Here is a 55938-nt window from a genome sequence, read left to right on the forward strand (position 1 = left end):
ACAGGAAACTGGGCTTGATCCAGGTCATGCGGCCACGCTTCCACGCCGCCGGAAAACGACCGTCCCGGACGGCAGGCAGTCCGATCTCAGGGCGGTACGCCTGGTAGACAGTGATCGTGGACGCCGTGTGGAGCGCGCGGATCCTGCGGAGCGGTTCTTCCATGGCGTACAGCGTGGACCCGGTCAGCGCAGGTGACCACCGATTTTCGAACCCGTTGCTCGATCCGGCGGAGCAGGATGGACGGTGAGGGCGACGGTGCGGTGTCGCCGTATCCGTCGTCGCGTCTTGGCGTGGCCCCAGGGTTCTGCTCGGCGGGCCTCCGGACCAGCGCGTGACTCCACGGTCGTCAGGAAGCCGCGGATTTGCCGAGCTTCCCCAGCTGCGCCCTGATGATCTCTTCTGGTACGGCAGCCGGGTCCCTGTCTTCCGGCCCTCGGGGGCGGTTGAACTCGTAGAACATGGCGACCGTCGCGCCTAGCCGAACGGCCACCACCGCATAGGGAACTCGGACGGGGTCGTCGTCCTCACTCTCCGCTGCGAGCTGTGTGAGCCGCAGGGACACGGACTCATCGCCGTAGCCGGGGTCGGGCTGGAGTACGGCCTCGTCGCACCGGAAGCCCACCCCGACGTCCTTGAAGGTCCTGCACCGCTTGGCGGCCGTTCGGAGTGCGTCGATCACCCGCGTGGCATCCCCGGCTCCGTGCGACGCAAGGATCATGGATGCTCCGGGGCCGTGGTCCTTCGAGGAAATCATCCGGCCGACGCGCGCGGTGGCTCTGAAGCCGCTGCTTCCCCCCAATGCCTCAACGACGGGCGCGCATTCGGCAGGATCCGCCGTACGGTGCGACGCCGCGGGGCCGGCCAGGATCCGTTCGACCTCGTAGCCGTCGAGATCCGCGTCCGTGACGGCCACCCGCTCCAGGTCCGCCTTGCCCAGCGGCTTGTCCTCCACGCCGGCCGCCTTGGTCTCGTCCGACGCTGTGCCTCCCCCAGACCCCTGCCCTGACTCGCATGCGGCGAGCGTCAAGAAGGTCAAGAGCGCCGTTGCCATGGCGGCCCGTGGCTGACGAACCACTGTCTCCCCCACCCGTTGGACTGAACGAGCCTGCGCAGGTTCCCGCAGGCTCAAAAGGCCCCTCGAGCCCTCCACTTCGTCTCAGAGCGCCACGCTGCACAGTAGATCGTCAGATCGGGAAGGGGGACGGATTTTGGGGTCGAGGGGCCACGTGGTGGAGGGCTGTGGCGCGGCCCCGGGGACGGGTGCGGTCGGTGGTTCAGTCGGCAAGGGGGCCTGTGGGGACGGCCGCTACCGCTGCCGCGGTCATCTGCCGTGCGGTGGTCACCATACTGGCGATCGCGTCGTCGGGGGTCAGGCCGCAGAGGTCGATCAGGGCGAACAGCGACTCGGCACTGATCACGAGGGCGAGACCGCGCACCAGTTGCTCCACCTCCGCCTGCCCGGCGGAGCCGCATCTGTCGGCCCAGGGGGCGAGGGCGTGCTCGACGAGACCGAAGCGGTGGGCGGGACGAGTCCTGGCCGCCGAGGGTTTCGCGATGGTCGAGGCGACGATCACCCGGACGGCGCCCTGCCTGCGCAGCACCGCCCGGCCCAGGATCTCGGCGGCCTGACCGATCCGTTCGACCGGGTCGTCGCTGCGCGTCGCCGATCGCAGGACCGCGACCAGGTCCTCCGCCATCACGGCCGTACGCAGGAGCGAGAGGAGGTCGGGAAAGTAGCGATAGGCGGTCGCTTCCGAGACCCTCGCCTCGGCCGCGACCTGGGGCATCGTGATCTCCGCCCCGGTGTCGGCGAGCTCGCGGGCGGCCGCCACGATCGCCGACCTGGTGCGTTCCATCTGACTGCTGAGCCCGTTCGGGCGACTCCGCTCGGCCATGATCGTCCTTTCCTGCCGACCGAGAGCATACCGGCGCGACCACCCTCATGAGAGTGCGCTCTTTTTTTGAGAGTTCACTTGCATGGCGGGCGGGACTGATCATATGGTCCTGGCGTCGGTCAACCACCAGCCAGGGAGACTTCATGACCCAGGTGTCGATCATCGGTCCCGGTGAGGGCGAGCTCATCGCCAGCGGGCCGTCGACCATCCGGATCCTCGAGGACGGCAGCAACACCGAGCACCGCCTGGGAATGGGTGAGATCACCATCCCCCCGCACACCCCTGGCCCTCCGCAGCACCGTCATTCACAGCACGACGAGGGCTTCTACGTACTGTCCGGTCGGGTGCGCTTCACCGTCGGGCAGGACGACCACGACGCCGAAGCGGGCACGTGGGTCATGGTCCCGCCGGGTGCGCCGCACACCTTCGCCAACGTGAGTGACGAGACGGCGGTCATGCTCAACACCTTCACGCCTGACCTGTACGTGCAGTACTTCCGCGATCTGAAGGCGATGGTCGACTCCGGGCAGCCGCTGTCGCACGACTCCATCGCGGCGGTCTGGACGAAGTACGGCACCGAACCGTCGAGCGACTACGCCTCGTGAACGCGCTGTTGGCGGCCAACGCCGTCGCCGCCGTCGCCGGCATCGCCTTCGCCCTGGTGGGAGGCGTGCGTCCGGCGGCGCTGAGTGAGAGCGGCACGCCGACCGCCGGGGAGCGTTTCTACGGCTGGATGTACGCGACCAGGGGCGTGCCGCTGGGGGTGGCGGCCGTCCTCGCACCGATCGCGTGGCCGGGGCCGGCCAGTTCACTCATTCTGTCCGCGGCCGCCGCGGCCCAGGTGGGCGACGCCGCCATCGGGGTCGCCACCCGGAAGTGGACGATGATCGCGGGCGCCTCGCTCCTCACGGTCATCCACACGGCGACGGCCGCCGCCACCGCGTGAAGCCGCCCGGGAGACGGCCGGCGTTCTCCCACGCGTCCTAGGAACGGATGTGCGCCCGGGCCTGCTCGATCCAGCCCGAGACGGCCTTGGCCCCGCACCTCTCGGCGACCGACTCCGCGTCGTCGAGGTGGTGGTACGCCGTCGACAGGTCGCCGGTTTCGGCCGCGAGGTAGGCCAGCGCCACCAGGCCGGCCGCTTCCCCGGGTCCGAAGCCGATCTCCCGGCGCAGAGTCACCGATTCGGTCAACCGCTCGCGGGCCAGGTCGAAGTGACCCGCGTCCTTGTCGGTGAAGCCGAGATGACGGATCGCATAGGACATCGTCATCCGGTCGTCGACGGAGGTCGCCCGCGCGTAGGACCGCTCGAAGTACGGTCTGCCGGTGGCACCGTCACCCTTCACCACCTGGTGCCAGCAGCCGATCCAGAACAGCGCTTCCGCCTCACCGGAGGCGTCCCCCAGACGCCCGTACAACTCGGCCGCGCGCTCGAACAGCACCAGTTCCTGGCTGCTCTCCTCGCGGTCCTCCAGGAAGCGGACGTGCATCACCTTGCCCCGCGCCAGGCAGAGCGGGGCCTCGACCGCGTCGAGCACGTCGTCGGATCGCTCCAGCGCGGACCTGTCCCCGACGAACATCGCCGCTTCGAACAGCTCTCCCGCGCGTTCGATCCAGTCCTGTCCGTGCATACCCCGAACCCTCCCCGTCGGACGATGGCAGCGTCGAGCCTCTCCCCGCGCGCCCAGCGGAAGCCGGGAGTCGGTGGCGTCCCCGGCTCGCGCCTGAAAACCCTACGCCCAGCAGCCGTTGACGGTCGCGGCCAGGCCGTCCATCGCGTCCTTGATGGCGTTGGGGTCGGCCGTGGAGCCGTTCTCGACGAAGGAGAACACCTTCCACCGGCCGTCCTTGCCCAGCGTCAGGCCGCTCAGCGCGATGGCGCCGGTGAGGGTGCCCGTCTTGGCGTGCACCTTGCCGACGGCGCACTCGGAGTGGGGGTCGTCGAAGCGGCCGTACTCGGGACCGAGGGTGCTGCCGGCCTCCCCGGAGACGGGCAGGCCGTCGAGGACGGAGCTGAGGGTGTGCGCGTACCGCGGTTCCGTCAGCAGTTCGAGGATCTGCGCGAGGGTGGCGGCCGGGATGCGGTCGGCCCGGGACAGACCGCTGCCGTCGTAGAGCTCGAAGTGGTCGAGGGACACGCCGTACACGTGGCTCAGGATGTGGCGCACCACCTCGGTGCCCCCCTCGAAGGTGGCCGGCCGGCCCGCCCCCAGGGCGGTCATCCGCAACAGCGTCTCGGCGATGTCGTTGTCGCTGTGCTTGAGCATCGTGTGCACGATGTCCGACAGCGGCGCCGACTGATGACGGGCCACCGGTACGTCGCGGGTCCCCGCGGTGGCGCGGGTGACGTCGCCGTCGACGGTGACTCCGGCATCGACGAGCTGCTGGGCGAAGACCTGACCGGCGTCGATCGATGTGTCCTGGACGCCGCGCCCGTCGACCACGAGGGCCCGGACCGGGGCGACGGTGTCCGGGTAGTAGCCGTCGTTCCAGCCGTTGGCCAGGGTGGGCTCGGGGAACAGGCTGTCGTCCACCGCGACCTTCACGGAGGTCAGGCCCGCCGCCTTCAGCCCGGCCACCGCGGTCTTCGCGAGCTCGGCGAGGTCGGCGGTGGTCAGGGTGCGGTCGCCGCCGCCGACGAGGGTGAGGGTGCCGTCGCCGTAGACGACCTTCGTGGTGAACCGGTGGTCCGGGCCGAGCACGGTCAGGGCCGCGGTCGAGGTGGCGAGCTTGGCGTTGGACGCCGGCATCAGCGCGGTGGCCGCGTCGTGGCCCCAGACGGTGGTGTCCGACGTGGCGTCCAGGACCACGCCACTGACGTCGGAGCCCAGCCGCTGGTCGAGCACACGGGTCTCGAGGTTGGCGGCCATCTGCTGGTCGTCGGCGTCCGCGGCACCGGTCTTGGCCGTCACCCCGGTCTTGCCCGCTGCGAAGGCGGAGGGACCCGCCAGCGCGGCCGAGGCGACCGGTACGGCGAGGGCGAGGACGAGGGCCCGGCGAAGACCCGTGCCCGTACCGCTCGGCCGGGGTCTGCGATGCAGGCGCCGGCCTTCCGGGCGGAAGGTTTCCGCCGGCGATGCAGCAGCTGTGTCGTTCATGGGTGTCGGCCGACTTTCGGAACGGGGCGTGATCAGGAGGAGAAGCGAGCGCAGAGTATCAGCTGCCCCAGGGGCCTCATGTGTACCAACTGCGTTGGCGCGTAGCCGAGTTGTGAAAGGACGCCGACCGGGTGACGCCGGCTGGTCCGCGCCTCGCAGAGGGACACCTCCGACCGGATACAGTGCGCGAGAGGGCAGCTTGGTCAGGGAGGGGAAACGTGACCGACACCAGCGACACCCGGGTCGCCGACGGCGAGGCACCGGCACCGCGGCGGAGTCTGCGCCACCGCCTGAAGCGCTACCGCCCCCTGATCGCCCCCGTCCTGTTGTGGGCGGTGCCCTGCTGCGTGCTCCTGTACACCGGCCAGCACTGGCCGCTGCCCGTCACGCCGGTCGGCACCGCCCTGTTCGTCCTCGGCCTCCTCGGCATGCCGCTCGCGATGGTGCGCGGCCACGGCCCGCGTCAGCGGGACCTGGCGGCGATCGTCGGTGACACCCTGCTGGGCGCGAGCTGGGTCCTGTTCACCTGGTCCGTTCTGCTCGGCCTCTTCCTGCGGCTCGCCCTGACCGTGGCCGGCGTCGGCGCGAGTGAGGACCGGGCCCGGATCGTCGCGTGGGCCGTCCTCGGCGTCACCGCCGCCCTGCTGGCCTGGGGATACGTCGAGGCCCGCCGCGTGCCACGCGTGCGCCGGCTCGACGTGCCGCTCCCGCGGCTGGGTGCCGGGCTGGACGGCCTGCGCGTCGCCCTCATCACCGACACCCACTACGGCCCGCTCGATCGCGCCCGCTGGTCGGCACGGGTGTGCGAGACGGTGAACGCGCTGGAGGCCGACCTGGTCTGCCACACCGGTGACATCGCGGACGGCACGGCCGCCCGCCGCCGCGCCCAGGCGCTCCCGCTCGGCACGGTGCGGGCCAGTCGGGCCCGGGTGTACGTCACCGGCAACCACGAGTACTACAGCGAGGCCCAGGGCTGGGTCGACCTCATGGACGAGCTGGGCTGGGAGCCGCTGCGCAACCGCCATCTGCTGCTCGAACGCGGCGGCGACACCCTCGTGGTCGCGGGCGTGGACGACGTCACCGCCGAGTCCTCCGGTCTGGCGGGGCACCGTGCCCACCTCGCCGGGGCCCTGCACGGCGTCGACCCGGACCTTCCCGTCCTGCTGCTGGCCCACCAGCCCAAGTTCGTCGACCGGGCGGCGGCCGCCGGCGTCGATCTCCAGCTCTCCGGCCACACCCACGGCGGCCAGATCTGGCCCTTCCACCACCTGGTCCGCATCGACCAGCCCGTCCTCGCCGGCCTCAGCCACCACGGCGGCCGCACCCTCCTCTACACCAGTCGCGGCACCGGCTTCTGGGGGCCGCCCTTCCGGGTCTTCGCCCCCAGCGAGATCACGCTGCTCGTCCTCCGCTCCCCGCACCTGCCCGCCGCACCCTGACAGCGGCCCGCAGCGGCAGGCCGGCCGGCCCTTGCCCGCACGCCGCCGGACTTCTTCGTGCCCGCCGCGCTCAGGGACGGGAGGTGGTCAGTGGCCGTCTCGGTGGACGTGCGCCGCCGCGAGCAGGAGATAGCCGGCGGCCGTCCAGGTGTAGGCACGGTCGCGCAGGCCGGTGCCGGTGAGGGCGTCGAAGTTCTCGGCGAAGCCGTGGCTCTCGCACAGGGTGCGGAAGCGGGCGCTGATGTCGTCGGCGAGGCGTTGGTGGCCGGCGCGGCGCAGGCCGTCCTCGACGAGCACGGTGGCGGGGGCCCAGATCGGACCGCGCCAGTAGCCGTCGGCGAGGTAGTGCGGTGAGGTGGGCAGTTCGGTGGCCAGGCCGTGCGGCGTGAGGTGGGCCCGGATGCGGTCGGCCAGGGCGCTGCTGACCGCGTCGGGCAGGTGCTCGCCCAGCGCGACGGGCATCAGGTCGAGGAGGCTGGCGCTGCTCCAGGTTTCCCCGCCGGCGACTCCCCGGGCGACGAACCGCTCCCCGGTCCAGAGCTGGTCGAGCAGTGCGGCCTGGGTCTCCTCGGCCACGGCCGTCCAGCGGCGCGCCGCGTCGTTCCGGCCCAGTTCCCCGGCGAGAGAGGCGAGTTCGCGCAGCTGGAGCACGAGGAAGGCGGCCAGGTCGGCGGTGACGACGACGCGCTCGGGGTCGAAGGTGGTGGCGTTGTCCCACCCGCTGTCGTTGCCGTGCTGGTAGTGGGGCAGTTCGGCGCCGGGGGCTCGTCGCGCGGTGCGCCAGAAGGCGGTCCAGCGCTCCAACCGGTCGTATGCCTCGGCCAGTTGGTCTTGGCCGAGCGGTTGTGGGAGGAGGCGGCGCAGGTGGCCGAAGGCCCAGCCGTGGATGGGCGGTTTGACGAAGTTGTAGAGGACCTCGGAGTGGGTGACCGAGTCGGGCAGGGCGCCGGCGGCGTCCTGGTGGTCGAAGGGCAGAGCGAACTGGTCCAGGGCGAGTTCGGGGCAACCCGGTGCGAGAGCCAGGGCGTTGAAGCAGTGGTCCCAGCTCCAGACCTTGTCCATCCAGTGCTTGGACATCAGCACGGCGGGCCGGGTGACCAGGCCGGCCGGCCGTACGGTCGCCGACCAGAGGACGTAGGCGGCGAGTTCGGCGGCCGGTGTGGCGGCCGAGCGCCAGGGGGCGACGGCGTCGGCGAAGTACGCGAACGCACGCCGCGCGGATTCCACCACGTCGTCGAAGGTCTCCGCGGACACGTACGGCGGGCGCGCGGTGTCGAGTTCGTCGATCGCGATCTCCCAGGTCCCGTCCGCGTCCGCGGTCACGGCGACTCCGCGGTCGGTGTCGGCGCCCAGGGCCTGCGCCCCGGTCACGTCGGTGAGGGTGCCGGACAGCACGGTGACGCGGTAGCGGCGCCCGGTCTCGTACGACGTGAAGACGTGTCCGTCGGCCGCCGGGTCGTGGAAGAAGTACGTTCCGCTGAACGGGGTCAGGGTCCGCGCGGTGGCGAGGACTCCGATGCCCAGGCCGCGGCCCCGCAGGCGTACGGTGTCCGGCGACGCGTAGGCGAGGTCGACGCGCCCGCTCTCGCCGAGCCAGCTGAGCAGGCCCGGTGTCGCCTCGACGCGGGTCTCCGCGCGGGCGCCCGTCGCCGAAGTGGCCGGGGGGACCAGGGGGACCAGGCGCAGGACGCCGTGCATGCCGTTCTGGTGGGACACGAGGTGGAGGTCTTCGGCGTACGTGTGCTGCGCCACCACGGGCGAGATGTCGAACCAGGATCCGTGGGTGCTGAACGGGATGTCGTGGACGGCGAAGGCCGGGCCGGGCGGGGCGGCGGTCATGGTGGCGTGACTCGTTTCTGGGAGCAGGGGCAGCGGCGGACCGGTGTCGGCGAGTCGGCGGTGTTCAGTCCTTGACGGCGCCGGCGGTCACACCGGCGGAGACGTACCGCTGGGCGAGGACGAGGATCACGGCGGCCGGCAGCGAGGCCACGACGGCGGTGGCCATGATGGCGTTCCACTGCTGGTTGTTGTTGCCGATGTAGTGGTAGATGCCGAGGGTGATCGGCTCATGGGCGCCGCCGTTGACCAGGGTGCTGGCGAAGACGAAGTCGGACCAGGACCACAGGAAGGCGAACAGGGACACCGTGACGACGGCGTTGCGGCTCATCGGCAGTACGACGGACCAGAAGGTGCGCATCCGGTTCGCTCCGTCCACCTGTGCGGCCTGGAGGAGTTCGCCGGGGATGCCGGACATGAAGGCCGTGAAGATCAGCACCGCGAACGGCACGGCCAGGGTCGAGTCGGCGACGATCAGGCCGGAGACGGACTGGAGCAGGCCGAGCTGGAGGTAGACGACGTAGAAGCCCATCGCCATGATGATGCCGGGGATCATCTGCGCGGCCAGCAGGACGAAACTCAGTACGCCGCCGCCGCGGGGGCGCAGTGCGGCCAGCGCGTAGCCGGCGGGGGCGGCCAGGGCCACGGTCAGCGCCACGGTGCCCAGACCGACGACGAGGCTGGTGCCGAGGTAGGGCACCTGCTCGGCCAGGACGGTGCGGTAGCCGGCCAGGGTGCCGTGCAGCGGCAGCAGGTCCGGTGGGCTCTTGCGCATGTCCTGGTCGCGGGTGAGGGAGACGTTGAGCATCCAGTAGACCGGGAACAGCATGATCCCGGTCAGCAGGACGCCGATCGTGGTCTTCACCCGGGTGCGCCTGCCTCTGCCGGTCATGACAGCGCCTGCTTCCGCTGTACGCGGACGTGGACCAGGCCGAAGACCAGCGCGGCGACCACGAGCAGGTTGCCGACGGCCGCGCCCGGGCCGAAGGCGGGCAGCAGGTTGCCGAAGCCGAGCTGGTAGGACCAGGTGGCGAAGGTGGTGGAGGAGTCGGCCGGGCCGCCCTTCGTCATGATCCAGATGATGTCGAAGACCTTGAGCGTGTAGACCAGCCCCAGCAGCAGGGTGATCGCGGACACCGGGCGCAGCAGCGGGAAGGTGATGGACCAGAACCGGCGCCAGGCTCCCGCTCCGTCCAGCGCGGCGGCCTCGTACAGGCCGGCCGGGATGGACTGGAGGCCGCTGTGGAGCACGACCAGGTTGAACGGGACGCCGATCCAGATGTTCGCGATGATCACCGAGGTCAGCGACCAGGACGGCGAGGTCAGCCAGTTCACCGGTGCGACGCCGACGGCGTGCAGGGCGGCGTTGACGATCCCGGAGTCGCTGTTGAGCATCCACGACCAGGTGGAGGCCGACACGATGAGCGGCAGCAGCCACGGTACGAGGAACAGGGCGCGCAGGGTCGCCGACAGAGGGAAGTTCTGGTTGAAGAAGACGGCGAGGGCGAGCCCGATGGCGTACTGGAAGACCAGGCACACGGCGGTGAAGAGGACGGTGTGCAGGAGGGCCGGGGTGAAGGTCGGGTCGTCGAAGACGGTGCGGTAGTTCGCCAGGCCGGTGAACGGCGCGTCGCCCTGGACGAACGAGCGGACGGTGTAGTCGCGCAGGCTGAGGTCGAGGTTTCGGTAGAGCGGATAGGCGTAGAAGAGGGCGAGATAGACGGTCACGGGCGCGAGGAACGCCCAGGCGGTCCACTGGGTCGAGGTGGGCCGGGGGCGTGTGCCGCCGTGGGCCGGGGGCGCGGCGGCTGCGTGCGCCGTCGCGTCCCGGAGGTGTGCGGGACTGTGGTCCGGCGGACGGGTGGTCTGCTTCATGGGGCGCCCGTCACCTGGCCGCTGCCTGCGCGGACGTCAGCGCGTCCGTGGGGGACGCGGATCCGCTCAGGGCGGACTGGACGGCCTTCCAGAGCTGTTCGGAGATCTTGGGGTACTGGGTGCCGAGGTCGTCACTGGTGCGGCCCTTGGCCGACCTGACCGCCGCGACCCATGGCTTGAGTTCGGCGTTCGCGGCCACCTGCCTGTCCTGGACCTCGCCGGTCGGGGCCACGTAGGACAGGGTGGTGTCGGTGGTGTAGAGGTTGGCGGTGCTGGTCAGGCAGCTGGCCAGCTGCTGGGAAACGGTGTAGCGGGCGGTGTCCTTCTGGACCGGGATGGTCACGAACTCGCCGCCGGTCGGGGCCGGGGCGGTGCCTCCGTCCGTGCCGGGGATGGGCAGTACGCCGTAGTCGAAGCCGGCCTTCTTGGCGTTGGCGAGCTGCCAGGTGCCGTTCTCGCTGAACGCGTAGTCGCCGGTGGCGAACTCCTGCCAGCTGGTGGTCTGCGTGTTGTTGAGGACCGAGTTGGGGGCGTAGCCGTTCTTCAGCCAGTCCTTCCACAGGGTGAGCGCGGACACGCCCTGGGCGGAGTCGAGTTCGGTCAGCTTGGCACCGGCGCCCCAGAACCACGGCAGGAACTGGAAGCTGCCCTCCTCGGTGCCGATCGCCGAGAAGGTGATGCCCTTCTTGCCGGCCTTCGTGACCTTGGCCAGCGCCGCCGTGAGGGTGTTCCAGTCCTTGACCGAGGCGATGTCGACGCCGGCCTTTTTCAGCACGTCCTTGTTGTAGTAGAGGGCCAGGGTGTTGGCGCCGATCGGCGTGCCGTAGGTCTTGCCGCCGGACTGGCCGGCCGCGAGCAGGTTGGGGTCGACCTTCGAGGTGTCCAGCTTGTTCTCGTGGGCCGTGGTGAGCACGCCGGCCTCGGCCAGCGTCGACACCACCGGGTTGTCCACGATGAGGACGTCCGGCGAGTTGCCCTGCTGGGCGGCGAGGAGCGTCTTGTTGCCCAGGTCGCTGGTGTCGAAGCCGGTGCGCTTGACCTTGACGCCGGCCTTGGTGCCGCACCGGTCGAGCAGCTTCGCCCAGGCCGAGGTCTTGTCGAACTGCGGGTAGGGGTCCCAGATGGTGTACGTGCCGGTGCCGGCGCCCTTGGTGCCGGTGCTGCCGGAGCCGGAGGAGCAGGCCGTGGCGGTGACGGTGACGGCCAGCGCGGCGAGGGCGGCGGCGGTCAACCGGCGGTGTCCGGGGGATCTGTTCATGGCGGGGGCTCCTTCGTCCTGGGCATGCGGGTGCCGTGGCACGGGGTGGTGGGCGGTGAACGGGCACGCCGAACGGCGCCGGTGGGCGATCGGCGAGGGACGGGGGCGCGGATCTACCAGGCGACGGAGACGGTGACGGTGGCCGTGACGATGACGGTGGCCGTGGCGGTGGGGATGGCGGTGGCCCTGGCGATGGCGGTGATGGTGGCGGCGGTCAGGAAGCCCTGTGCGGCCCGGTGCTGGCCCGCAGGGAGATCGGCGGTGCGAGCAGGTGGTGCCGGGGCGGTGCGTCGGGGTGGTCGAGGCGCTCCACCAGCAGGTCGACGGCGCGTCGGCCCAGTTCCTCGGCCGGTACGTCGGCGGCGGTGAGCCGCGGTGTCACCGTCTCGGCCCACCGGGCGGCGACGACGCCGGTGACGGAGAAGTCGCGCGGTACATGGCGGCCCGCCTGGGCGAGCCCCCGGTAGAGACCGCCCAGCGCGGCCTCGTTCAGTGTGACGAGACCGGTGGTGTCCGGCTCGTCGTGCAGGATCTGTTCCAGGCAGGCCTGGCCGGACGCCGCGTCGTCCCCGCAGGTGTACGTCCGCACGGTCAGCCCGCGCTCGGCGGCGGCTTTGGTGAAGCCGTCCAGGCCGCGGTGCGCGGACTCGTATCCGGCCCGCAGGAGTTGCTCGGGCCGGTTGACGAAGGCGATGCGGCGATGGCCCAGGTCCGCCAGGTGGTGGACGCAGGCCGCCGCGAGGGCGGTGTGGTCGATCCCGACCCACCAGGTGCCTTCCGGGTGGGCGGTACGGCCGATGGCGACGGCGGGGAAGCCCAGCTCGGCCAGGTGGTCGACCCGGGCGTCCGCCAGCCTGATCTCCATCAGGATCGCGCCGTCGACGCGCCGCTCCCCCAGGAGCCGCTGGAAAGAGCGGTCGCTGTCCACACCGCTCGGTGAGAGCAGCACGTCGTAGTCGTGGGCCGCGGCGGCCTCCACCACACTGCCGATGAAGTCCAGTTGCATGCCGGTGTAGTGGTTGCCGGCCGGCGGGAAGACCAGGCCGATGGTGCTGGTCCGGCCGTTGGCGAGGGCGCGGGCGCTGGCGTTCGGACGGTAGCCCAGCTCGTCGATGACCTGCTGGATCTTCCGCCGGGTGGCGTCCGAGACGGGCCGCTTGCCGCTCAGCGCGTACGACACGGTGCTCCGCGAGACACCGGCCCGGCGGGCGATCTCACCGATGTTCACGGGCGACTCCCTTGCTCGACTTTTCGACGGGCCCGGCCCGGCTCGACCGACGGTCGTCGAACCGGTTCGCGTGATGTGACGGTAGGAACGCCCCCATCGCCTGTCAACACCCCCGGCGAAACTTTCGGGTCCGAGGGAAGGCGCATATTCCGTGTGGCCGGAGGGGATTGATGGGCAGGATCCACGCTGCTAGCTTCCCCGAACCGGTTCGATGAAGTGCGTCTGGCACAGCCCGCGATCGAACCGGTTCGACACCTCTCCGCACGCTGTGACGCCGATACGAGGATTGAGGACGCAATCCATGCCACCCGCTGACAGATCCCCTCGGCGCCGGGCCCCGGCCGCCATGGCACTGGCTCTCGGAGCGGGCCTGCTGGCCGCGCCGGCGGTCCCCGCCCAGGCCGCCGGGACGCCCCGGCCCGCCGCCCACTACACCTTCGACCAGGACGACCTCTCCACCGGAAGGATCACGGACAGCTCCGGCAACGGCCTGACGGCGACCCTGGTCAACGGCTCGACCGCCCGCTCCGTCGCGGGATCGGACGGCGTCGGCAAGGCGCTGTCCCTGCCCGGCGGCGCGCCCACCTCCGACGGCGCGTACGTCCGCCTCCCCCGGGAAGTACTCGGCGACGCGACCGACCTGACGGTCTCGGCCCGGGTGAAGTGGGGCGACGACACGTCGGCCTGGCAACGCCTCTTCGACCTGGGCACCGACACCGGCAGGTACCTGTTCACGACGCCGTCCAACGGCGGGGTACTGCGCACCGCCGTGACCACCGGCGGCTCGGGCGCGGAGGCACAGGTCTCCGGCTACGCGCCGCTGCCCGCCGACGGCTGGCGGACGGTGACGGTCACCCTCGACACCGCCGCCCACCGGGTCACCACCTACCTCGACGGCGTGGCCGTCTCCTCCGCCGCGACCACCGTCAGGGCCACGGACCTGCTGGACGGTTCGGCCACGGCGGCCGGTTACATCGGCAGGTCCTTCTACCCGGATCCGCTGCTCAAGGGTGTGATCGACGACTTCACGGTCTGGCACGCGGCGCTCACCGCCGAGCAGGTGGCCGGTACGGTCAAGGCCGTGCCCACCCTGGACCGGCTCTCGCAGACGTCGTTCGACGTCCGTACGACGACCGGGACCGCCCCGTCCCTGCCCGGCTCCGTGCGCGCGTCCTTCTCCGACGGCTACGACCGCGACACGCCCGTCGTCTGGGAGACCGTACCGCCCGGGAAGTACGCCCAGGAGGGCACCTTCACGGTGGCCGGCACCGCGGCCGGGCACGCGCTGGAGGCGACCGTCACCGTGGTCCGCGAGGGAGCCCTCACCGTCGACCTCGCCTCGGACACCGGCGCCTTCCACGGCGGCGCCTCCGGCACCCTCTACGGCGTGTACGGACCGGACGTCCCCACCAACAACCTCATCGAGGGCATGGGCCTGCGCACCGTCTCCACCAAGGCGCAGGACGGCCCGCAGCACCCGGGCGCCGACGCGCTGGACGTGGTGAGGCCGCTGGCCGACTCCACCGACGGTGATGTGTACATCTACATGACGGACATCCACCGCGGCTTCCCCTACGAGTGGCCGGGCGCCACCCCGCAAGAGAGGCTCAAGCTCTACGAGGAGAAGCTCGCCCAGCAGGTCGACCAGGTGCTGCGGCTGCCGAAGCGGTACCAGGACAACATCGTGTTCGTGCCGTTCAACGAGCCCGAGGGCAACATGTTCGGCACCGGCGAATGGAGCTACGACAGGGTCAGCTGGCTGACCGATCCCAAGGACTACTTCGCCGCCTGGGACTCCGCCTACAAGCTGATCAAGGGCAGGATGCCGGACGCCCGCATCGCCGGACCCAACACCAGCGTCCTGTACGACCAGGTGAGGGGCTTCCTCACGCACACCCTGGCCGCCGGCACGCTGCCCGACGTGATCACCTGGCACGAGCTGAGCCATCCCGAGGCGGTGCGCCAGAGCGTCGCCACGTACCGGGCCTGGGAGAAGGACCTGTTCAAGGGCACCGACCGCGAGGGCACCCGACTGCCCGTCAACATCAACGAGTACGCCTTCAACTACCACACCTCCGTCCCCGGCCAGATGATCCAGTGGGTGTCCGCGATCGAGGAGTCCAAGGTGGACGCCGACATCGCGTACTGGAACATCGACGGCAACCTCTCCGACTCCGCGGTGCAGTCCAACCGGGGCAATGGGCAGTGGTGGCTGCTGCACTCGTACGCCTCGATGAGCGGGCACACGGTGGCGGTGACCCCGCCGTTCCCGGGCCGGAACTACACCATGCAGGGCGTGGCCACGCTGGACGAGAAGAAGAAGCAGTCCCGGCTGCTCTTCGGCGGGTCCGCCGGCAAGGGGCACATCACCTTCGCGGGCGTCCCCAGGAAGGTCTTCGGGGACCGCGTGCACGCCTGGGTGAGCGAGATCGACTGGAGCGGTCAGATAGGTGACAACCCCGGACCGAAGCTGCTGACCGAGACGAACCTGAAGGTCGGTGCCGACGGGAAGGTCGTCGTCGACTTCGGCGACGGCGCACTGCCGCGGCTCAAGGAGTCCTCGGCGTACGAGATCGTCCTCAGCCCTGCGGGGAGGGCGCAGCGCACCCGGTCCGCACCGGTGCGCTGGCAGGGGTCGTACGAGGCGGAGGACGCCGCCCACACCGGGTCCGGCTACTCGAAGAACGGCCCCGAGGGTTCGACGGGCGACGTGTCGAAGTTCTACACCTCCGGCGGTTACGACGTCGGCGGCCTGCGCACCGGCTCGGACGTCACGCTCGACTTCGCCGTCGACGTGCCCGAGGACGGCACCTACGACCTGAGTGTCTTCGCCAACTCCCTCAACACCTTCGACAAGGTGAAGGACCAGGGCCCGACCAACGTGTTCCTGCGGGTGGACGGCCAGGCCGCCGGCGAGCAGGAGCTGTACCTGCCGCTCGGCTACAAGTGGGTGGTGTGGGACCACACCGACACGACCGTGCACCTCACCAAGGGCAGGCACACCCTGACGCTCGCCGCGCGGAGCCTCGACGGCAGGCGCGCCACCCAGGGCGACGCCATCGTCGACCGGCTCACCCTGTCCCTGCCGGACGCGTCGGCCGCCACCCAGGTCTACGAGGGCGAGCTGGCGTGGACGAGGGGCGGGGCCCACCCGGTCTACGACCTGCCGAAGCACACCCCGGCCCCCGCCACCGGCTCCGGCGCGGTCCGGGTCGCGAAGGACCAGACGGCCACGTTCTGGGTCTACTCCCCCGCCGACCGCGAGGCCACCCTCGGCGTCGACACCCTCGGCGCCGCGGACGCCCGGCTGTCCGTCAACGGGCACGACGTCCTGCACGTGACCAGGTCCAGGCACAAGGTCGCCGTCTCCCTCTCGGGCGGCGTCAACAAGGTGACGGTGACCGGTGGTTCGGACACCACGCTGGTCGACCGGCTGACGGTCACGCCCACCGACGGCACGCTGAGGACGCGTACGTACGAGGCGCAGGACGCCAGGCTCGCGGGCACGGCCACGCTGACCCCGCTGCCGCTGGCCACCGACGGCACCGCGATCACCGGCATCGGCGGCGACCCCGGCAACGGCAACACCGCGACGTTCACGGTCGCCGCGGACACGGCCGGCCTGTACGCGCTGCGCATCCGCTACTCCAACCCGGAGCAGTCCGAGGCGACGCACTACAACCCGGACCCGCTGGCCCGTCACGCGGACATCAGCGTCAACGGCGGTGCGGCGCACCGCGTCGGCTTCCCGCACACGTTCCACCAGGACAACTTCTGGGAGCTGACGGTCCCGGTCCAGTTGCGGAAGGGACAGAACACGATCAGCTTCCGCTCCGAGGAACTGCCGAACTTCGACGGCACGACCTACGCCTCGGACACCTTCCCGGGCGTCCTGCTCCGCTCCCGCTACGCGCCGCTGATCGACCGGATCGCCGTCGCGCCGTACGCGCGGGTGGTGCGATGAGGTGACGGCCATGAGGTGACGGCCGCGGGCGGTGGGTGCACCCGCCGCCCGTGGCCGCACGGCTTCCATGTGTCCGGCGTCACACACTCGGCGAAATATCTGACGAGTCAGTTACTGTTTCATCAGGAGAACTGCTCGCACCCGGCGAGCGCACCACCCCGGCCGAGGTTTTCCGATGAAGCTGGTCTGCGAGCTGACGGGCGCCGTGTTCGACGAGGCATACGAGCGGCTGATCGCCGACGGCTCGTTCGTGATGGACTCCGTGGCCGCCGCCCGCGGCGTCGCCGCCCTGCGCGCGACGGCCCCCGAGCGCGCCGCACACCTGGCCACCGCCGTCCAGGACGCCTTCTACGTCGACAGGCTGAGCCTGTCCGACCCCGCGACGTACCGCACGATCGCCGAGGACGCCGGACTCGACGCCGACGCCGTCGTCACCCCCCTGGCCCTGGGCCGTGCCACCGCCGACGAAGTCGACCGGAAGCTCGCCGCCCAGCGCGGTCACTGATCCCACCGGCATCCCGTCCCCACCCCTGTCATCCCCTCCCCAAGGAGCCATCGTGAGCGCCCTCTCCTTCAAGGTCCTCGACCTGGACTTCCCGGCCGGCAGCAAGAACAAGACCGCCACCCTCGTCACCGGCGAGCAGGAGGCCCTCCTCGTCGACGCCGCCTTCACCCGCGCCGACGGCCACCGCCTGGCCGCCGAGATCCTCGACTCCGGCAAGACGCTGACCACGGTCTTCGTCTCGCACGCCGACCCCGACTTCTACTTCGGCGCCGAAGTCATCGCCGACGCCTTCCCCGAGGCGACCTTCGTCGCCACCCCGATCGTCATCGAGCACATCCAGCACTCCTACGCGGGCAAGCTCAAGGCCTGGGCGGCCCTCGGCCCCAACCTCCCCACCCGCCTGGTCGACCTCACTCCGCTCACCGGCGACCTCATCCTGGAAGGCCACCGCTTCGAGCTCAGGGGCGGCCCCGCGGGCCTGCCCGACCGCCACTACCTCTGGCAGGCCGAACACCGCGCCCTCCTCGGCGGCGTCCTGCTCTTCCAGCAGGAGCACGTCTGGGTCGCCGACACCCCCGCCCCCGGCGACCGCGCCGCCTGGCTCGACCTCCTGGACGAGATGGCCGCCCTCGACCCGGAGTTGGTGGTCCCCGGCCACCGCCTGCCCGGGACCGCGGCCGACGCCTCCGCCATCACCGCCACCCGTGACTACCTCGTCGCCTTCGAGGAGGAACTCGGCAAGGCCGCCGACGGCGCCGCGCTGAACGACGCCCTCGTCAAGCGCTACCCCGACAACGGCATGCTCATCGCCGCCCAGATCGGCTCGAAGGTCGCCAAGGGGGAGATGAAGTGGGGCTGACCATGAGCGACCTCACCCACCTCCACGGCCCCGGCCGACGTCGTACGCCGCCAGTACCTCGCCTCCGCGGCGGGCGACCTGGCGGCCCTGCGGGCCACTCTCGCCCCCGACGTGGAGTGGACGGAGATGGCCGGCTTCCCCCTCGCCGGCACCTACCGCACCCCCGACGGCGTCACCGCCAACGTGATGGAGAAGCTCGGCCAGGACTGGGACGGCTGGACCGCCCACGACGACACCTACGTCGTGGACGGCGAGAACGTCGTCGTCCTCGCCCGCTACACCGCCACGAACAGGGCCACCGGCAGGCCGATCGACGTGCGGGTGGCCCACCACTTCGTCGTACGGGGCGGACTCGTCGTCCGCTTCGAGCAGTTCGTCGACAGCGCCCTCGTACGCGAGGCCATGACCGACTGAGACGGACTCCACGGACGACCCACGTCCGAGCGGCGCAGTCGACGGTGACCATGAGGGCCTCTTCGACGTTGCCATGAGATGTCCTCCCGCTCGATTCCGGTCTACTGTGAACCGGAACCGCAGATCGCGGCAATGAATCCCGTGGATGACGTGCATCCACACTACGAATTCCCTCTCCGTGCCGGCGGTGTCCGATGAACCTGTCCCGACTCGACCTGAACCTGGTCGTCGCCCTCCGCGCGCTGCTGGAGGAGCGCAACGTCACCCGGGCCGGGGAGCGCGTCGGGCTCAGCCAGCCGGCCATGAGCGCGGCGCTGTCCCGGCTGCGGCGCCACTTCGACGACGAACTGCTCGCCCGGACCGGCAACTCCTACGAACTGACTCCGCTGGGCACCGCCCTGCGCGACCGCAGCGCCACCGCGTGCGACCTGCTGGAGCGGGTCTTCGCCAGTCAGGCCGACTTCGACCCGGCGGCCGAGAGCCGCGAGTTCACCCTGCTCGCGTCGGACTACGGGGCGGCCGTGTTCGGGGCCGCCCTGGCCCGTGCCCTGCACCGGGAGGCGCCCGGTGTCCGGCTCGCCTTCCGGCACCCGGCGCCCTCCGTTGTGGAGAACACCGCGACCGTGCTGAGCACCGTCGACGGACTGCTGATGCCGCACGGCGTCATCGACGGCCTCCCCGCGGTCGACCTCTTCAGCGACCGCTGGCTGTGCCTGGTCGCCGAAGACCACCCCGAGGTCGGCGACGAACTCACCCTGGACGACCTCGCCCGGCTGCCCTGGGCCGTCTACCAACGCCCCTACGACGCCCCGGCCGCCCGGCAGCTCAGCATGATCGGCATCAGCCCGCGCGTCGAGGTCTCCGTGCAGACCTTCCAGCTGCTGCCCCACATGATCGAGGGCACCCACCGGATCGGGATGATCCAGGAACGCCTGGCCCGTACGGCGGTGCGCTCCGCCGCGGTCCGCGTCCTGCCCTTCCCGTTCGAAGCCGTACCGGTGCGGGAGGCGATGTGGTGGCACCCGGTGCACGCCCAGGACGCCGCGCACATCTGGCTGCGGCAGAAGGCGGCGGAGGTGGGGGCGACGTTGACGGGCGACGGCGGCGACGACCTCGTGCGGCGCGCGGACCCGCCGAGCTGACCGGCACCACCACGCGTCAGACCGTCCGCTCCGGCGACGGCCGGGGGCCGACGGCACCGACGCGACGGCGGGCCGCGAGGAGCCCCGCCGCGAGGAGGGCGGTGGCCGGCCCCAGCAGGTGGGCGGGGCCGGTGACGGCGACGGGCGACGGCGCGGCATCGTCCACCGCGACGGCGGACGGCGGGACGGAGGCAGGCATGGTGACTCCAGGGGACGGCGGACGGGAGCGGACATGCCTGCGGGGGCGTTGAACAGCGCTCGGCATGCTGCGACGCGCCGCACCCGCCGGCGGTCGGACCAGCGGCGTGCCAATCGGGACGACTAGCGGATCGGGACGACTATGGGCCGCCCGCGGCCCCGCTGGTCCGTGGATGCCGTGTCGACACGGCACGGTGACGGCATCGCCGGCAGTCGGCGGATCAGCGATTCTTGTGTGGCTGGGGTGATGCCTGGTAGGACTGTGGCGCGCCGTCACCGTCACATGTTCGATTCTGCGGGGGTTCATGTGGTCGCCACGGCCGTCACGTCCTCGTCGCGGCCACGCCCCGGTGGCCCGCGCCCGGTCCGGCAGCGGATTCCCGCCGCTGTCAGGCGGGCCGCGCAGCACGGGCTGGTACTCACCGCCGTCGCGGTGACCGTTCTGCTGTGTGCGACCGCGCTGGCCGCGCTCGCGGCTCTGGCCGGTGGTTCGGTGCAGGCGGGGGCCGTACGGCGGCTCGCTGCCGACCCGGACGCCCAGGTGACGGTCTCGGCGTCCTACCGGGCCGGCGGAATGGCCGCCGCCGACCGCGAGGTGCGGGCCGCCGCCGCGCGGGTGTTCGCCGGCGTGCCCCAACGGACGTACGTGGGGCTGCTCGGCATGTCACCGGTCTCGGTGACGGGGATCGACGGGGTGGCCGGACCGCCGCGCGGCCCCGGCGGGAGCGGGCTGCACCCGGTGGCGGTGCAGGACGGGGGCAGGTTCGGGAGGTTGGTCGCCGGGCGGTGGCCCGCCGGTACGGCCGACGCCCCGGCCGGTGCGTTCACCTCGCTCGCCGACGTCCGGGCCGCCACCGGCGCCACCGCCCCGGTCGACGCGGCGGTGCCCGACGCGCTGGCCAGGCGGCTGGGCGTCGGGGCCGGTTCCCGCATCCAGGTGCGGGACTCCTTCGGGCGCGCCCTGACCGTACGCATCACCGGGGTCTACCGGGCGACCGGTGCCGTCGGGTTCTGGCCCGCGATGGCCGGCGACCTGACCCAGGGGGAGACCGCCGACCAGCACCTGCTGGTGGTGTCGGCGGCGGACCTCAACGGCAGCGCCGCCCTGAACGGACAGCTGACGGCACGCTGGAGCGTGCAGCCGGGCTACTCCCGTCTCGACGCGGGCAGTCTGGCCGGGTTGCACGACCGGCTGCGTGCCTTCTCGGGCAGTCAGAGCCGGGTGTCGGTGTTCCGCGGGCGGCAGCCGTCCCTGGCCGACCTGACCGTGGTCTCCGGACTGCCGGGGGCGATCGACGACCTGACGGTGCCGATGGTGGCGGCCCGGTCCTCGCTGTACCTGCCGGGCGTGCTGCTGGCGGCCCTCGCCCTGGCCACCCTGGTGCTGGCCGCTCGTCAGCTGACGGAGCGCCGACGCGACGAGCTGGTCCTCCAGCGGGCCAGAGGAGCAGGCACCCTGCGGTTGCTGCGCGGGGCGGCGGCCGAGTGGGCGCTCACCGGCCTCCCGGCCGCCGTCGCCGCGCCTTGCCTGGCCCGGTTGCTGCATCCCGGTGCACTGGGCACCGGCGCGTACGCGGCGGTGGCCCTGACCCTTCTGGTGCACGCCGCGGCGGTGCTGCTGCCCGTGCTGCCGTCGGCGCGGTCGCGACCGGCGCGCGGCGCACGGGCCGCCGCCGCGCAGCGCCTCGGCGCCGACCTGGCGTTGCTGGCCGTCGCGGTCCTGGGCTATCTGGAGCTGCGGCGGCACCACTCGCTGCTCGCCGGCCTGGGCACCGGCGCCGCCGCCGCGGACCCGGTGCTGGTCGTGGTGCCGACTCTGGTGGCCGGCGCCGCCGCGCTCCTGCTGTTACGACTGCTGCCGCTGACCTCCCTGCTGCTGGACGCGTTCGGGAGGCGCAGCCGGGGCTTCGTGCCCGCACTGGCCGGCTGGCAGCTGAGCCGGCGGGCGGCGCGCAACGCGGGACCGGTGGTGCTGATGTGCATGGCCGTGTCGGTGAGCGCCTTCGCCACCACCGCGCTGGCCTGCCTGGGCCAACTGGCTTATGAGCAAGCCGCGTTCGCCGTCGGCGCGGACGTGCGGATCTCCCCGTCGGCGGCCGACGGCTACCCCTCCCCCGTCCTGGGCACGGCCTATCGGGCGCTGCCCGCGGTGACCGCCGTGACGCCGGTGACGCAGTCGACGGTGACGCTGCCCGGCGGGGCCACCGAGAACCTGGTCGGCACGGTCGGCGGACCCGCTCCCCGCACCCCGTCGCCGGCCGTCGCCGGGATACGGCTGCCCGGGCGGCGGACCGCAGTGCTCCTCGACGAGCGGCTGAGCAGCGACGGCAGCCGGGCCGCGCCGAGCCTGGAACTGACCGTGCAGGACGCGTCGGGCCTCGTCAGCACGGTGCCGGCCCGGCTGCCCGCCGCCGACGGAGCCAGGCACACCGTCGTCGTACCGCTCGACGTGGCGCTGAGCGGCGGTCACCGGCGGGAGTACCCGCTGACGGTGACCGCCGTCGGCGTCCTGCCGCAACCGGGCGTGCGTCCCGCGCGGATCGATCTGGAACTGGTCCGGGTGGGTGCGCGCGCCGGCACGGACACCTGGGTCACCCGGCTGCCCGGCGGACAGGTCTGGGCCGACGGCACGGACCACGCCTCCGAGGCCACCGCGGGCGCCTGTGAAGGAAAACCGACCGGCGGCTACGGTCCCGGCGTCCCCGGGGTGTGCTCGGTCGTCCGTGGCGGCTCCGTGGTGTTGCGGACCACCGTCAGCACCGGCATCCGGCGCTCCCAGGCCGGCGACGACGCCTTCGGCGAGCTTGCCGACAGCGACTACGACACGCGGCCCGGCAGCCGGGTGCGGCTCGTGGCGGCACCGGCCGGCCCGCCCGCGCCGCTGCCCGTGCGCGCGGACGCCGCCACGCTGCACGACGCGCGCCTGGGCGTGGGCAGCACCACCACGCTGGATCTGGGCGGCTCCCGCATCACTGTCAGAATCGTGGGCCGGGTCGACTCGCTGCCCGGACTGGGCCGCGGGCAGGGGCATCTGATCGCCGACCAGCGTCGGCTCGCCGCCGCGCTGACGCGGTCCGGTGCCGACCAGGAGGATCCCGCGTTCTGGTGGCTCAGCAGCACCGACAGCGCGCGCACGGCCGCCGCCGCCGAGGCCCAGCCCGCGCTGGGCCGCGTCACCACGACAGCGCGCGCCGCCGCGTCCCTGCGGGCCGACCCGTTCCGCAGCGGACTGCGCCGGGTGCTGGAACTGGTGCGGTATCTGGCCCCCGGCTTCGCGGTCATCGCCTTCACAGTGCACGCGGTGGTCTCCACCCGGCAGCGGCGCAAGGAGTTCGCCCTGCTGCGGGCGATCGGGGTCCGAACCGGAAGCCTGTCCGCGCTGCTCGGCGCCGAGCAGCTGGGTCTGGCGATGTTCGCGGTGGTCCCGGGGGTGCTGATGGGCCTGGCGCTCGCGTTGGCGGTGCTGCCCCTGGTCACCGTCGACGACAGCGGACAGGCCCCCTATCCACCGCTGCCGCAGGTCGTGCCGTGGGGCACCGTGACACTGACGGCCGTGGCGACCGCCGTGGCCATCAGCGCGGTCGTCCTGGCGCTGGCCCGCCTGCTGTCCCGGGTGGACCTGGTACGGGTGCTGCGCGCAGGGGAGGACCGTTGAGGCCCGTGAACGGGAGCGCCGCGGTGACGCGGCGTCTGGTGCGCGAGGAGACCCGCGGCGACCTGCCGCTGCTGGCCTGCCTGGCGGTGGTGGTCCTGGCGCTGACGGCACTGTGCGCCTGGGCCCCCGTCTTCGCGGGCGGTCAGGAGGACCGGGCGCTGCGGCAGCGCGCCGACGCCACGACGGCCGGGGCGCCCCTGATCAGCGTGAGCACCACACCCGAGGTCTTCGGCACCGTGCCGCCCGCCGTGCACATGGCCGACCTGCTCGGCTCCGGCGCCACCCTCGCCGAGCGGCTCGGCGGCCCCGGTGCGCGCCATGTCACCGTCACCGGCGACGGTTACGACTACAACGACGCGTCCCTGGTCTCCCCCCGGCCGCCGGGACCCGCCGACACCAGCACCGAGCTGGCCGTCAGTCATCTGCCGGCCGCGCGGGCCCACCTGCGCTACGTCAGCGGCCACGCCCCTGCCGACGACACACCGCTCGGCACCCCGCCCCAGATCGGTCTGTCGGAGGCCACCGCGCGGGCGCTCGGTGTCCGGGCCGGCAGCCTGCTGACCCTCGAGTTCGCCAAGACGCTCGGGGTGCAGAGCGCCCCGCCGCGGGCACGCCTGCTGGTGAGCGGGCTCTACCGCCCCAAGGCCGCGGCCGACGGCTTCTGGACCGGCCGGGAGACGCTGGACCAGCCGTCGCGCTACCCGGCCGAGCACTCCGCCGGCACGGTGCTCGCCGCCCGCGGCCTCGTCGGCCTCGACGCGGCCGACCTGCTGGCCGGCGCCGGTGTGGGCGGCCCGCGGGTGACCTGGCAGGTGCGCGCCGACCTGACCGGGGCGGCACTGGACAAGGCCCGCGCGCTGACCGGGCCGCTGTCGCACTACAGCGCGGACCTCAGCGCCGACCTGTGTCAGGGGTCCGACCCGATCACCGGTGACCTCGGCTGCCTCGTCGGCGGCCAGGCCACCGGGCCCCTGCTGGTGACCGACGCGCTGTCGCCGTTGCTCGCCGACTTCACCGCTCAGGACCGGCAGGCCAGGGGGCTGGCGACGTTCGCCGTCGACGCGGTCGCCGCCGTCGCGCTGGCCACCGTCACCGTCGCCGTCCGCCTGCTGCTGCGCCGAAGGCGGGCGCACCTGCGGTTGCAGCGCGCGCGGGGCGCGTCCACCGGACGGCTGGTGCTGCTGCGCTGTGCCGTGGCCTGGCCGGTGGTACTGATCGCCGCGCTGCTCGGCTGGGCGGCCGGCGGGGCCCTCGCTCCCACCGGGACCTCGGGATCACCGCGACCCGCGACCGCCGCCCTCACCGCCGCGGTGGTGGCGCTGACGGTGCCGCTGATGACCTGGCTCGCGGTCCGCGAGCCGCGGGGACCCGGCCGGTTGCGGCGCTCACGCCGGAACCTCGCCACCGGCCGGCGCGTGGTCCTGGAGCTGACGGTGCTCGTCTGCACGGCGGCGGGTGTGGTCGCGCTGCGTGCGCAGGGCCCCGACGGGATTCTGGGCGCGGTGCCGGTTCTGGTGGCGCTGACCGTCGTACTCGTCCTGCTGCGGATCTACCCGCTCGTGCTGCGCCTGGTGCTGCGGCGGACCCGGCGTGGCCGGGGTGCCGTGGGCTTCGTCGGGGCGGCCCGGGCCGCGCACGACGCCCCGGCGACCGGGCTGGCCCTGTTCGTCCTGGTGCTGACCCTGGGGACGGCCGTGTTCGGCGGGCTCGTGCACCGTACGATCGACGACGGCCTGGCCACGGGTGCGGCCTGGACCACCGGGGCCGACGCGAGCGCGACCGTGGCGGGGACCGTGCCCTACGCACCGGGAGCCGCCTCCGGCACACGGACCGCCCTCCAGCACCTGTACACCCTCGACCTGACGGGCCGGACCGACGGCGCGGTCATCTCCCAGGTCGCCGTGATCACCGTCGATCCCCGCCAACTGGCCGCCGTCGCCCCGAAGTCGCCGCTGACGCTCGCCATGCGGTCCCTGTCGGCCACCGCGACGGGAACACGAGCCGGTACGAACGCCCCGCTGCCCTCCCTCCTCTCACCCGGCTTGCGGGCGAGAGAACGCACCGGCGGTTTCACGGCCACGGTCGTGCCCGACGGGCAGCGGCCGGCGAACCTGGTCTTCGCACCGGTCGGCACTCTCACCACCGCGGAACTGCGCGACCCCCTGCTCGGGCCGGTCACGGCGCGGCTCGCGCCCGGGACGCCGCTCCTGATCACCACCGCCGCGGCCGGGCAGCCGATACCCCCGCAGCCCTCGGGCACCACCGTCCTGCTCCTGAAGAGCGACGGACCCGGCACCGCCGAACCCGCTGCGCTGCGGTCGGCGGCGGCCAGGGCGCTCGGGCCGTCGGCCCGGATCCAGGTCCGCGCCGAGACGCTCCGGACCCTGCGCACGGACGGGCTGACACGGGGAGTCGGCACGATCTACACCGTCGCCTCGCTCCTGGCCGCCCTGTCGGGCCTGCTCGCGCTCGTCCTGGAGCTGACTCTCACCTCCCACGAGCGCAGCCGTACCACCTCGTTCCTGCGCACTCTGGGACTGGGCGTCACGGAGGCCGGGGCGCTGCACTTCCTGCAACTGCTGCCGCTGGCGGTCGCCTCCGCGGTGGGCGGCACCCTGGTCGGGCTGCTCGAACCGCGGCTCATGGCGGCGACACTGGACCTGCAGCAGTTCACCGGCGGCCCCGGGCAGCCGGCGCTGCGCACCGACTACGCGCTGACCGTCGCCCTCGTCGCCGGCGTGACCGCGCTGATCCTGGCCGCGGCGGTCACCGAGTCCGTACTGGCCCGCAGGCGCGGACTGGGGGCCGTACTGCGCCTTCCGTGACGGCGCGGTGTGTTGCACGCGACCCCGGACCTGCGCCGCCCCTCCGGTGTACAAGGCTCAGGCGCCCACGGTCTCGGTCTGCTCCTCGGTCGCCGGCGGCGCTGCTGCCTCACCGTGCTCGGTGGTGTGCTTGCGGCCCGGCAGGACGGCGACGACGATCAGGGTTCCGGCGGCCATGATGGTCCCGCCGATGAGGCTGGTGTGGGCGATGGCGCGGGCGAAGGACTCGTGCACTGTTCCCAGCAGGGCCTGGGCCTGCTCGGCACCGCCCTGGGGGTTCTTGGCGACCTGCTCGGCGACGGCGATGCCGCCGCCGACGGAGTCGGGTTGCGAGGTCAGTTGCAGATGCCGCGGACGGCGGACTGGGCTCCGGAATCGGAGACCAGGGCGCAGATGTAGTGACCTGGGCCGTCGGGCCACCAACCAGAGCCTGCGCCGGTGGTGTCGGAGATCTCCCTGCCGTTGTCCGTCAGGATGAACCGGCAACCGGGAGCAGCAACGGTCGGGTTGAGCTCTTGCTCGTCATGCCAGGCGCCGTCGACGAACTTCAGTTGGATCTCCTGGTCGGCGGTGCAGTCATAGGTGTGGATCCAGTGATCGCCCTCGTTGGCGGCGAATGCGGGCGACGCGGACAGGGTGACCATGGCACCGAAGCCGAGGACGGCGATGGCGGAACGCAGGGCCGTACGGTGAGACAGCATGAAGCAGATTCCTTCCGAAGGTGAGGGGATGTCAGGAGACGGAGGCTGCGGGGGTCTCGCCGCCGTAGTTCGTCGACGGGGCCGGCCGTATACGCCTCTCCGGTCGCCAGGCCGATGCGGGCGACCGTCATGGTCACGGCAGCGGCGACCGCGGCGATCTGGCGTCTGCCTGTCACCGCCACAGCAGCTGTGCCCCTGGGGATGGCATACCTCGTTTCTGCCGACAGCCAGCTCGACGCCTGGCGGGCGATGCGACGGGTATGAGGACGCGGGGTGCATTCCACGGCGATATACAGGACCAGTAACCCATCGTGTGGAGTGCGTAGCTGCACAGTGAAGAAGAGGTTCCGGTGCCGCAGTGCACACCGGACCGGGAGAAGCCGGCGAGGTCATGTCCCGGCGCTGACGGCAATGCGTCCCCAGCCCTCGGCGTGGCGGCGTTCGATGGCTTCAGTTGCAGACGCCCAGGGCGCTGCCTCTGAGAAGGGCGGGGTCATAGACGAGCGCGCAGATCTTATGGCCCGGTCCGTCGTACCACCAGTTGGAGCCAGCGCCGTTGGAACGCCAGATCTCGGCGCCGTTGTCCGTCAGAATGAAGGTGCATTGGCCGTTGTCGGTAGCGGTCGGGTTGAGCTCTTGCTCATCATGAAGCTCAGAGCAATCGCGGCACCGACACCGAAGGCGGCGAGAGCGGATCGCAGGGAAATACGGCGAGTCATCATGAAGCGGACGCCTTTCGAAGCGGACGCATCCCGACGGTTGGCGTCGAGCGTGAGCAGAGCCGACGCCATCGGCGGTGCGGTCACGTCCGTCGGGATGAACGCCGGGGCAATATGGATCGACAGCCCGTCACGAGCAGAGCGGTCGAAAACGGCACGTACTCGTCTGCCCCTTGGGAAGGCAGTGTGCCGATGCGGGGCGGGCTTCCGTGAGGGCTCCTGTTAGTTGATGAACATCGCGATGTCTTTGTTGTAGGCGGCGCTGGGCAGACTTCCGGCGTATCCCGGAGCAATGGGTATTCCGCAGTTCATGTTGTTGGGCGGAGCGGCGGGGACGCAGATGTTCCAAGAGTAGGAGGTGTTGTTCACCACCGAGGCCGCGTTCTTGTAGACGGTCTGGCCGTAACCCGAGCCGTTGCCCCAGTTACTGAAGGTGAACTGGCTCAAATCGCTGAACGAGCCTGGACTCCAGTGCTCGAACGCCCCCCAGCCCGCGCCGGGTGAGTTGTAGTACAGGCAGAAGGAGCCACTAGGGCAGGTCTCGGCACCGCCCGGACCCGCGGCATAGGCGGAGCCGGTCATCCCGATGAGCGAGGTGGCCGCAGTCGCCACGGAGATCAGGCCGTACACGAGCTTGCGTTTCATTGATCCTCCTGAAACAGATTTCATGTGACAAGGCTGCGTTGCCGCCGAGGCGGACACCGTAGCCGGAGCCGTTACCCCAGCTGCTGAACATGAACTCGCTGAGGCAGGGTGGCCGTCCGGGCTCCGGTGTACGCAGTAACGCCGGACTTACTACGGCGAGTTGTAGTAGTGGCAGACGCCGCTTCTGGGCAGGATTCCGCCCTTTGCGGACGGTGGCGCAGGCCGATTCGGTCATTCCGACGAGCGTGGCCGACACGGTTGCCATGACAACCCGCATAGAGGGCCGTCCGGGGTGCCGCAGTCGACCTGTCAGTCGCCGCAGAACGACCACGCGCCGTTGTAGAGGCTGCCGGTCAGTTGGCCGGACGTATGGGGAGCGAAGTAGGTCACCGCGGGGTTCGGGTTGTGGGACCGCTCCGTGCTGCAGTTGGTGCCGCTGTAGACGGCGACGGTCTGACCGGTGTTGTTGACTGCGGCGGCGGCGTTACCACCGACGGTCTGTCCGTAGCCGGAGCCGTTCGCCCAGTTGCTGAAGGTGTCCTGGCTGAGATCGCGGTCCGTGGCGGGGCTCCAGTGCTCGAAAGAACCCCAGCCTGCGTTCGGCGAGTTGTAGTACAGACAGAAGCTGTTGCTGGGGCACGCCTCCGAGCCCGTGGGGCCGGCGGCGTACGCCGATCCCGTCATCGCGGCAAGCGTGGCTACCAGGGCCACTGTGACAACGCCGAGAGATGACGCCCGTTTCCCGGCCTTTCCATTCATGCGCAAGTTCATGGGATTCCCTTCGAGTTTTGCCGATGGTGACGGTGCGAGTCAGCCCACGTAAGTAGGAACCTCATCGCGGGTGACAACAGTGGAGGACCCCGGAATATCCCGGAGCGTCGCCGCGTCGCGTGTGGGTGGCCCCAGTTGCCGGTCGGTCTCTCTCAACCCGTAGACTCCATCGCCCAGTCGGCATTGTGCAGGAAGTCGGGCAGAGCTCCGGCGAATCCAGGGTGGAACTTTTGACAGTCGTTCAGAGCCGTATCGGAACAGATTATCCAGTCCTGGTCGGTGTTGTTGACAATGGAGGCTGCATTTCCGCCGACCGTGACTCCGTAACCGGAGCCGTTTCCCCAGTTCTTGAACTGATAATTTCCGAGATTTCCGTAATGACCGGGAGACCAATGCTCAAATGATCCCCAGCCGTTCTGCGGCGAGTTGTAGTACAAGCAGATGCTGCCGCTGGGGCAGTTCTCGGCGCCGCCCGGGCCGGCAGCGTACGCCGCTCCCGAGGTTCCGAGAACCACGGCCGCCGTACCGATTGCGGCTATGCCGATCGAGATCGTCCGCTTCATGAGGGTGCTCCCGTAGGTCTGGTGATGAAGGCTCTTCGCGGCACTCGGCCCGGTCGGGTGCTCACAGCTGACGCATCGGGTATGACCCCCGACACGCTCCCTCAGGCGGGCAGGTACGCCCCGCAGGTTTCTCCGGCCCCGGCAGTCCGGGAACAACGCGGCTGGGCATCGGGTCAGTTGTAGACGTTGCTGCACTGGACCTGGGACCCGAGGGTCAGGTCTTGGACGCAGACCTGGACTTCGAGCAGACCGCCGCTGTCCGTCGGCCCATGCCACCACGTAGGGGAGCCGGCGCCAGTGTTGGGGTCGTAGGCATCGGCGTTGCTGTAGGACGAGCCGGCGCCCGGCGTCCCCTGGGCGTTCCACTGGATGATCGTGATGCGGCAGTCGTTGTAGGCGTGGTCCCAGACGTGTCCTGTGACGTGGTTGGTATCCCACGTTGTCCAGCCGTAGCAGTTTCCCGACCACTCAGCCCAGTTGGAGCCGGCTGCGTGGGCACTCGGCGCCACCGTCACCCCGGCGGCCAGCGCCGCCAGAGTGCACAGGGCGCCTGCCGCGACCCTGCGTTCGCCAGGTGTCGAACACCGCCGCAGTTGGCGTCGCATGTATTCCTCCCATCGAGGTCTCGCCGCCTTCGGCGAGGGCGTGTCCTTCAACGAGCTCAGCGGTTCATTGAGGTGCCCACTACTCGGGACAGGTCCCGTGACAGCGGCAACGGCCGTCGTCCGGCCACCACTGCTGTCGCGTCCGAACGATTCATCGCTGTTTCCTCTCGTTGCGCGGGAACGGCCGAGTGGTCCACAAGGACGCTATGGACACGGCCCCGTCGGCCGTCCTAGATTCGTCCTACGGCGAGGTCAGCCGGGGGATTGGCACCAATGGTCACGTGCCGAGGGGAACATGAGGTTCGGCTTGTTGGGCCGTTACACGTCCAGATCACCGGACGCGAGGTTCGATGAGACGGACCGCGGCAGACCAAGGTGCTGGCCGCGCTTCTGATCGACGCCAACAGCCTCGTCCCCATGGAACGCCTCGTTGCCGTGATGTGGGACGGGGACGCGCCCACCACCGCGGTGCGGCAGGTCAAGGACGCCGTCTCCGGGCTGCGCCGCAACCTCGCCGCGTGCTGAGCACCAGGCTCCTTGATCAGTACGCGGCGCGGCGGCTACGAGATCCACGTGGCCCGGATCAGCTCGACCTGCTGGAGTTTGGCCACGAGCGGCGCCTCGCGGAACGGCACATGGCCCCGTTCGAGACGGCTGTCGCGCTGCGGCGCGCGCTCGCCTGCTGGCGCGGAAGCGCCCTGGTCGACATCTCCAGCAGGGTCCTGGAGATCGGTCGTGCAACCGCCACGCCGCCTGCACCGCGAGTTCGGTCGTGCCGACACCGGCTTGCCCCGACACCGCGGCGCTCCGCGGGCCAACGTCGTGCGCTCTGCGGAACGCCTCAGGGTCAACGCGGCCGCGGGTCTGCCGCTCGTCGGCGACGTGCGCGTGAGCGCGGCCGTCTTGGCGGCCGACGGTGACAGCGTCGCCGTCACGGACGTACGACGCCCGCTTCACCGGCCGCTCCGTCACGTTCCGCCCGGAGTCGCCGTCCGCGTGAGGTCAGGCGGCGTCGGGCAAGGGGCGGCGGGCGACCTCGTGCGCGTCGTCCGCGGGCAGGCCCAGCATCCGCAGGACCATCTCGGCGAGGTTGACCGCGGCCTCGTCGCCGTCCATCTCGGGGCGGGCGAACCGCAGCTCCACCAGGGACAGCAAGGTGCCGCCCAGTGCCGACAGGGCGACCACGGGGTCGAGGGCGGTGAAGCGGCCGGAGGCGATGCCGACCTGGAGATCACGCAGGGCGCGCCGGGCCAGGCCGTTGTCCGAGTGGATGTGCCCGAGGCCGCGCCGGCGCAGGACCTGCATCAGCTCCGGATGCGAGTCGGCCATGCGGGCACTGAGCCGGAAGCCGTCCGCGACCAGCTCCGCCGGATCGTCGATCCCCGTCAGGCGCTCGTCGAAGGCCTGGCCGAACTCCTCCAGGGCGTCCACCACCGCCGCCTCGAACAGCTCCGCCTTGGAGTCGAAGTGGTTGTAGAAGGAGCCGAAGCCCACGTCCGCGCGCTCGGCGATCGCCTGGATGCTCGCACCGGCGTCACCGCTCTCAGCGAGAATCTGCCGGGCCGCCCGCACCAGAGCCCTGCGGGTCTCCGCGCGACGTCGCTCGAACCGGTTGCCGGGCGGGGCTGACGTAGGCATGCACAGAGTCTACCGGTCACACGGTCGCGATCGCAGTCCTGATGAATTCATCATTCCTTGTCGCGGACACCTTGACGACAGAACTGTCACAGTTGATGATTTTCTCATTACGGCAATGTTGCTGGAGGGCACCATGTCTGAAACACGCGTCAACGGGGACGTCATCACGGCCCACCAGGACCTCCACAGTGAGCAAGGCGCCCTGCGTGGCGAACACCCCGGCCGCTCCCGGAATCCCGTGATCAAGGTGGCCGACCTGGCCTGGCTGGAGTTCGAGAAGCCCGACCTGGACCGGGCGGAGGTCTTCGCCCGCGACTTCGGCTTCGGCGTCGCCACCCGCACCGCGAGCGAGCTGTGGCTGCGGGGCACCTTCGCGGGCTCGCCCTGCATGGTGATCCGACGCGGCCGCACGTCCCGCTTCGTCGGTCCGGCGTTCCGCGCCGCCGAGCGGGGCGACCTGGACCGGCTGGCCCGCGCCACCGGATCGTCCGTACGGGACTCCGACGTGCCCGGCGGCGGCAAGGCGGTCGACCTGCTCGACCCGTCGGGCTTCCCGGTCCGGGTCGTGCACTGCGACGCACAGCTCCCCGCACTGCCGGAACAACAGCCGCTGATCCTCAATGTCGGCACGGATCACCGTCGTACCAACGCCACCCAGCGCCCGCCCCGCGAACCCTCCCGCATCCAGCGTCTCGGCCACGTGGTGCTGGAGACACGGGTGTTCGGCCAGGCCCTGGACTGGTACCTGGACACCCTCGGAATGATCGTCTCCGACTTCCTGTTCCTGGACGGGCAGCGCGGTCGCGGTCCGACGATGGCGTTCATCCGCTGCGACCTGGGCGGTGTGCCGGCCGACCACCACACCCTCGCGATGCACCTGGGGCCGGGTACGGGGTACGTCCACTCCGCCTACCAGGTCACCGACCTCGACTCCATCGCCGCCGGCGGCGAATACCTCAAGGAGCGTGGTTACAAGCGCAGTTGGGGTATCGGCCGACACATCCAGGGCAGCCAGCTCTTCGACTACTGGCGCGACCCCGACCACTTCATGCTGGAGCACTTCGCCGACGGCGACCTGTTCTCCAGCGACGTCGAGCCCGGCTGGGCGCCCATGTCGACCAGCGGCCTCGCCCAGTGGGGCCCGCCGGCCACCCGCGACTTCCTCGGCGCGAGCCCCTCCCCGCAGCGGGTCCGCGATGTCATCGAGGCCCTGCGCGGCGACAACGAGATGGACCCGGCACGGCTGTTCGGCCTGCTCAAGGCCGCCAAATCCTGACCCCCGCACGCGAATCCCCCTCTCACAAAGGCACTGACATGAGCACCAATGTCCTGCGCACCGCTGACGGCTGGTGGGTCGTCCGAGGCGACCGGGCCGTCCCCGTCGAGACCAAGGCCGCCACCACCGCCGAGCTGCTGGCCGACCGAGCCGCCGTCCGCGAGGCCGCCGCCTCCGGCGAACCGGGCACACCGGTCGCCGACCTGGTGGCGCTGTCCCCGGTCACCACCCCCTGCCGGGTGGTCGCCCAGATGGTCAACTACCGGAGCCACGCCCGCGATTCAGGTTTCAAGGGCGACATCCCGCCCGCGTTCTTCCGCAAGGCGTCCGGCTCGGTCAGCGGCCCCCGCGACGCCGTCGTCCGCCCCTCCCACGTGAAGTTCCTCGACTACGAGATCGAACTCGGGCTCGTCATGGGCGCGCCCCTGCCCGTCGGCACCGTCGTCGAGGAGCGGGACCTGCCGTCGTACGTCGCCGGACTGGTGATCACCAACGACGTCAGCGCCCGTGAGGTGCAGCTGACCAAGACACAGTTCTACGAGAGCAAGTCGTACCCCACCTTCACGCCCACCGGCCCGTACCTGACGCTGCTGGAGCCGGAGGACTTCGCCCATCTCCTGGACCTGCGGCTGAAGTTGAGCGTCAACGGTGAGCTGCGCCAGGACCGCACCCTGGCCGACATGATCGTCCGCCCGGCGCGGGCACTCACCCTGCTGGCCCGCTTCCAGACCCTGGACGCCGGCGACCTGCTGCTCACCGGCACCCCCGGCGGCACGGCCCTGAAGGCCCCGCCGAAGGCCGTCGAGAAGATCGGCGCGCTGCTGCCGCCCGCGGTGAAGTGGAAGGCCTTCTTCAAGAGCCAGGCGAAGAACCCGCACTACCTGCACCCGGGTGACGTGATCACGGCGACGATCGCGACCCCCGACGGCCGCATCGACCTCGGCGGGCAGCGTACGCCCGTCGCGGCCGCGAACTGACACCCGGGGTGAGCCGCACATGACCGTCGATGAAGCCGCACGTGTGCCCGTCGTGATCGTCGGGGCCGGGCCGGTCGGCGTGACCGCCGCCCTCCTCCTGGCCCGGCGCGGAGTCCGCAGTGTCGTCCTCGAACGCCACCAGGACGTCTACCCGCTCCCGCGCGCCGTCGCCGGCGACGACGAGATCCACCGGATCCTTCAGGCTGCGGGCGTCGGTGAGGAGTTCGCCGCGATCGCCCGCCCGGCGAAGGGGCTGCGGCTGCTGGACGCCCGGCACCGGGTGATGGCCGAATTCCGGCGCTCCCCGCACGGCCACCACGGCTACCCGCAGACCAGCATGTTCGACCAGCCCCAGCTGGAACGCGCGCTCCGCGACGCCCTGGCCCAGCGCCCGGAATGCGCACTGCGCGGCGGCGTGGAGGTCACCGGCGTCGGCCCGGACACCAGCGGCCCGGTGCGGGTGACCTACCGCGACGAGGACGGCGGCGAGCATGAGCTGTGGGCCGACGCGGTTCTGGGCTGCGACGGCGCCAACAGCCTCACCCGCGAGGCGATCGGCGGCGCCTGGGAGGACCTGCGCTTCGAGGAACGCTGGAAGGTCGTCGACGTCGAGACGACGGGCCCCGTCCGTTGCTGGGAGGGAGTCGACCAGGTCTGCGACCCGGCCCGGCCGGCCACCTTCATGCGCGTGAGCGAGAACCGTTACCGCTGGGAGTTCCGGCTCGGGGAAGGGCAGGAGACGGTCCGTGAGCTGGTCGCTCCGTGGCTGCCGTCCTCGTACGACGGGGACTTCGAGGTCGTCCGCGAGACGCAGTACACCTTCCGGGCCCGCGTCGCCGACCGCTGGCGCAGCGGACGGGTCTTCCTGCTCGGCGACGCCGCCCACCTCACCCCGCCGTTCATCGGGCAGGGCCTGTGCTCGGGGCTGCGGGACGCCTACAACCTCACCTGGAAACTCGCCCGCGTCCTCCAGCAGGGCGGTGACGAACGGCTGTTGGACACCTACGAGAGCGAACGCAGGCCGCACGCCCGGCATGTGGTGCGCCTCGCGGTCGCCATGGGCTGGGCCATGACCGGCGGCCAGGACGGCGCCGCCGCGATCCGCCGCCGGGCGCTGGGCGCCGCCTGCCGCATACCCGGCCTGACCGAGCTGGCCGGCCGCGACCTGAGCCCGCCGCTGACCGCCGGACCGCTGGTGCGGCGCGGGGCCCGCCGACGCCTGGCGGGCACGCACTGTCCTCAGCCATGGGTGAGTGTCGGTGGACGGCCCACCCGTCTCGACGACGCGCTCGGAGACTCCTTCGCCGTGCTGACCGCCGCCGAGCCCGGGCCTGCGCTGACCGCGCTCGCCCACGGCCTCGGCGTGCCCACGGTCCCGGTGGCCGACCTCGGCGACGACGGCACCCTCTCCGGCTGGCTGCGCGCCGGCCGCGCGGACGCGGTCCTGCTACGGCCCGACCGCGTCGTGATCGACGTCGTCCCCTCCGGTGGCGGCGACTTCACGTCGACCGCCGTCTGGGCATCCCTGCTGCACACCACTCGAACCCCTGATTCTGCCGAACGGACGGCGCCGCACAGCCTGTTGAGGAGCACCACACGATGAGTACGTCGTACCCGGAGCCGTTCTTCACGCCCGATCCAGAGACAGTGACGACCAGCCGTATCGCGGACTTCGCCCGCTACGTCGGGGTGGATGGCTCGGACTATGCCGCCCTGCATCGCTGGTCGGTCACGGACCTGGAGGGTTTCTGGGGCACGGTGTGGGAGTACTTCGGCATCGACGCCGACACCCCCTACGAGCAGGTCCTGGCCGAGGAGACCATGCCCGGCGCCCGCTGGTTCACCGGCGCCACCCTCAACTACGCCCACCACGCCCTGCGCAACGTCCGCGACGAGGACGCGGCGATCCTCGCCCTCGACGAGACCGGTGCCGGGTACGAGGTGACCGGCGCCCCGCTGCGTGCCCTGGTGGCGTCCGTGGCCGCCACCCTGCGCGACCTCGGTGTCGGCACGGGTGACCGGGTCGTCGGCTATCTGCCCAACACCCCGCACGCCATCGTCGCGTTCCTCGCCGCAGCGAGTCTGGGTGCCGTGTGGTCGGTGTGCGGACAGGACTACGCCCCCAAGGCCGCCGCCGACCGCTTCGCCCAGCTCGAACCCACCGTCCTGATCGCCGCCGACGGCTACCTCTTCAACGGCACCACCCACGACCGCCGCGACGCTGCCCTCGAACTGGCCCGCGCGCTCCCCACGTTGAAGGCGACCCTGCTGGTGGACCACGTGGGGCTGCCGCGGCCTTCGCAGGCGTACCCGTCGCTGGTGGTTCCCTGGGAGGAAGCCGCCACCCGAACCGAGCGACTCACCTGCGTACCGGTCCCGTTCGACCACCCGCTGTGGGTCGTGTTCTCCTCCGGCACCACCGGCCTGCCCAAGGGCATCGTCCACGGCCACGGCGGCGTGCTGCTGGAGCACCTCAAAACTCTGGGCCTGCACTCGGACGTGGGCCCCGGCGACCGTCTGCTCTGGTACACCACCACCCACTGGATGATGTGGAACCTGGTCGCCTCCACCCTCCTCACCGGCGCCACGACCTGCACCTACGACGGCAGCCCGGCCCCCTTCGCCAAGCTCGACGTGCTGTGGGAACTGGCCGCCCGCCACCGGGTCACCGTCTTCGGCACCAGCCCCCAATACCTGCTGGGCATGGGCAAGTTCGGCATCGACCCGTCCGTTCACGACCTGTCGTCGATCCGCGTCGTCGGCTGCACCGGCTCGGCCCTGCCCGCCTCCGCCTACCCCTGGGTCCGCGACCACGTCGGCGACCACGTCCTGCTGGCCTCCATCAGCGGCGGCACCGACATCGTCTCCGGCTTCGCCGGCAGCGCGCCGAACACCCCGGTCTGGGCGGGCCAGTTGTCGGCACCGCACCTGGGCGTGGCGCTGGCCGCGTACGACGCCGAGGGCCTCCCCGTCATCGACCGGGTCGGCGAGCTGGTCGTCACCCGGCCCATGCCCTCGATGCCGCTGTACTTCTGGAACGACCCCGAGGGCACCCGCTACCGTGACGCCTACTTCTCCTCCTACCCCGGGGTGTGGCGACACGGCGACTGGATCACGGTCACCGGGCACGGCTCGGTGATCGTCCACGGCCGCTCCGACTCGACGCTCAACCGCAACGGCGTACGGCTCGGCAGCGCCGACATCCACGACGTCGTCGAACGCCTCCCCGAGATCGCCGAAGCCCTGGTCATCGGCGCGGAGGAGCCGGACGGCGGCTACTGGATGCCGCTGTTCGTGGTCCCGGCGGCCGGTGTCGGGCTGGACGACGCCCTGCGCGACCGCATCCGCGACGCGATCCGCACCGGCGCCTCACCCCGCCACGTCCCCGACGAGATCCTCGAAGTGCCGGGCATCCCGCACACCCGCACCGGCAAGAAGCTGGAGGTCCCGATCAAGCGCCTGCTCCAAGGCGCGGCGGTGGAGCAGGTCGTCAACCCCGCCACCGTGGATGACCCCGACCTCATCGACCACTACGCCCGGCTGGGCCAGGAGCGCCGCGAGGGCAGGTCCGCCTGATGACCATCGTGCTCACCGTCGCCCTGTCCCTGGTCTTCCTTCCGCTGGGGCTGGCGAAGCTCGCCGCGGCGCCGGTCATGCGCCAGGCGGCGGCCCATCTCGGCATGTCGATCCGCCTCTACCGCGTCGTCGGCGCGCTGGAGGTGGCCGGGGTCGCCGGTCTGCTGACGGGCCTGACCCGGACACCACTGGGCGTGGCCGCCGCGACAGGCCTCGCCCTGCTGATGGCCGCGGCGGCGGTGGTCCACCTGCGCCACGGTGACCCGCCGCCCCGGGCCGTCCCGGCGGCCGTACTGGCCCTGATCTCCTTGACGTACGCGGCCGCGGCGACGGCCGCCGGCTGACGCGTCCCGTACGGCCGGGCACGGGCGGCATCCTGCGAGGGTGGCGGCCGCCCCTCCCCGGCTCCGCGCGGGCTGAATCGCACACCGGCCTCCCCCTCCCTCGAGGCCGGGCGGCCCGCGCCGACGTCCGGGGCCTGCGAGACGGCTGCGCTCAGCAGGCCCTGGACGTGACACCCCGCTCCCGGGGATGTCAGTCGCGATCGGAGGCAGTGGCGGGCGTCTCGCTCGAGGCCCGCGCGGACGTGCAGGCTGCTCGCCGCCAGATCGACGAGGACAGCGTTGACCGTAAGACCAACGAAGGTCGGCTGTATCGAAGTCCGCATCGTCCGGAAAGACAACACCTTTGACAGCGACCCGTCCGCACCGAAGTCACGCTCGGCGCCTGCCCTACTTCCGCAGTGCCACGGCCAGCGGGGCGGGACGGTCCACACCCTCGACCTAGGCACCGCCCTCACCAGCGACTGGCACCCGGCCACAGCGGCGGACGTCGTGCTCAGTCCCGACGGCCGTACCTTCGCCACCACCGAGTTCGTCCATGACCGATTCCTGGTACGGCTAGACAGCACCGCCGACGATCGCGCGTCCTGCACGTCCTCCCGCCACTCCCGGTCTCCCTGCCGTCGACCCCGGGGCCGCACCCTGCGCCTCACCCGTACGGGCGACGACGACCGCACGGCGAGGTGTGGAACACTCCGCAGCCGACGGCGCGCCAAGCCGCCCGTCGGCCCGGCCGCGCACTTTCCGGCCCTCCGGGGCGACGGACGGCTGCTCGTGGGCGACCGAGTCGTGGCCCGTCCACCGTCCTGGCGGGCGGGCGCGCTGTACCTCGTCGGGGCAGGCCCGCTGGGCACGCCGGCCTTCCCTCCCAACGGTTCCCGGCTCGCGGCCGACGACATGACCGGCCGGGTCACCTTGTGGGACAGCGATCTCCGCCACCGTGTCGCCGCAGTGCGGCGGGCTGCTCACTACCCCCGGGAGGCGATCTACACCCTCGCGTTCGGCTTCGACCGGTCCACGCTGTACGCCGGCAGCGCCCACGTCCCGCGCCAGCGGTACGACCTCGATTCCGCCCACGCCCTCGCACGGGTGTGCGCTCGCACGGGTGGGTCCGGTCTCAGCCCGGCCCAGTAGCGGGCCTATGTTCCCGTCGCCGCGTTCCGGCGGGTGTGCCCGTCCACGTGAGCACCGGACCCCCTCTCCCCCATACCCTTGCGACCCGGCGGTTCTACGCTCACACAAGTACTCGCGCAAAGTTCTATTGTCGTAACCAGGGTCCGCTGGCTTCCTGTCGTCCCGAAGTCAGTTGGCGGTGAGGCTTTCTCCTCCTGGGTAGATCGCGTTGCGGGGCGCCGTCTCCGGCCGGGCACACTGAGGCGCGGCAATCACTCGGCCTGTGTTTTCGGGCTCGCGGTTTGGACGGGCCGTCGTAAGGCCCAGTAACCCAGATACACCGGGTATGGCCTTCCGGTCCGCTGACGGATCGCTGAGTGAGATCACGCCGGCGAGGTCGTCCGGGAGCACGGATCGCCATCGAATGATCGGAGGAAACGCGTCCACAACGACGAGCCGGAACTGCTGGCCCTGCTCGCCGACGTGGTGGCTCTCGAAGAGCAGGGCCGCCCCGGGGCAGTCTGGGCGGGCGCGTGACACCTGCAAGCGCGCGCCCTGATCCCCTGCGCGCGCCCTCGGATGGCACCTGTTGCCGCAGCCGCGATGTAGCTTGACTGCTCCACGTCGGTCAAGGCGCTTGTATGCAAGGGGCACGCGATGGACTCGGGCACACTCATTGCCACCTGTGCGACGGCGGTGGCAGTTGGCTCTCTCTGGGTCAGCCTTAGCCAAGCAAGAACAGTAGTGGTACACAACCGAAAGTCTGTGAGGCCCCACTTACAGATGCGGCAGGTGAAGGACTACAGGGATCGCATAACCGGAATTCAGGTGATCAACGTCGGCCTCGGCCCCGCACTGATCACCAAAACCACGGTGAAAATGGACGGCGAGCCGGTCGGGCAGTGGGACCACCGAACCTTTCAGGCTCTGGCTGAAGAATGGCCTGCCGTGCCCAAAATGTATGCACTCTTCGAGGGTGTCAGCTTTCCCGTGGGCGCATGTGAATACCTCATCCACCTCGACGAATACGACGAGGTGACACACGCTTGGTTTTGGGAAATTGTAGCGCAACGACTAACTATCGAAATCGAATACGAGTCCTTCTACGGTGGAGAAAACTTCAAGGCCGTGCCACCTCCCACCTAATACGACCCCGGTTGCACTGCGCCGTGCCCTCAGCGGTCGAGCGAGCCGATGAAACGGTCCAGCCGAGAGACGACCTGCCGCAGGACGTCAACCGATCCTGCGGCATCGTCCGCAAGCTCCAGCCCATGGTCCGCCGAGGGCACTTCCAAAACTTCGTGTCGCAGGGACGCAGCGATTCGTGAGTCCCAGAGCTTGTCGGCACTGCCGCCGACGAGGAGGGTCGGCGCCACGGTACGCCGGAGAGCCGCGGCAACATGGCGGATGCTCAGGACCGGGGTGAGCCAGGCTGCCGGAATGTTCCTGTCGGCTGTTATGCCGCAGGCGAGGGAGCCCAGGGACTTGCCGACGACGAGCCGACAAGCCCCCGCCTCGGCTTCAATGGCTTCGGTGACCTGCCCCTCCACCCATACGATCCGGTCGTCCACCGTGAACTGCGCGAACCCTGCGGGGATCTGCCACCACAGCTCCTGGACCGTCCAGCCGTGCTGCAGCAGGACGCTCCGGGTGAAGTGCAGCAGCGGCCGGGCAGGCGAGTAACCAACACCTGGAACGACAACTGCGACACGATCTCGGCCTCCGTCGAAACGGGTGGGCATGGCAAAGGGGACGGGATCAGTCATGGCCGCAGACTACTAGTCAGTAGTTCACGTGGCTCGCGGTGCTCGAACGTCGCCACTACCTGGGATGACGTGGCCTGAACCCTCGGAATTACGTGACCGCCGCTGCGTCGACTCCGCACTCGCCCGTCGCTCGCCTTCCCCGCCCGCTATCAAACAGGCAACCAACACCCATATTCGCTCTGCCGCACCGGTTGAACCGGGCATTGGCCGACGCCAGCTCCACGATGATCTGGCGGTCCTGTAAGGAGTTGCCCGGCTCGCGGCATCGGCGTTGAGCACGGGTGGCCTCTACAGCTGGAGCACTGGGCCGACAGGCCGGAGCAGGTGAAAGCGGTGTGACCACTGGGCTACTGAAGCCCAGGTCGGCCGCTGAATCGTCAGGCGGTGAGCCGGGACGCGGTAGTTGCAACCGGGACATGACGGTTGGAACCAAGATCAGCTCGCAGCGCGGTTGGGGCCTGAGGTCCCGGGGTTCGCGGGCAGGGTCGCTGCGTCGTGGGCGGCGAGTTCTTCTCGGGTTCCGACCAGGGCAGGTCCGCAGCTGGGAGGGAGCCGGTCGACAACCATCGTGACGGCCTGCTCTGCCGTTGCGGCCGGGCCCACGGACTCGCTGCGCAGCGGGCCAGAAACCCAGTATTCGCCTTCTGCTGCGGGCTGGATGTAGGGAACGTCCCATGCCCACGGCCACTCCGTGCAGCGGCTGAAGTGCAGCTCTCCCATTCCTGTCCAGGGGAACAACCGGCGTAGGCGGGGCTCGGCGTAGGCCGCTTCGAGCAGTTCCGGACGGACCCGCCCGTCGTCGCGAACCCTCTGCCAACCCGCTTCGACCAAGGCCTGCTGGTCCGGTGGTGCCGTATCCATGGTGACCATCATCCCCGAGCCGCGGTAGCCGGATGTTGGATCCGCTACCTACAACGAACGGCAGGCGAGGCGGCTGGCCTTGGGGCCGTCAGGCCGCGCGTCCCGCCGGACCTGCCGACGGACGTCGCCGGCACCGCATCAGCGTCGTTTGTCCGGTGTCTCAGTTGGTCCGGTCGGCCCAGCCTTCGGGGAGATCGCCAGGTGCGAGGGCGACGGCGTCCTCGTTGTCCTCTCCGACGAACTCGTCAAGGGTGATCTTCGCGAACTCGGGGACGACGTAGATCGGATACGTGGGGCCGGCGTCGCGATAGGCGCGCATCCGGTCGAGGTGGTCGTTCTGGAAGAGGACGGTGCGCTGCGGGTGCTCCTCGACCCAGTGCGGGAAGAAGATCGTGCCGTGCAGCACGCGTTCGCCAGGGAGCACGTTCACGGTGACCGAGGTGCCTGTGGGTTCGGTCCAGGAGACCTTGTAGACGCCCGGAGTGAGCATGACGAGGTCGACGTCCTGGTCCCTGACCCAGCGGCCGCCGACCATGCCGGTGTGGATGCGGTAGTCGATGGTCGTCGGGTTCTTCACGTACATCTCGTACTGCCAGCCGTTTGCGTAGGTGTAGATGAAGCGGTGGCCGACCACGGCGGAAAGGTCCTGCGCCGGGACCGGACTGGCGACGGTGGTCTGGTGAGCGGGGGTGTTCATGGAGATCGTCCTTGTCTTGCGGTACGGCCACCTTGCCCAGTGGCCGGCACTTTCATTTTGCCACAAAACTATTTTGTGGCAAAACATGGATCCTGGCAGAATGGCGGGCATGGACACCGCTTCCGAGCTCAGCCGACTACTGGGCCCCCTGCGCCGCGCCGTGGTCCGCGCGACACGCAGCGCCGACGGGCTCCCCGACCTGCCCGAAGCCCAAATCGAGCTCCTGCGCGCGCTCGCTTCCGAGGGCCCCCTCAGTCCGCGGGCCACCGCTCAGCGACTGGGCATCGCACCCTCCACCGTCAGCAACTTGGTCAAGACGATGTCCGCAGCGGGCCTGGTGACCCGCGAGCCCGCCCCCGGCGATCTGCGCGCAGTGGTCCTCGCGCCATCCATAACCGCCCTCGACCTGCTCGACCGCTACGACCGCACCAGCTCGGCAGCACTCGCCCAGGCCATCGACCAACTACCCACCGACGACCGCGAGACACTGACGGCCGCACTTCCGGTACTGGCCCGCCTCACCAGTGCCTTGGAGCCGAGCCGACAACACCCCTGAGCCCGCAGCACAAAGCCCTTCACCATGCGGACGAAGAGGGGCTGCTCCCGAAGCCGCGCGCAGCTCGCCCTTGGACGTCCACGGCATGACCAGCGTCTTTGCACCAGGACCATTCCGGCGCTGCCCTGGCAAGAGGTCGACGTCGAGATCCGCAGGCCGGTGGACCTGCTGCCGGATCGCTGACGAGCAGTAGCCGGGCCGGCACTGGGCTCCCAAGCCTTTGCCGGTGGCTCGGCGAGCCATGCGTTCGACGGGGCCGACGTTTCTCTGCTCGTCCGGGCCGACGACAGGCCGAACCTCGACGGCAGCGAACCATGGGCTCTGACCGTCCGGTCGTGCGTCCATGAGGACGACTTCGGGGTGACGATGGACGTTGTCGGATGGCTTCTTCGCCACGCGACGACGCAGGGATGGGTAGGCTTCGTCCGCGACTCCGGTTTGGGCAAGGTCCAGCACCTCGTGCGTCACGAGGACGGGTTCGATCTTGTCGATGTCCGTCCGCTCGGCCAGGCGAAGCGTGTGCCCGGGGCGCCGTCATAGGAGTGTCCCTGCGCGGCCTGGTCGCCGCCGGCCTCGGCCTGCTCGCCCCCACGGCGGGCCGGGTGTTCACCGACGATCGGCACAACTGCTGCCTGGCGGACCTGACTTCAACAGAACGCGCGGTCGTCCTTGCGTACGTGGAGGCGAGGGGACCATCTGGAACGAGGCTGCCGCGCACGTCGGCGTCGGCGATGCGGAGGCCTTCGGTGAACGGGTGATGGGGATCGCTGACATCGGCTCCGCCCGCGGTTTCGTGAGCTCGTTCAGAAGGAGCGGTAGATCTCGCCGGGGTCATCGGCAGCCCGGGCCGCATACTCTTCGAAGCCCATATTGCCGATGCTCAGGTTCGCGTGGACGTCGTGGAGCGCTGTGGGGGCGGTGCGGAAATCGCGACCGAACTCGGTCAGTTGTTCGTAGTCCTCCTCGTCCACGCACTCCTCCCGCGTCAGTGTGGTGACCGCCAGCAGCGGGTGCGGCTCGACCTGCATGGTTGTAGGGGCGGCGAGAAAGACAACGGCCAGGTTGTCTGTCTCCCCACGGCTCCGTCAGCGCCGCCGCCACGTCCTGCCACGCCTGGTCGTCGAGGTAGTCAGTTCTCACGACCACGGGTCCTCAGCTGGAAGCCGTTGAGCCCTCTGCGGGCGCCCGCTCCGTGTGCGAGGCGGGCGGTCGGCGGCGAAAGATCTCGGCCACAGCTGTATTCGTGACCACGACGACCGCCATGGCCATGGCGGCACCAGGATGCCCGACGCCGTACAAGGCCGCTGCTCCCCCACCCAGCACCACCGCCTTGACCACGAGCACGAGCGGCAGCCCGGGCCGCAGCCGGGCCCTGGGCGCCGCGAACAAGGACCACAGCACCATGGCCAGCAGGGGCGTTCCCACGCCGAGCAGGATACGGAGGGCCTCGTCGTGGCTGACGGCGAATCCCCACCAGCTCAGGCACACCAGAGCGACGAGCTCCACGAGGAAGGCCAGGAGTTCGTTCGCGGCGTACCAGTGCCGCGTGTCCATCACGACCGCGCCATCAGGGCCTGCTGACATGGAGTCCTCTCGCTGCACAGGGCACCCAGCATGCCAGGGCGGCGCCACGTGCGTTGTGCTTTCCGGGACGACGGGACGTGGCCGCTGAAGCCGCTGCGATGGCCTATGTCGGGGGGTGATGCGCGACGACGGCAGTGACGTAGGCGGGGGCGGTGCCGACGGACATGCCGAAGCCGACGGCGATCTGCGCAAGCGGGTCGTGTCGGCGCAGGTGGAGGCGGGCGACGAGAGCAGGCCGGTGAGGCGGGAGCTTGCAGTGGGGGTCTCACCCTCACGGGGAGCCGCCGCTCGCCGTGTCCTGCGCCTCCGACCTGGCCCGGCGTGCCGCCTCGTCGGGCCACACGCCGACGTGGTCGGTTTCCAGGACCAGCCGCACCCGCTTGCGCAGGTGCAGGCGTTCGGTGAACTCCCTCGGCAGTTGCAGCCGGCCGCTGCCGTCCAGGACCGCGAACTCCTCGGCGCTGAGCACCTCGACGCCGTCCTCGTCGGTGGCGACCCGGCGCAGCACCTCGGTCGAGGTGCGGCCGTCGCGGATCCCCACGGTGCGCTGCACCTGCTCCGACACCAGCGCGTCGTGGGTGACGACGACCACGGTGACGCCGAGGTCCTCGTTGGCCCGGCGCAGGGCTGCGAAGACCTCGTCGCTGGTGGCGGTGTCCAGTTCGCCGGTGGGTTCGTCGGCGAGCAGCACCCGCGGCTCGTTGGCGTTGGCGACGGCGATGGCGACCCGCTGCTGTTCGCCGCCGGAGAGCGTGTCGGGGGTGCGGTCCCGGCAGTGGCCGACGGACAGCAGGTCGAGGAGTTCCTCCGCCCGGGCCCGGCGCCGGGAGCGCTTGATCCCGGCGTACGTCATCGGCAGCATCACGTTCTCGGCCGCGGAGAGGTAGGGCAGCAGGTTGCGGGAGGTCTGCTGCCAGACGAAGCCCACGGTCCGGCGCCGGTAGTCGAGCCGTTCGCGGCGCTTCATCGCCAGCAGGTCGTGCCCGGCGACCTCGGCGGCACCGGCGGTGGGGACGTCCTGGCCGGAGAGTATGCCCAGCAGGGTGGACTTGCCGGAGCCGGATGCCCCGACCACCGCGATCATCTCGCCCTCGGCCACGGTCAGGTCGAGGCCCTGGAGGGCCTGTACCTCCACGCCCTCGGACTGGTGGATCCGCACCAGGTTCTCGCAGACGACGAGCCCTGCCTCACGTCGCGGCGCGGCTGCCGCCCGTCGGTGCAGTTCGTCCAAGTCCGGCGGCTCTGGCGGCTGTTCGTGAACGGGCACACGGTCCCCCGGGGATGAGGTCTGCGGACAACGCTGTCAGACGGTCGTCAGGATAATGCGGAAGGCCGCCGGGCGGGTCGCGGGGCGGCAGTCCGTACGCGCGGGTGGCTGGGCCGAGCGGCGCCGTCAGGTGTCCTGGACGATGCGGCCGTCGCGGAGTTCGAGCACGCGGTCGGCCAGCTTGAGGAGTTGGGTGTCGTGGGTGGCGACGAGGACCGTGACGGCTTCGCTGCGGACGACGGCGCGCAGCAGATTCATCACGGTGAGGCCGGTGTCGGCGTCGAGTTGGCCGGTGGGTTCGTCGGCGATGATCAGGGCCGGGTCGTTGGCGAGCGCCCGGGCGATCGCGACCCGCTGCTGCTGGCCGCCGGACAGCTCACCGGGACGCTGGTCGGCGTGCTCGGAGAGGCCGACGAGGGAGAGCAGGAGGCCGACGCGGGCCTCGCGTTCGCGGGCCGGAACCTTCCGCAGGCGCAGCGGAACCCCGATGTTCTCGGCGGCGGTCAGGATCGGGATGAGACCGAAGGACTGGAACACGAAGCCGACGCGCTCGCGGCGCAGCGCCAGCAACTCGTCGGCGCCGAGGCCGGCGAGGTCGGTGCCGTCCAGGATGATGCGGCCGCCGTCCGGAACGTCCAGGCCGCCGACCAAGTTGAGCACGGTGGTCTTGCCGGAGCCCGAACGCCCTCTGAGAGCGACGAGTTCACCGCGCGGCACGGTGAAGGAGACACCGCGCAGGGCGTGGACGGCGGTGTTGCCGCTGCCGTAGGTACGGCGCAGGTCCTCGACCACCACCATCCCGCCGGTCCCCGTCCCGACGCCCGCCACGCCCGCCATGACGCCGTCGTCGCTGGTCCGCTCACGCACCTTGCCCTCCCCGTCCGCCCGGTGCGGACCGGGCCGGTTCGCATCCGAACCGGCACCGTACGGCATGCCGCACCGCCGCCGGAAGATCAGCCGGGGCACACCCGGCTTGCCCTTTTCAGCGTCGTGGTGGCCGGGCGTCTGGCCGCCCTCGACACGGAGATCGCCCGCCTCACGCGCCTGCCGCAGGGCCTCACCGCAGCCGGGCGTGCCACACGGGCCATACGGGCCACACGGCGGGACGGCGCGCCGCGCTGATCCAGGCGTCGGGGACTGACGGTCGCCGAACCTCGTGAACTCTCGTCATGCCGAACCGGGTTCAGCCGAGACCTCGGTGAGCGGCCCACAACTCCCCGGCGCGGCCGGCGGCTTCAGCCACCAGGGTCGCCAGTTCGGGTCTGTCGGGGACGGGGAACGACACGTAGGCGCCCCGACCACCGGCGACAGGTCGCCCGTAGGCCTTCACGGCGACGTGGCCGTCCGGGAGAAGCCGGACGGTGAGCGTGGTCAGCGTGAACTCCTCACCGCGCCGGGTGTCCGTCCACCGGAGCGCCTGCGGAACCGTGACATTGATCGCGAGTGCATTCACTTCCAGGTCGCTTCGGTCGCTGTCCATGGACGGATGGTTCCACACCGAGCGCCGCAGGGCCGCTGCTACTGCGTCCGAGGTGTCCCACAGCCGTCCGCCACGCGGCCGTCACCGCGCCGTGGGCCTTCGCGGTGCACGCTGCCCGGTCACCGCTCAGGGTGATCGGGGCGCCGACGTGGACGTGCAGCAAGGGGCGGCGCAGGGGCGCGGTGAGCAGCCCGGCGATCTGCTTGCCTGCCGTGCCCGAGGCGATGCGCCGGGCTCCCGCCTGGCCGACGGGGACGACGGGGGCGCCGGTGCGCTCGGCCAGCCGCGCCAGACCGCCGCGGAAGGCGGCCGGTTCGGCTTCGGCGGCGTCGGTACGGGTCGGGAGACCGCCTTCGCCGTAGATGAGCACCGTGCGCCCCTCCCCCAGGGCCGCCGCGGCGAGGTCGAGACAGCGGGCGGCACGGCGGTCCCTGCGGTGCACCGGGATGTGGCCCTCCCGGGCGAGCGTGCGCCCCAGGAGGGGCACGCGCCACAGGCCGGCGGCCGCCATGACGGCAGGCTCGGCGCCCAGTCGGCGCAGCGCGGCGAGAACGACGGCCGGATCGGCGAGGGACGTGTGGTTGGCGACGATGATGCTGCCCGGCGCGAGGGCGGTACCGGTGTCGGCGGTCACGGTGAGTCGGCCGACGGCCGGCAGCAGGACGTCGGCGAGGCGGCTGAGCATGAGGGGTCTCCCGGTCTCCACGGTGTTGATCCACATCGTCGAGGACCGGAAGGGGCTGAGGCCTGGGCCTTCGTACTCAGCCGCACCAGCGCGCGGTACTCAACTCCGGGCCGTGACGTGGCCGTACGGCGATGTTCTGAGCGGAGATGTCGCTGCTGGACGTGTGCCGGCCGCGGTCCCCGCGTCGGCGCGGGAGGCTGCAGGACGCCGTCAGGCCGAGGCGTGCGGCTGCTGCGGGTTGAGGTAGTGGACGCGGGTCTCCCGTGCGTGAGCCGTGAGCAGTCCGAGGAGTTCCTCCGCCGCGGTCTTCAGGAGGTCGCCGTCGTCGTCCGCCCGCAGGGTTTCCAGGACGAAGGCGACGTGGGTGGAGTCCTCGGTGACTCGGGTGCGGTGGGCGTCGCGGTGGTTCCAGTGCCGGGTCAGGACGCCGGTGGCGTCCGCGTAGATGATCTCACCGGGCCTCGGGTTCTCGACGGTGCCGGGCTCACCGAGCGGGGTGAACTCCTCGCTGCCCTCGGCGTACCTGATCTCGACCTCGCCGACGACGTGGTCGAGGTCGAAGGCGCCTGCGGGCAGGCCGTGGCGGACGGAGACGGCGTTGTAGGAGTCGACGGCCGGGTTGATGCGCGGCAGTGTGCCCTTCTTCGCCATACGGCGTCCGAGGGCGTCGACACTGGGGCGGACGCGGCGCGGATTGGTGCCGAACGAGCGGTAGGCGGTGTGCCATGCCTCGATACGCGGGTCGGTGTCGTCGGCGGGGGCCCAGGCGCCGGCGGCCAGTTGCCGCTCGAGGTCGTCGAGGACTCCGACCGTGTCGGGCCAGGGTTCCTGGCCGCGCAGACCGGTGGCCGTGACGACGGCGATCAGGGTGGAGGGGAAGGCTTCGGCGACCGCGGTCGTGAGGCGGAAGGTCGGCATGGGCGGGCTCCGTTCGGCTCAGGGAAGGGGGACGAGGGGCGAGGGATGGGGGGCGGCGGCCGCCTCGTCAAGGCCCTTGCCCCGGGCGGAGAAGCGGTCGGCGACCGTGGCGCGGTGCGTGACGGGCCTTGCGTCGTCGTGGGTTCAGTTGAGGGCGAGGAGGCCCACCGCGACCGCGGCGGCGCCCAGGCCGAGGAGCTGTCCCCGGTGGATGCGCTCCGCGAGCACGCCGCGCGCGAGCAGCACGGTGGCCGTCGGGTAGAGGGCGGTGATCACGGCGACGACGGTGAGGTCGCCGCTGCGCGCGGCGAGCAGGAACAGCAGGTTCGCCAGGGAGTCCAGCACTCCGGCGCCGGCCGCCATGGCGTAGGCGGGCTTCTCGGGGCCGAGCCTGCGGTGCAGAAGGCCGGCCGTGGTCAGGGTGACGGCCGAGGAGACGGCTCTGCCGACGATCAGCGGGGCCACGCCGCTGCCGGCCGGGGCCTGGTGGAGGAAGACCAGCTGCAGGGCGATGGCGGCGCCCGCCCCGAGGGCCAGGGTCAGGGCGGTGCGCGAGGGGCGGGCGGCGCCCGCTCCGGGCCCGGCGCTCACGAGTACCACCGCGGCCAGCGCGAGCGGCAGGCCGATGAGCCCGGCCGGGCCCGGACGGTCGCCCTCCCCCAGGCCCACCGCGACCGGGAGCGCGGCGGACACCAGCGCCGTCACCGGGGAGAGCACGTTCATCGGGCCGATGGCCAGGGTCTTGTAGAGCAGGGCGAAGGCGGCGGCGGAGGCCACGCCTGAAGCGGCACCCCAGCCGACGACGGCGGGGTCGAACGAGGCACCGAGCAGGGGCCACACCAGTAGTTCGAAGGTGAGGCTGGCGGGCGCGGCGACCATCACGGTGCGCAGCACATGGGCCTTGCGCGTGCCGAGGCCGCCGAGGAAATCGGCGCATCCGTAGGCGAGCGAGCTGCCCAGGCCCAGCAACAGAGCTATCACGGGACGATCCCTTACCATTACAGTGGAACGACTGAACCGTACAACAGAACGACCGTGGCGTGTCAACCGAACGACCGGGTGGCACATTCCACCGACCTGTCAGCGAGGGAAGGCGATCAGGTGGCCGAGGCAGACGCAGCCCTGCGGACGCTCGCGCACAACGTCCGAGCGGCCCGCACCCGGGCCGGCCTGTCCCTGGACGAGCTGGGCCGCCGCGCCAAGGTCAGCAAGGGCGCCCTGGTCGGCCTGGAGAAGGCCCAGGGCAATCCGAACTTCGCGACCCTGGTCCGGCTGGCCGACACCCTCGGCGTCTCGGTCTCCGCCCTGTTGGAGGGGCCTGCCGAAGGCCGGGTCCGGGTGGTGTCGGCCGACGCCGTGATGCCGCTGTGGGCCGGAGAACAGGGCGGCGACGCCCGGCTGATGCTGACCACCTCGGGACCGGCGCCGGTGGAGGTGTGGCGCTGGCGCCTGCAGCCGGGCGAGGAGTACCCCAGTCACCCGCATCAGGCCGGCGTGACCGAGACCGTCAGTGTCACCGCGGGTCGCATGGTCCTGGTCGTCGACGGCACGGAGCACGCGGTGGCGGCCGGGCAGACCGCCGCCTTCGACGGCGACGTCCCGCACACCTACCGCGGCGCGGGCGACGCCACCTGTCACCTGATCATGACCGTCCACCTGCCCGCCGGCCCGACCACCTGAGCCCCGGGCACATCGGCGCCGGCCCGGCCGGTCACTCCCCGGTGGTCTTGTCCACCAGGGCGCTGTACGTCAGCTGCAACGCGTCCGCGCCGGCCAGGGCCGCGAGCGCCCCCATGGCCGTGCGCGTGGCTCGGGGCCAGAGCAGCTGCCCGGCGGTGAGCGTCGAGGCCACCCAGACGCTGACGCAGTACGGGCAGGTGACCAACTCGCCGACCATGGCCTCGCCGCCTTCGGACCGCGCCTCCTCGTGCAGCTCCGCCGGCCCCTGCGGGCCGTGGAACGTGGTGAAGGGAGCCCGGAGCGGACTGGTCACCGACGCCTTGCTCAGCAGCCGGCTCAGCCGGAACGTGGCCACCGCGGTCAGCGCCACGTCCCCCGGCACGGGCCGGTCCGGCAGCGGGCGTCCGCGCATCCTCACCACCGTCGCCCAGGCGGCGGTGTAAGCGCCGAAAGCCGCCAGGGCCGCCGTGTAGCCACCCAGCGGACGCTCCTCCTGCGCCGAGTACGCACGCAGCCGTCGCCGCAGAGGTTCCGTGAACCGGCCGTCAGCCGCTGTGCCCATGATCCCTGCCTTCTTCGGTCCCCTTCTGGCCCATACCGGCTCTGTCCCATACCGGAATGAACGGGAATCTTCCCCATGGCGCAGGGTCCCCCTGGCGGTGGTGGACAAACAACCTGTGGTTCCTGTCTGTCCTGCCCGGTGCGGGTGTTCACCCGCGGCGCGCCCGAATCCGCGGCCACCCGCCGGTTGCCCTCCGGTCAACGGGTACTCGCGAAGTCCGAACACACCTCGCTTCGAAGGTGATGATCATGACCACTTCTCCCCGGCCGTCGATGGAAACGCATCCGGACATCATCGACATGCGGCTCAGGCACGAGATGGCCGAGCGCGCGACGAGCACGCCCCAGGGGCAGGCCATCGAGACCATGGCACTGCTCACGGGGCTGTACCTGGCGGCGTCCCCCTGGATCACGGGCTTCAACGCCCTGTCGACCCTCGCCGTCAGCAATCTGCTCACCGGAATCGCCTACGCGGTCCTGATGAGCGGCGGGTTCGGACGCGCCTACGAACGCACCCACAGCATGGCGTGGGCCTCCTGCGCCCTGGGCGTATGGGCGATCATCTCCCCCTGGGTGGTCGCCGGGCACGTCAACACCACCAAGACCATCGTGAACAACGTCATCACCGGCGCCGTGGCCCTGCTGCTGGCTATGGCCGCCAGCGCGGCCGCCAGGGCGGCGGAGTCGTCCCAGGCGGGGCGCGGTGTGCCGACGTCCTACGCGCCCGGGCGCGGCTGACCACGATCCCTGACCCGCGTCAGCGCCCGGGTCACGCGAGGGTCGGTGCCGAACCGGACCTCGCGGCGACCCGGGCGTGCTGTCCGTGTCGACAGTGCACGAGGCGGTCGCCGAGCCCCAGGGCGTCGGCCTCCGCGAGGAAGGCGTCCAGGGGCGATCGCATCACGGTGTAGTCGCCGTAGTGGACGGGCAGCACGGCGCGGGGGTCCAGGCGCCGGGCCAGTTCCGCGCCCTGGGCGCCGTCCATGGTCACGACGAAACCGCCGGGCAGCCGGGTGCCGCCCAGGTGCAGCACGGCCAGGTCGGCGGCCGGGAACCGGCGGGCGATCTCGTCGAGACCGTCGTAGACCAGCGTGTCGCCCGAGACGTACAGCCGCAGCCGGGGCGACCCGCCCGCGGGGCCGAACTCCAGCATGCTGCCCATCACCGGGGGCAGCATGCCGCGCAGCACCGCGTGGCCGGCGTGCCGGCCCGGCAGGGCGGTCACCCGGACCTGGTCACCGCCCTGGCGGAGGGTGAACCCCTCCCAGGTGCGCAGCCCGGCCGTCCGGGGAAAGCCGTGCAGCACCCGCAGCCGCCGGGCCGCGTGCGGGGTCGACAGGATCGGGACGCCGTGGTCCAGATGCCGACGCGCCCGCCGGTCCCAGTGGTCCCCGTGCAGATGCGACAGCACGATCCCGTCGAGCCGTGGCAGGTCCCGCACGTCGACGGCGGGTTCGGTGAGCCGCCGGCTGAGCAGCCCGTACCCCAGGTAGGCGTACTGGCCCCGGTGCAGGAAGTTGGGGTCGGTGAGCAGGGTGAGCGCGCCGTACCGCAGCAGGACCGTCGCGTTGCCCACGAAGTGGAGGTCGACGACGTCGTCCGTGAGGTCACCGGTGTTCGAGACCATCAGGCACCTCGCCAGGGCAGGGAACCGGGCCGCGGCCGTCGTCCGCGGCGGGGCCGCGGGTCGCGGCACCGGACCGGGTACCCACACCGCGGTGCTTCACGGGGCGCGCACCTCACGCAGGGCGGCGCCGATGTGGGCGACGCCCGCTTCGATGTCGTGGGCGGGGCCCGCCGCGTAGCCGAGCACGAGGCCCGGCCGGCCGGGCCGGACGCGGTGCCAGGACAGCGGGTGCACCTTCACGCCCCGGGCGAGGGCCGCCTCGGCGAGGTCGGTGTCACGGAAGCCGGTGTCCCGTGCGCCGTCGAAGGTGACCATCAGGTGGAGGCCCGCGGCCGCGCCGTGCACCCTGGCCTGCGGCAGGTGCGCCTCGACGGCCCGCAGCATCGCGTCCCGCCTGCGCCGGTGGCGGGAGCGCACATGGCGCAGGTGCCGTTCCAGTTCGCCGGAGTCCATCAGCCGGGCGAGCACCAGCTGGGTGAGGATGCCGGTCCCGAGGTCGGCGTACCGCTTGGCGGTCACCACCGCGTCCAGCCGGTCCGGCGGGACGAGGAGCCAGCCGATCCGCAGCGCGGGCGCGAGCAGCTTGGAGACGCTTCCCGCGTAGCAGACCCCGTCGGGCATCAGGGAGCGAAGGGCCGGCACCGGCGGCCGGTCGTAGCGGTGCTCGGCGTCGTAGTCGTCCTCGATGACCACCCCTCCGGCGGCCGCCCAGTCCAGCAGCTCCCGGCGGCGTTGCCCGTCGAGGACGACACCGGTGGGGAACTGGTGTGCCGGGGTCGTCAGCACCGCGCGGGCACCGCAGGCCCGCAGCGCGCCGACGTCCAGCCCGCCCGCGTCCACGGGCACGGGAACGGTCGTATGACCGCCGTGCTCCAGTTGCTGGCGTGCGCCGAGCGATCCGGGATCCTCGACCGCGATCCGGCTGATGCCCTCCCCGCGCAGGATCTGGCCGAGCAGACCGAGGGCCTGCGCCACGCCTCCGACCACCACCACCTCGGCCGGGTCGGCGCGGATGCCGCGGTTGCGCGCCAGCCAGTCGACGACGGCGCGGCGCAGGGCGAGGGCACCCCGTGGATCCCCGTATCCGAAGTCGCCGGGGGTGACGCTCGCGAGGACGGCGCGTTCGGCACGCAGCCAGGCGGTACGGGGAAACGCGGCGAGGTCGGGGACGCCCGGGGAGAGGTCGATCCGGCACGGAAGGGCCCGCAGCGCGTCGATGGCGCCCTCGCGGTCGGCCGCCCCGAAGAGCGCACGGCCGGGCTCCGCCACGTCGGCGGGGCGTGCGCGGGGCGCGGCGGGAGCGGCCACCACCACCGTGCCGAGCCGGCCGCGACCGGCGATCTGACCGGACTCGGCCAGCCGCCGGTAGGCCTCGGTGACCACGCCCCGCGTCACCTTCAGCTCCTCGGCGAGCACCCGGCTGGCCGGCAGCCTGGCTCCGACGGGCAGTCTGCCGTCGGCGATGGCCGACCGCAGCCGGTCGGCGAGCCAGGCGGTACGTCCGCCGGACGGCGCCCGTCCGATGTCCAGCTGGAGGAAGTCCGAGCCGACGCTCGCCGCAGGCGCCGGGTGCGAGGTTTTGGACCCCTCGGACGGTGACTTCGTGGACCTGCCCATGGCGTCCATTGTGGCGGCAGGGTGGTGGGCATGGACACACCTTCCCCCTCGTTCGCCCAGCTCGTCCCCGGCATGGCCGGGATGGTGCTGGTCGGGAGCAGCGTCACCGTCTCGCACACCCTCGTCGACGCGCCGCTGTTCGCCGCCCAGGCCGTCCGGTACGCGGCCGCGACCGCGATCCTCCTGGTGGTCGCCAGGGCCGCCGGTGCCCGTCCGGTCCGGCCGCGCGGCAGGGAGTGGCTGTGGCTGGCGGGGCTGGCGGTCACCGGCCTGGTGCTGTTCAACGTGGCCGTCGTGCGGGGTGTCGCGCATGCGGAGCCCGCGGTGATCGCGGTCGCGGTGGCGTGCGCGCCGGTAATCCTCGGACTGGTGGGCCCGCTGCTGGAACGGCGCAGGCCCAGCCGCCAGGTCCTGGTGGCGGCGCCCGTCGTCGTGGCGGGCGCGGTGCTGGTGGAGGGGACCGGCCGCACCGATCCCCTCGGAGTGGCATGGGCCGCGCTCGCGCTCGGCTGCGAGGCCGCGTTCACCCTGCTCGCGGTGCCGGTGCTGGGACGGCACACCCCGTGGGGGGTGTCCGTGCACGCGACGTGGCTGGGCGGTGCGGTGCTGGCGGTCCTCGGCATGGCTTCGGAAGGGCCGTCGGCCGTGACACGGTTGACGGGCGTTCAGTGGGCTGCCGTCGGCTACCTGGCTGTGCTGGTCACGGCGGTCGCCTTCGTGCTGTGGTACTCGACGGTGAGCGCAGCCGGGGCGGGCCGGGCCGGGCTGCTCACCGGGATCGCCCCGCTCGCGGCGGCGGGCGCGAGCACGGTCGCGGGGACCGGAATGCCGGGGCCGTCGGTCTGGGCGGGCATCGGGGTGGTCGTGGTGGGTCTGGTCATCGGCCTGCGGCCACGTGGCCCGGCCGTCGGAGCGACACCGGGCGGGGGGCGAGCGGCCACGCCGGAGGCCGGGCCCGTCTCGGGCCGCGCCCGGTAGCCCCGTCTCACGCCGCACCCGGTAGGCCCCCGTCCCGTTCCCGCTCCCCCACCCTCGCTCGGCACCTCCCCGAGCAGCGGGACCGGGGCCCGGCCGCCCCGGGTGGGGCGGCCGGGCCCCGTTCAGACGGGAGGGCGCACCGTCACGGCCGGACGCGCACGATCTGGGGGTCGTGGTCGCTGGTCTGCGCGGCGAACTCGCTGTTGATGTGCACCACGTCGTAGTCGGCTTCGCGGCTCAGGGACGGGCTGGTCAGGATGTGGTCCAGGACCTGCGAGTTGCCCTCGTAGACGTAGGAGTAACGCTCCTTGACCGGCAGGGTGTTCACCAGGTCGGTGAGGAGCCTGCCGTTCGCCGTGAGGGAGGTGACCGCCGGTGAGAACTGGTAGTCGTTCAGGTCGCCCAGGACGACCAGGTCGGCCTTCGGGTCCGCCTTCTCCAGCGACTCGACGAAGTCCCGCTCGACCAGGGCCTGCCGGTTGCGCTGGGCCTCGGAGCTGCGCACCGGCGGCTGGAAGCGGCTGTCGATCGACTGGTCGCCGCC

At 71.4% G+C, this 55938-nt stretch carries 52 protein-coding genes and 4 pseudogenes (2 of these 56 only partly in view); 21 read left to right on the plus strand and 35 right to left on the minus strand.

Annotation, left to right across the window (positions count from 1 at the left end; translation table 11 throughout):
* The 3 genes from AB0G52_RS27835 to AB0G52_RS27845 all read right to left on the minus strand — a co-directional run.
* Nucleotides 1–163 carry the beginning of a DUF4291 domain-containing protein gene (locus AB0G52_RS27835; protein WP_132891072.1) on the minus strand. It extends 431 nt beyond the left edge of the window, so the window shows 163 of its 594 coding nt (coding positions 1–163); it begins with the start codon at nt 161–163; the stop codon falls past the left edge of the window.
* A gap of 184 nt (nt 164–347) precedes the next feature.
* Nucleotides 348–953, minus strand: coding sequence for a hypothetical protein (locus AB0G52_RS27840; RefSeq protein WP_361339731.1), 606 nt, complete (start codon nt 951–953; stop codon nt 348–350).
* 322 nt (nt 954–1275) lie between these two features.
* Complete coding sequence (locus tag AB0G52_RS27845) at nt 1276–1896, minus strand: TetR family transcriptional regulator (protein WP_361339734.1); 621 nt, start codon at nt 1894–1896, stop codon at nt 1276–1278.
* Between the two features lie 143 nt (nt 1897–2039).
* On the opposite strand from AB0G52_RS27845, the gene AB0G52_RS27850 reads away from it, so the two are divergent.
* The gene (locus tag AB0G52_RS27850) at nt 2040–2501 is read left to right on the plus strand and encodes a cupin domain-containing protein (protein ID WP_132891075.1); all 462 of its coding nucleotides are present in this window, start codon (nt 2040–2042) and stop codon (nt 2499–2501) included.
* A complete protein-coding gene (locus AB0G52_RS27855) occupies nt 2498–2842 on the plus strand; it encodes a hypothetical protein (RefSeq protein WP_361339737.1) in 345 nt (114 codons plus the stop codon). Before AB0G52_RS27850 ends, AB0G52_RS27855 begins: the two co-directional genes overlap by 4 nt.
* A 37-nt stretch (nt 2843–2879) precedes the next feature.
* Here AB0G52_RS27855 and AB0G52_RS27860 read toward each other — a convergent pair whose 3' ends face one another.
* The gene (locus tag AB0G52_RS27860; RefSeq protein ID WP_361339740.1) at nt 2880–3527 is read right to left on the minus strand and encodes a tetratricopeptide repeat protein; all 648 of its coding nucleotides are present in this window, start codon (nt 3525–3527) and stop codon (nt 2880–2882) included.
* Nucleotides 3528–3629: 102 nt separating this feature from the next.
* Nucleotides 3630–4994, minus strand: a complete 1365-nt coding sequence (dacB, locus tag AB0G52_RS27865; protein ID WP_361339743.1) for a D-alanyl-D-alanine carboxypeptidase/D-alanyl-D-alanine-endopeptidase — start codon at nt 4992–4994, stop codon at nt 3630–3632.
* Between the two features lie 218 nt (nt 4995–5212).
* Here dacB and AB0G52_RS27870 point away from each other — a divergent pair, with 218 nt between their 5' ends.
* The gene (locus AB0G52_RS27870; RefSeq protein WP_361339746.1) at nt 5213–6433 is read left to right on the plus strand and encodes a metallophosphoesterase; all 1221 of its coding nucleotides are present in this window, start codon (nt 5213–5215) and stop codon (nt 6431–6433) included.
* A gap of 87 nt (nt 6434–6520) precedes the next feature.
* Here AB0G52_RS27870 and AB0G52_RS27875 read toward each other — a convergent pair whose 3' ends face one another.
* The 5 genes from AB0G52_RS27875 to AB0G52_RS27895 form a co-directional block, all read right to left on the minus strand.
* Entirely contained in the window at nt 6521–8272 is a 1752-nt protein-coding gene (locus AB0G52_RS27875; RefSeq protein WP_361339749.1) for a trehalase family glycosidase, read from the minus strand.
* A 64-nt stretch (nt 8273–8336) separates the two neighbouring features.
* The gene (locus tag AB0G52_RS27880; RefSeq protein ID WP_361339752.1) at nt 8337–9161 is read right to left on the minus strand and encodes a carbohydrate ABC transporter permease; all 825 of its coding nucleotides are present in this window, start codon (nt 9159–9161) and stop codon (nt 8337–8339) included.
* Complete coding sequence (locus AB0G52_RS27885; protein ID WP_132891081.1) at nt 9158–10144, minus strand: sugar ABC transporter permease; 987 nt, start codon at nt 10142–10144, stop codon at nt 9158–9160. The genes AB0G52_RS27880 and AB0G52_RS27885 overlap by 4 nt, the downstream gene beginning before the upstream one ends.
* A 10-nt stretch (nt 10145–10154) precedes the next feature.
* Entirely contained in the window at nt 10155–11402 is a 1248-nt protein-coding gene (locus tag AB0G52_RS27890; protein WP_361339755.1) for an extracellular solute-binding protein, read from the minus strand.
* A 214-nt stretch (nt 11403–11616) separates the two neighbouring features.
* Nucleotides 11617–12630, minus strand: a complete 1014-nt coding sequence (locus AB0G52_RS27895) for a LacI family DNA-binding transcriptional regulator (RefSeq protein ID WP_132891083.1) — start codon at nt 12628–12630, stop codon at nt 11617–11619.
* A 301-nt stretch (nt 12631–12931) separates the two neighbouring features.
* Between AB0G52_RS27895 and AB0G52_RS27900 the strand changes: the two genes are divergently transcribed.
* From AB0G52_RS27900 to AB0G52_RS27920, 5 genes and pseudogenes are all read left to right on the plus strand, one after another.
* The gene (locus AB0G52_RS27900) at nt 12932–16594 is read left to right on the plus strand and encodes a LamG-like jellyroll fold domain-containing protein (RefSeq protein ID WP_361339759.1); all 3663 of its coding nucleotides are present in this window, start codon (nt 12932–12934) and stop codon (nt 16592–16594) included.
* Nucleotides 16595–16778: 184 nt separating this feature from the next.
* Nucleotides 16779–17099, plus strand: a pseudogene (locus AB0G52_RS27905) (DsbA family protein); the annotation flags it as partial.
* 52 nt (nt 17100–17151) lie between these two features.
* Complete coding sequence (locus AB0G52_RS27910) at nt 17152–17958, plus strand: MBL fold metallo-hydrolase (protein ID WP_361339762.1); 807 nt, start codon at nt 17152–17154, stop codon at nt 17956–17958.
* Nucleotides 17959–17976: 18 nt separating this feature from the next.
* Nucleotides 17977–18372, plus strand: a pseudogene (locus tag AB0G52_RS27915) (nuclear transport factor 2 family protein); the annotation flags it as partial.
* A 194-nt stretch (nt 18373–18566) separates the two neighbouring features.
* Nucleotides 18567–19514 carry a LysR family transcriptional regulator gene (locus AB0G52_RS27920; RefSeq protein ID WP_132891086.1) on the plus strand — a complete coding sequence of 316 codons (948 nt, stop codon included), beginning with the start codon at nt 18567–18569 and terminating at the stop codon, nt 19512–19514.
* Nucleotides 19515–19530: 16 nt separating this feature from the next.
* Here AB0G52_RS27920 and AB0G52_RS27925 read toward each other — a convergent pair whose 3' ends face one another.
* A complete protein-coding gene (locus AB0G52_RS27925; protein ID WP_132891087.1) occupies nt 19531–19713 on the minus strand; it encodes a hypothetical protein in 183 nt (60 codons plus the stop codon).
* Nucleotides 19714–20145: 432 nt separating this feature from the next.
* On the opposite strand from AB0G52_RS27925, the gene AB0G52_RS27930 reads away from it, so the two are divergent.
* Together AB0G52_RS27930 and AB0G52_RS27935 are read left to right on the plus strand one after the other, a co-directional pair.
* The gene (locus AB0G52_RS27930) at nt 20146–23367 is read left to right on the plus strand and encodes an ABC transporter permease (RefSeq protein WP_361339765.1); all 3222 of its coding nucleotides are present in this window, start codon (nt 20146–20148) and stop codon (nt 23365–23367) included.
* Nucleotides 23368–23390: 23 nt separating this feature from the next.
* Nucleotides 23391–26192, plus strand: coding sequence for a hypothetical protein (locus AB0G52_RS27935; RefSeq protein ID WP_361339768.1), 2802 nt, complete (start codon nt 23391–23393; stop codon nt 26190–26192).
* A gap of 57 nt (nt 26193–26249) precedes the next feature.
* Here AB0G52_RS27935 and AB0G52_RS27940 read toward each other — a convergent pair.
* From AB0G52_RS27940 to AB0G52_RS27975, 8 genes and pseudogenes are all read right to left on the minus strand, one after another.
* A pseudogene (locus AB0G52_RS27940) lies at nt 26250–26516 on the minus strand (MFS transporter); the annotation flags it as partial.
* Between the two features lie 11 nt (nt 26517–26527).
* Nucleotides 26528–26893, minus strand: coding sequence for a hypothetical protein (locus AB0G52_RS27945; protein WP_132891090.1), 366 nt, complete (start codon nt 26891–26893; stop codon nt 26528–26530).
* Between the two features lie 587 nt (nt 26894–27480).
* Nucleotides 27481–27699, minus strand: a complete 219-nt coding sequence (locus AB0G52_RS27950; protein WP_361339771.1) for a hypothetical protein — start codon at nt 27697–27699, stop codon at nt 27481–27483.
* Between the two features lie 135 nt (nt 27700–27834).
* Entirely contained in the window at nt 27835–28257 is a 423-nt protein-coding gene (locus AB0G52_RS27955; protein ID WP_165939458.1) for a peptidase inhibitor family I36 protein, read from the minus strand.
* 309 nt (nt 28258–28566) lie between these two features.
* Complete coding sequence (locus AB0G52_RS27960) at nt 28567–28941, minus strand: peptidase inhibitor family I36 protein (RefSeq protein ID WP_361339774.1); 375 nt, start codon at nt 28939–28941, stop codon at nt 28567–28569.
* 239 nt (nt 28942–29180) lie between these two features.
* Complete coding sequence (locus tag AB0G52_RS27965) at nt 29181–29591, minus strand: peptidase inhibitor family I36 protein (RefSeq protein WP_132891094.1); 411 nt, start codon at nt 29589–29591, stop codon at nt 29181–29183.
* Between the two features lie 173 nt (nt 29592–29764).
* Complete coding sequence (locus AB0G52_RS27970) at nt 29765–30196, minus strand: hypothetical protein (RefSeq protein ID WP_361339778.1); 432 nt, start codon at nt 30194–30196, stop codon at nt 29765–29767.
* A 1002-nt stretch (nt 30197–31198) separates the two neighbouring features.
* Nucleotides 31199–31834 (minus strand): helix-turn-helix domain-containing protein, encoded by a 636-nt coding sequence (locus AB0G52_RS27975; protein WP_361339781.1) that lies wholly within the window; start codon nt 31832–31834, stop codon nt 31199–31201.
* A gap of 133 nt (nt 31835–31967) precedes the next feature.
* Here AB0G52_RS27975 and AB0G52_RS27980 point away from each other — a divergent pair, with 133 nt between their 5' ends.
* From AB0G52_RS27980 to AB0G52_RS28010, 7 genes are all read left to right on the plus strand, one after another.
* Nucleotides 31968–33110 (plus strand): VOC family protein, encoded by a 1143-nt coding sequence (locus tag AB0G52_RS27980; protein WP_361339783.1) that lies wholly within the window; start codon nt 31968–31970, stop codon nt 33108–33110.
* A gap of 38 nt (nt 33111–33148) precedes the next feature.
* Entirely contained in the window at nt 33149–34087 is a 939-nt protein-coding gene (locus AB0G52_RS27985) for a fumarylacetoacetate hydrolase family protein (RefSeq protein ID WP_361339785.1), read from the plus strand.
* A gap of 19 nt (nt 34088–34106) precedes the next feature.
* Nucleotides 34107–35690 carry a bifunctional 3-(3-hydroxy-phenyl)propionate/3-hydroxycinnamic acid hydroxylase gene (locus AB0G52_RS27990; RefSeq protein WP_132891099.1) on the plus strand — a complete coding sequence of 528 codons (1584 nt, stop codon included), beginning with the start codon at nt 34107–34109 and terminating at the stop codon, nt 35688–35690.
* Nucleotides 35687–37663 carry an acetoacetate--CoA ligase gene (locus AB0G52_RS27995; protein ID WP_132891100.1) on the plus strand — a complete coding sequence of 659 codons (1977 nt, stop codon included), beginning with the start codon at nt 35687–35689 and terminating at the stop codon, nt 37661–37663. Before AB0G52_RS27990 ends, AB0G52_RS27995 begins: the two co-directional genes overlap by 4 nt.
* Nucleotides 37663–38007, plus strand: coding sequence for a DoxX family protein (locus tag AB0G52_RS28000; RefSeq protein WP_132891101.1), 345 nt, complete (start codon nt 37663–37665; stop codon nt 38005–38007). The genes AB0G52_RS27995 and AB0G52_RS28000 overlap by 1 nt, the downstream gene beginning before the upstream one ends.
* 771 nt (nt 38008–38778) lie before the next feature.
* The gene (locus AB0G52_RS28005) at nt 38779–39138 is read left to right on the plus strand and encodes a hypothetical protein (RefSeq protein WP_132891102.1); all 360 of its coding nucleotides are present in this window, start codon (nt 38779–38781) and stop codon (nt 39136–39138) included.
* A 771-nt stretch (nt 39139–39909) separates the two neighbouring features.
* Entirely contained in the window at nt 39910–40263 is a 354-nt protein-coding gene (locus AB0G52_RS28010) for a hypothetical protein (RefSeq protein ID WP_361339789.1), read from the plus strand.
* Nucleotides 40264–40292: 29 nt separating this feature from the next.
* On the opposite strand, the gene AB0G52_RS28015 is transcribed toward AB0G52_RS28010, so the two are convergent.
* The 3 genes from AB0G52_RS28015 to AB0G52_RS28025 all read right to left on the minus strand — a co-directional run bounded on the left by AB0G52_RS28015 (nt 40293) and on the right by AB0G52_RS28025 (nt 42441).
* Nucleotides 40293–40883: an alpha/beta hydrolase gene (locus AB0G52_RS28015; RefSeq protein WP_132891104.1), complete on the minus strand. Its 591-nt coding sequence runs from the start codon at nt 40881–40883 to the stop codon at nt 40293–40295.
* Between the two features lie 435 nt (nt 40884–41318).
* Nucleotides 41319–41756: a DUF6193 family natural product biosynthesis protein gene (locus AB0G52_RS28020; protein ID WP_361339793.1), complete on the minus strand. Its 438-nt coding sequence runs from the start codon at nt 41754–41756 to the stop codon at nt 41319–41321.
* A 148-nt stretch (nt 41757–41904) separates the two neighbouring features.
* Nucleotides 41905–42441, minus strand: a complete 537-nt coding sequence (locus tag AB0G52_RS28025) for a phenolic acid decarboxylase (protein ID WP_132891105.1) — start codon at nt 42439–42441, stop codon at nt 41905–41907.
* A gap of 109 nt (nt 42442–42550) precedes the next feature.
* Between AB0G52_RS28025 and AB0G52_RS28030 the strand changes: the two genes are divergently transcribed.
* Nucleotides 42551–42997, plus strand: coding sequence for a MarR family winged helix-turn-helix transcriptional regulator (locus AB0G52_RS28030; protein WP_132891106.1), 447 nt, complete (start codon nt 42551–42553; stop codon nt 42995–42997).
* A gap of 803 nt (nt 42998–43800) precedes the next feature.
* Here AB0G52_RS28030 and AB0G52_RS28035 read toward each other — a convergent pair.
* The 9 genes and pseudogenes from AB0G52_RS28035 to AB0G52_RS28075 all read right to left on the minus strand — a co-directional run bounded on the left by AB0G52_RS28035 (nt 43801) and on the right by AB0G52_RS28075 (nt 49912).
* A complete protein-coding gene (locus tag AB0G52_RS28035; protein WP_361339798.1) occupies nt 43801–44025 on the minus strand; it encodes a hypothetical protein in 225 nt (74 codons plus the stop codon).
* A 124-nt stretch (nt 44026–44149) separates the two neighbouring features.
* On the minus strand, nt 44150–44581 hold the full coding sequence (locus tag AB0G52_RS28040) for a YrdB family protein (RefSeq protein ID WP_361339801.1): 432 nt from the start codon (nt 44579–44581) through the stop codon (nt 44150–44152).
* 127 nt (nt 44582–44708) lie between these two features.
* Nucleotides 44709–44837, minus strand: a pseudogene (locus AB0G52_RS28045) (transposase family protein); the annotation flags it as partial.
* A gap of 15 nt (nt 44838–44852) precedes the next feature.
* Entirely contained in the window at nt 44853–45812 is a 960-nt protein-coding gene (locus tag AB0G52_RS28050) for an ABC transporter ATP-binding protein (RefSeq protein ID WP_132891107.1), read from the minus strand.
* 162 nt (nt 45813–45974) lie between these two features.
* Nucleotides 45975–46685, minus strand: a complete 711-nt coding sequence (locus AB0G52_RS28055) for an ABC transporter ATP-binding protein (RefSeq protein WP_132891146.1) — start codon at nt 46683–46685, stop codon at nt 45975–45977.
* A 346-nt stretch (nt 46686–47031) separates the two neighbouring features.
* Nucleotides 47032–47328: a hypothetical protein gene (locus AB0G52_RS28060; RefSeq protein WP_132891108.1), complete on the minus strand. Its 297-nt coding sequence runs from the start codon at nt 47326–47328 to the stop codon at nt 47032–47034.
* Nucleotides 47234–48013 carry a lysophospholipid acyltransferase family protein gene (locus tag AB0G52_RS28065; RefSeq protein WP_132891109.1) on the minus strand — a complete coding sequence of 260 codons (780 nt, stop codon included), beginning with the start codon at nt 48011–48013 and terminating at the stop codon, nt 47234–47236. Before AB0G52_RS28065 ends, AB0G52_RS28060 begins: the two co-directional genes overlap by 95 nt.
* A 210-nt stretch (nt 48014–48223) precedes the next feature.
* On the minus strand, nt 48224–48931 hold the full coding sequence (locus AB0G52_RS28070; protein WP_132891110.1) for a phenylalanine--tRNA ligase beta subunit-related protein: 708 nt from the start codon (nt 48929–48931) through the stop codon (nt 48224–48226).
* Nucleotides 48932–49075: 144 nt separating this feature from the next.
* Nucleotides 49076–49912, minus strand: coding sequence for an EamA family transporter (locus AB0G52_RS28075; protein WP_132891111.1), 837 nt, complete (start codon nt 49910–49912; stop codon nt 49076–49078).
* Between the two features lie 120 nt (nt 49913–50032).
* On the opposite strand from AB0G52_RS28075, the gene AB0G52_RS28080 reads away from it, so the two are divergent.
* On the plus strand, nt 50033–50611 hold the full coding sequence (locus AB0G52_RS28080; protein WP_361339808.1) for an XRE family transcriptional regulator: 579 nt from the start codon (nt 50033–50035) through the stop codon (nt 50609–50611).
* Between the two features lie 31 nt (nt 50612–50642).
* Here the strand turns inward: AB0G52_RS28080 and AB0G52_RS28085 are convergent, their stop codons facing one another.
* Complete coding sequence (locus AB0G52_RS28085; protein ID WP_132891113.1) at nt 50643–51173, minus strand: DUF1360 domain-containing protein; 531 nt, start codon at nt 51171–51173, stop codon at nt 50643–50645.
* 248 nt (nt 51174–51421) lie between these two features.
* Between AB0G52_RS28085 and AB0G52_RS28090 the strand changes: the two genes are divergently transcribed.
* Nucleotides 51422–51910, plus strand: a complete 489-nt coding sequence (locus AB0G52_RS28090; protein WP_361339811.1) for an SPW repeat protein — start codon at nt 51422–51424, stop codon at nt 51908–51910.
* Nucleotides 51911–51941: 31 nt separating this feature from the next.
* On the opposite strand, the gene AB0G52_RS28095 is transcribed toward AB0G52_RS28090, so the two are convergent.
* Nucleotides 51942–52799, minus strand: a complete 858-nt coding sequence (locus AB0G52_RS28095; protein WP_132891114.1) for an MBL fold metallo-hydrolase — start codon at nt 52797–52799, stop codon at nt 51942–51944.
* Between the two features lie 96 nt (nt 52800–52895).
* Nucleotides 52896–54416 carry a PLP-dependent aminotransferase family protein gene (locus tag AB0G52_RS28100; protein WP_361339814.1) on the minus strand — a complete coding sequence of 507 codons (1521 nt, stop codon included), beginning with the start codon at nt 54414–54416 and terminating at the stop codon, nt 52896–52898.
* 30 nt (nt 54417–54446) lie between these two features.
* Here AB0G52_RS28100 and AB0G52_RS28105 point away from each other — a divergent pair, with 30 nt between their 5' ends.
* Nucleotides 54447–55394 carry a DMT family transporter gene (locus AB0G52_RS28105; RefSeq protein ID WP_132891116.1) on the plus strand — a complete coding sequence of 316 codons (948 nt, stop codon included), beginning with the start codon at nt 54447–54449 and terminating at the stop codon, nt 55392–55394.
* A 142-nt stretch (nt 55395–55536) separates the two neighbouring features.
* On the opposite strand, the gene AB0G52_RS28110 is transcribed toward AB0G52_RS28105, so the two are convergent.
* On the minus strand, nt 55537–55938 hold the 3' end of the coding sequence (locus tag AB0G52_RS28110) for an endonuclease/exonuclease/phosphatase family protein (RefSeq protein WP_361339851.1). The gene runs 1980 nt beyond the window's last position; the window shows 402 of its 2382 coding nt (coding positions 1981–2382); its start codon lies beyond the right edge, outside the window; it ends in the stop codon at nt 55537–55539.

Source organism: Streptomyces sp. NPDC021562, assembly GCF_040640875.1.
Lineage (GTDB): Bacteria > Actinomycetota > Actinomycetes > Streptomycetales > Streptomycetaceae > Streptomyces.

What these genes read in the sequence shown, in the direction of transcription:
- AB0G52_RS27860 (WP_361339740.1), bottom strand. Translation starts at nt 3,527, where the DNA reads ATGCACGGACAGGACTGGATCGAACGCGCGGGAGAGCTGTTCGAAGCG.
- AB0G52_RS27920 (WP_132891086.1), top strand. Translation starts at nt 18,567, where the DNA reads ATGAACCTGTCCCGACTCGACCTGAACCTGGTCGTCGCCCTCCGCGCG.
- AB0G52_RS27970 (WP_361339778.1), bottom strand. Translation starts at nt 30,196, where the DNA reads ATGCGACGCCAACTGCGGCGGTGTTCGACACCTGGCGAACGCAGGGTC.
- dacB (WP_361339743.1), bottom strand. Translation starts at nt 4,994, where the DNA reads ATGAACGACACAGCTGCTGCATCGCCGGCGGAAACCTTCCGCCCGGAA.
- AB0G52_RS27900 (WP_361339759.1), top strand. Translation starts at nt 12,932, where the DNA reads ATGCCACCCGCTGACAGATCCCCTCGGCGCCGGGCCCCGGCCGCCATG.
- AB0G52_RS28070 (WP_132891110.1), bottom strand. Translation starts at nt 48,931, where the DNA reads ATGCCGACCTTCCGCCTCACGACCGCGGTCGCCGAAGCCTTCCCCTCC.
- AB0G52_RS27875 (WP_361339749.1), bottom strand. Translation starts at nt 8,272, where the DNA reads ATGACCGCCGCCCCGCCCGGCCCGGCCTTCGCCGTCCACGACATCCCG.
- AB0G52_RS28100 (WP_361339814.1), bottom strand. Translation starts at nt 54,416, where the DNA reads ATGGGCAGGTCCACGAAGTCACCGTCCGAGGGGTCCAAAACCTCGCAC.
- AB0G52_RS28040 (WP_361339801.1), bottom strand. Translation starts at nt 44,581, where the DNA reads ATGTCAGCAGGCCCTGATGGCGCGGTCGTGATGGACACGCGGCACTGG.
- AB0G52_RS27945 (WP_132891090.1), bottom strand. Translation starts at nt 26,893, where the DNA reads ATGCTGTCTCACCGTACGGCCCTGCGTTCCGCCATCGCCGTCCTCGGC.
- AB0G52_RS28085 (WP_132891113.1), bottom strand. Translation starts at nt 51,173, where the DNA reads ATGGGCACAGCGGCTGACGGCCGGTTCACGGAACCTCTGCGGCGACGG.
- AB0G52_RS27990 (WP_132891099.1), top strand. Translation starts at nt 34,107, where the DNA reads ATGACCGTCGATGAAGCCGCACGTGTGCCCGTCGTGATCGTCGGGGCC.
- AB0G52_RS27960 (WP_361339774.1), bottom strand. Translation starts at nt 28,941, where the DNA reads ATGACGGGATCGGCGTACGCCGCCGGCCCCACGGGCTCGGAGGCGTGC.
- AB0G52_RS28105 (WP_132891116.1), top strand. Translation starts at nt 54,447, where the DNA reads ATGGACACACCTTCCCCCTCGTTCGCCCAGCTCGTCCCCGGCATGGCC.
- AB0G52_RS27980 (WP_361339783.1), top strand. Translation starts at nt 31,968, where the DNA reads ATGTCTGAAACACGCGTCAACGGGGACGTCATCACGGCCCACCAGGAC.
- AB0G52_RS27845 (WP_361339734.1), bottom strand. Translation starts at nt 1,896, where the DNA reads ATGGCCGAGCGGAGTCGCCCGAACGGGCTCAGCAGTCAGATGGAACGC.
- AB0G52_RS28025 (WP_132891105.1), bottom strand. Translation starts at nt 42,441, where the DNA reads ATGAACACCCCCGCTCACCAGACCACCGTCGCCAGTCCGGTCCCGGCG.
- AB0G52_RS28055 (WP_132891146.1), bottom strand. Translation starts at nt 46,685, where the DNA reads ATGGCGGGCGTGGCGGGCGTCGGGACGGGGACCGGCGGGATGGTGGTG.
- AB0G52_RS27995 (WP_132891100.1), top strand. Translation starts at nt 35,687, where the DNA reads ATGAGTACGTCGTACCCGGAGCCGTTCTTCACGCCCGATCCAGAGACA.
- AB0G52_RS27850 (WP_132891075.1), top strand. Translation starts at nt 2,040, where the DNA reads ATGACCCAGGTGTCGATCATCGGTCCCGGTGAGGGCGAGCTCATCGCC.
- AB0G52_RS28015 (WP_132891104.1), bottom strand. Translation starts at nt 40,883, where the DNA reads ATGACTGATCCCGTCCCCTTTGCCATGCCCACCCGTTTCGACGGAGGC.
- AB0G52_RS27985 (WP_361339785.1), top strand. Translation starts at nt 33,149, where the DNA reads ATGAGCACCAATGTCCTGCGCACCGCTGACGGCTGGTGGGTCGTCCGA.
- AB0G52_RS28095 (WP_132891114.1), bottom strand. Translation starts at nt 52,799, where the DNA reads ATGGTCTCGAACACCGGTGACCTCACGGACGACGTCGTCGACCTCCAC.
- AB0G52_RS27975 (WP_361339781.1), bottom strand. Translation starts at nt 31,834, where the DNA reads ATGCCTACGTCAGCCCCGCCCGGCAACCGGTTCGAGCGACGTCGCGCG.
- AB0G52_RS28035 (WP_361339798.1), bottom strand. Translation starts at nt 44,025, where the DNA reads ATGCAGGTCGAGCCGCACCCGCTGCTGGCGGTCACCACACTGACGCGG.
- AB0G52_RS27890 (WP_361339755.1), bottom strand. Translation starts at nt 11,402, where the DNA reads ATGAACAGATCCCCCGGACACCGCCGGTTGACCGCCGCCGCCCTCGCC.
- AB0G52_RS28030 (WP_132891106.1), top strand. Translation starts at nt 42,551, where the DNA reads ATGGACACCGCTTCCGAGCTCAGCCGACTACTGGGCCCCCTGCGCCGC.
- AB0G52_RS28020 (WP_361339793.1), bottom strand. Translation starts at nt 41,756, where the DNA reads ATGATGGTCACCATGGATACGGCACCACCGGACCAGCAGGCCTTGGTC.
- AB0G52_RS28090 (WP_361339811.1), top strand. Translation starts at nt 51,422, where the DNA reads ATGACCACTTCTCCCCGGCCGTCGATGGAAACGCATCCGGACATCATC.
- AB0G52_RS27885 (WP_132891081.1), bottom strand. Translation starts at nt 10,144, where the DNA reads ATGAAGCAGACCACCCGTCCGCCGGACCACAGTCCCGCACACCTCCGG.
- AB0G52_RS27880 (WP_361339752.1), bottom strand. Translation starts at nt 9,161, where the DNA reads ATGACCGGCAGAGGCAGGCGCACCCGGGTGAAGACCACGATCGGCGTC.
- AB0G52_RS28060 (WP_132891108.1), bottom strand. Translation starts at nt 47,328, where the DNA reads ATGGACAGCGACCGAAGCGACCTGGAAGTGAATGCACTCGCGATCAAT.
- AB0G52_RS27925 (WP_132891087.1), bottom strand. Translation starts at nt 19,713, where the DNA reads ATGCCTGCCTCCGTCCCGCCGTCCGCCGTCGCGGTGGACGATGCCGCG.
- AB0G52_RS27955 (WP_165939458.1), bottom strand. Translation starts at nt 28,257, where the DNA reads ATGAAACGCAAGCTCGTGTACGGCCTGATCTCCGTGGCGACTGCGGCC.
- AB0G52_RS27965 (WP_132891094.1), bottom strand. Translation starts at nt 29,591, where the DNA reads ATGAAGCGGACGATCTCGATCGGCATAGCCGCAATCGGTACGGCGGCC.
- AB0G52_RS28000 (WP_132891101.1), top strand. Translation starts at nt 37,663, where the DNA reads ATGACCATCGTGCTCACCGTCGCCCTGTCCCTGGTCTTCCTTCCGCTG.
- AB0G52_RS28065 (WP_132891109.1), bottom strand. Translation starts at nt 48,013, where the DNA reads ATGCTCAGCCGCCTCGCCGACGTCCTGCTGCCGGCCGTCGGCCGACTC.